This window comes from Rhizobium azibense (assembly GCF_004342325.1).
In the GTDB taxonomy this organism is placed as follows: Bacteria; Pseudomonadota; Alphaproteobacteria; order Rhizobiales; family Rhizobiaceae; genus Rhizobium; species Rhizobium etli_B.
In genome coordinates, this window is record NZ_SMBJ01000005.1 from 54415 (window position 1) to 112085 (window position 57671).

53 protein-coding genes and 1 pseudogene (2 of these 54 only partly in view) are annotated in these 57671 nt (G+C 59.6%); 29 read left to right on the top strand and 25 right to left on the bottom strand.

Features of this window, described 5'->3' with window-relative positions; translation table 11 throughout:
* Positions 1-6, bottom strand: partial view of a MarR family winged helix-turn-helix transcriptional regulator gene (locus EV130_RS13490; protein WP_074061834.1) — the beginning only. 438 nt of this gene lie to the left of the window's left edge; 6 of the gene's 444 nt are visible here — the first part of the coding sequence; its start codon is at positions 4-6; the stop codon falls past the left edge of the window.
* 295 nt (positions 7-301) lie between these two features.
* Here EV130_RS13490 and EV130_RS13495 point away from each other — a divergent pair, with 295 nt between their 5' ends.
* Positions 302-1195, top strand: a complete 894-nt coding sequence (locus EV130_RS13495) for a branched-chain amino acid aminotransferase (RefSeq protein ID WP_132660548.1) — start codon at positions 302-304, stop codon at positions 1193-1195.
* Between the two features lie 294 nt (positions 1196-1489).
* Here EV130_RS13495 and EV130_RS13500 read toward each other — a convergent pair whose 3' ends face one another.
* Positions 1490-2107, bottom strand: a complete 618-nt coding sequence (locus tag EV130_RS13500; RefSeq protein WP_074061832.1) for a DUF1236 domain-containing protein — start codon at positions 2105-2107, stop codon at positions 1490-1492.
* A 276-nt stretch (positions 2108-2383) separates the two neighbouring features.
* On the opposite strand from EV130_RS13500, the gene EV130_RS13505 reads away from it, so the two are divergent.
* Positions 2384-3028 carry an MBL fold metallo-hydrolase gene (locus EV130_RS13505; RefSeq protein ID WP_132660550.1) on the top strand — a complete coding sequence of 215 codons (645 nt, stop codon included), beginning with the start codon at positions 2384-2386 and terminating at the stop codon, positions 3026-3028.
* 68 nt (positions 3029-3096) lie between these two features.
* Here EV130_RS13505 and EV130_RS13510 read toward each other — a convergent pair whose 3' ends face one another.
* The 7 genes from EV130_RS13510 to EV130_RS13540 all read right to left on the bottom strand — a co-directional run bounded on the left by EV130_RS13510 (position 3097) and on the right by EV130_RS13540 (position 7810).
* A complete protein-coding gene (locus EV130_RS13510) occupies positions 3097-3510 on the bottom strand; it encodes a BA14K family protein (protein ID WP_074063240.1) in 414 nt (137 codons plus the stop codon).
* Positions 3511-3656: 146 nt separating this feature from the next.
* Positions 3657-3872 carry a cold-shock protein gene (locus EV130_RS13515; RefSeq protein ID WP_007534130.1) on the bottom strand — a complete coding sequence of 72 codons (216 nt, stop codon included), beginning with the start codon at positions 3870-3872 and terminating at the stop codon, positions 3657-3659.
* A 485-nt stretch (positions 3873-4357) separates the two neighbouring features.
* Positions 4358-5248 (bottom strand): DMT family transporter, encoded by an 891-nt coding sequence (locus EV130_RS13520; RefSeq protein ID WP_074061830.1) that lies wholly within the window; start codon positions 5246-5248, stop codon positions 4358-4360.
* A 328-nt stretch (positions 5249-5576) separates the two neighbouring features.
* Complete coding sequence (locus EV130_RS13525) at positions 5577-6752, bottom strand: PQQ-dependent sugar dehydrogenase (RefSeq protein WP_081377080.1); 1176 nt, start codon at positions 6750-6752, stop codon at positions 5577-5579.
* A gap of 39 nt (positions 6753-6791) precedes the next feature.
* A complete protein-coding gene (locus EV130_RS13530) occupies positions 6792-7073 on the bottom strand; it encodes a hypothetical protein (RefSeq protein ID WP_132660552.1) in 282 nt (93 codons plus the stop codon).
* 80 nt (positions 7074-7153) lie between these two features.
* Positions 7154-7528 carry a hypothetical protein gene (locus EV130_RS13535; RefSeq protein WP_074061827.1) on the bottom strand — a complete coding sequence of 125 codons (375 nt, stop codon included), beginning with the start codon at positions 7526-7528 and terminating at the stop codon, positions 7154-7156.
* Between the two features lie 9 nt (positions 7529-7537).
* Entirely contained in the window at positions 7538-7810 is a 273-nt protein-coding gene (locus EV130_RS13540; RefSeq protein WP_132550529.1) for a hypothetical protein, read from the bottom strand.
* Between the two features lie 63 nt (positions 7811-7873).
* On the opposite strand from EV130_RS13540, the gene EV130_RS13545 reads away from it, so the two are divergent.
* The 3 genes from EV130_RS13545 (at position 7874) to EV130_RS32550 (ending at position 10109) form a co-directional block, all read left to right on the top strand.
* The gene (locus EV130_RS13545) at positions 7874-9076 is read left to right on the top strand and encodes a pyridoxal phosphate-dependent aminotransferase (protein WP_132550527.1); all 1203 of its coding nucleotides are present in this window, start codon (positions 7874-7876) and stop codon (positions 9074-9076) included.
* A 630-nt stretch (positions 9077-9706) separates the two neighbouring features.
* On the top strand, positions 9707-9991 hold the full coding sequence (locus tag EV130_RS13550; RefSeq protein ID WP_022714246.1) for a DUF2188 domain-containing protein: 285 nt from the start codon (positions 9707-9709) through the stop codon (positions 9989-9991).
* Complete coding sequence (locus tag EV130_RS32550; protein ID WP_155774450.1) at positions 9972-10109, top strand: hypothetical protein; 138 nt, start codon at positions 9972-9974, stop codon at positions 10107-10109. The genes EV130_RS13550 and EV130_RS32550 overlap by 20 nt, the downstream gene beginning before the upstream one ends.
* 9 nt (positions 10110-10118) lie before the next feature.
* On the opposite strand, the gene EV130_RS13555 is transcribed toward EV130_RS32550, so the two are convergent.
* The 5 genes from EV130_RS13555 to trxB all read right to left on the bottom strand — a co-directional run bounded on the left by EV130_RS13555 (position 10119) and on the right by trxB (position 14958).
* Positions 10119-10922, bottom strand: coding sequence for an aminoglycoside phosphotransferase family protein (locus EV130_RS13555; RefSeq protein WP_074061825.1), 804 nt, complete (start codon positions 10920-10922; stop codon positions 10119-10121).
* A 73-nt stretch (positions 10923-10995) separates the two neighbouring features.
* Positions 10996-12120, bottom strand: a complete 1125-nt coding sequence (locus EV130_RS13560) for an alkene reductase (RefSeq protein WP_132660554.1) — start codon at positions 12118-12120, stop codon at positions 10996-10998.
* Positions 12121-12226: 106 nt separating this feature from the next.
* Positions 12227-12520, bottom strand: coding sequence for an ArsR/SmtB family transcription factor (locus EV130_RS13565; protein WP_074061823.1), 294 nt, complete (start codon positions 12518-12520; stop codon positions 12227-12229).
* A 543-nt stretch (positions 12521-13063) separates the two neighbouring features.
* Positions 13064-13960, bottom strand: a complete 897-nt coding sequence (locus EV130_RS13570; RefSeq protein WP_039845452.1) for a LysR family transcriptional regulator VtlR — start codon at positions 13958-13960, stop codon at positions 13064-13066.
* A gap of 23 nt (positions 13961-13983) precedes the next feature.
* Positions 13984-14958, bottom strand: coding sequence for a thioredoxin-disulfide reductase (gene trxB, locus EV130_RS13575; protein WP_132660556.1), 975 nt, complete (start codon positions 14956-14958; stop codon positions 13984-13986).
* 155 nt (positions 14959-15113) lie between these two features.
* On the opposite strand from trxB, the gene EV130_RS13580 reads away from it, so the two are divergent.
* Together EV130_RS13580 and EV130_RS13585 are read left to right on the top strand one after the other, a co-directional pair.
* Positions 15114-15443, top strand: coding sequence for a hypothetical protein (locus EV130_RS13580; protein ID WP_132660558.1), 330 nt, complete (start codon positions 15114-15116; stop codon positions 15441-15443).
* A 228-nt stretch (positions 15444-15671) separates the two neighbouring features.
* Positions 15672-16142, top strand: coding sequence for an Lrp/AsnC family transcriptional regulator (locus EV130_RS13585; protein ID WP_022714252.1), 471 nt, complete (start codon positions 15672-15674; stop codon positions 16140-16142).
* A 249-nt stretch (positions 16143-16391) separates the two neighbouring features.
* Here the strand turns inward: EV130_RS13585 and EV130_RS13590 are convergent, their stop codons facing one another.
* The 5 genes from EV130_RS13590 to EV130_RS13610 form a co-directional block, all read right to left on the bottom strand.
* Positions 16392-17432 (bottom strand): glycosyltransferase family 4 protein, encoded by a 1041-nt coding sequence (locus tag EV130_RS13590; protein ID WP_132550596.1) that lies wholly within the window; start codon positions 17430-17432, stop codon positions 16392-16394.
* A gap of 39 nt (positions 17433-17471) precedes the next feature.
* Positions 17472-17948 carry a transcription elongation factor GreA gene (gene greA, locus EV130_RS13595; protein WP_022714254.1) on the bottom strand — a complete coding sequence of 159 codons (477 nt, stop codon included), beginning with the start codon at positions 17946-17948 and terminating at the stop codon, positions 17472-17474.
* A 230-nt stretch (positions 17949-18178) separates the two neighbouring features.
* Complete coding sequence (locus tag EV130_RS13600) at positions 18179-19396, bottom strand: T6SS phospholipase effector Tle1-like catalytic domain-containing protein (RefSeq protein WP_132550523.1); 1218 nt, start codon at positions 19394-19396, stop codon at positions 18179-18181.
* A 73-nt stretch (positions 19397-19469) separates the two neighbouring features.
* Entirely contained in the window at positions 19470-22955 is a 3486-nt protein-coding gene (gene carB, locus EV130_RS13605) for a carbamoyl-phosphate synthase large subunit (RefSeq protein WP_132660560.1), read from the bottom strand.
* A gap of 173 nt (positions 22956-23128) precedes the next feature.
* Complete coding sequence (locus EV130_RS13610) at positions 23129-24154, bottom strand: zinc-dependent alcohol dehydrogenase family protein (RefSeq protein WP_132550594.1); 1026 nt, start codon at positions 24152-24154, stop codon at positions 23129-23131.
* A 410-nt stretch (positions 24155-24564) separates the two neighbouring features.
* Between EV130_RS13610 and ypfJ the strand changes: the two genes are divergently transcribed.
* The 3 genes from ypfJ to EV130_RS13625 all read left to right on the top strand — a co-directional run bounded on the left by ypfJ (position 24565) and on the right by EV130_RS13625 (position 28567).
* On the top strand, positions 24565-25497 hold the full coding sequence (gene ypfJ / locus EV130_RS13615) for a KPN_02809 family neutral zinc metallopeptidase (RefSeq protein WP_074061818.1): 933 nt from the start codon (positions 24565-24567) through the stop codon (positions 25495-25497).
* 273 nt (positions 25498-25770) lie between these two features.
* The gene (locus EV130_RS13620; RefSeq protein ID WP_132550521.1) at positions 25771-27018 is read left to right on the top strand and encodes a TCR/Tet family MFS transporter; all 1248 of its coding nucleotides are present in this window, start codon (positions 25771-25773) and stop codon (positions 27016-27018) included.
* A gap of 145 nt (positions 27019-27163) precedes the next feature.
* Entirely contained in the window at positions 27164-28567 is a 1404-nt protein-coding gene (locus EV130_RS13625) for an MATE family efflux transporter (protein WP_132550519.1), read from the top strand.
* Between the two features lie 16 nt (positions 28568-28583).
* Here EV130_RS13625 and EV130_RS13630 read toward each other — a convergent pair whose 3' ends face one another.
* Positions 28584-28904 (bottom strand): antibiotic biosynthesis monooxygenase family protein, encoded by a 321-nt coding sequence (locus tag EV130_RS13630; RefSeq protein WP_074061816.1) that lies wholly within the window; start codon positions 28902-28904, stop codon positions 28584-28586.
* Positions 28905-29119: 215 nt separating this feature from the next.
* On the opposite strand from EV130_RS13630, the pseudogene EV130_RS33330 reads away from it, so the two are divergent.
* Positions 29120-29673, top strand: a pseudogene (locus EV130_RS33330) (transposase); the annotation flags it as partial.
* Between the two features lie 80 nt (positions 29674-29753).
* Here the strand turns inward: EV130_RS33330 and carA are convergent.
* Positions 29754-30959: a glutamine-hydrolyzing carbamoyl-phosphate synthase small subunit gene (carA, locus tag EV130_RS13640; protein WP_074063236.1), complete on the bottom strand. Its 1206-nt coding sequence runs from the start codon at positions 30957-30959 to the stop codon at positions 29754-29756.
* Positions 30960-31233: 274 nt separating this feature from the next.
* Here carA and EV130_RS13645 point away from each other — a divergent pair, with 274 nt between their 5' ends.
* Positions 31234-31686 carry a GatB/YqeY domain-containing protein gene (locus EV130_RS13645; RefSeq protein WP_074061815.1) on the top strand — a complete coding sequence of 151 codons (453 nt, stop codon included), beginning with the start codon at positions 31234-31236 and terminating at the stop codon, positions 31684-31686.
* 6 nt (positions 31687-31692) lie between these two features.
* Here the strand turns inward: EV130_RS13645 and EV130_RS13650 are convergent, their stop codons facing one another.
* On the bottom strand, positions 31693-32547 hold the full coding sequence (locus EV130_RS13650) for a hypothetical protein (protein WP_132550515.1): 855 nt from the start codon (positions 32545-32547) through the stop codon (positions 31693-31695).
* Positions 32548-33421: 874 nt separating this feature from the next.
* Between EV130_RS13650 and dnaG the strand changes: the two genes are divergently transcribed.
* From dnaG to EV130_RS13705, 11 genes are all read left to right on the top strand, one after another.
* A complete protein-coding gene (dnaG, locus tag EV130_RS13660; RefSeq protein ID WP_074063235.1) occupies positions 33422-35401 on the top strand; it encodes a DNA primase in 1980 nt (659 codons plus the stop codon).
* A gap of 14 nt (positions 35402-35415) precedes the next feature.
* Positions 35416-37257, top strand: coding sequence for a DNA helicase RecQ (gene recQ / locus EV130_RS13665; RefSeq protein WP_420493353.1), 1842 nt, complete (start codon positions 35416-35418; stop codon positions 37255-37257).
* 220 nt (positions 37258-37477) lie between these two features.
* Entirely contained in the window at positions 37478-38665 is a 1188-nt protein-coding gene (locus tag EV130_RS13670) for a glycine C-acetyltransferase (protein WP_074061812.1), read from the top strand.
* Positions 38666-38810: 145 nt separating this feature from the next.
* Entirely contained in the window at positions 38811-39848 is a 1038-nt protein-coding gene (gene tdh, locus EV130_RS13675) for an L-threonine 3-dehydrogenase (RefSeq protein ID WP_074061811.1), read from the top strand.
* Between the two features lie 643 nt (positions 39849-40491).
* Entirely contained in the window at positions 40492-42546 is a 2055-nt protein-coding gene (gene rpoD / locus EV130_RS13680; RefSeq protein WP_022714276.1) for an RNA polymerase sigma factor RpoD, read from the top strand.
* Positions 42547-42769: 223 nt separating this feature from the next.
* A complete protein-coding gene (locus EV130_RS13685) occupies positions 42770-43063 on the top strand; it encodes a GYD domain-containing protein (RefSeq protein ID WP_022714277.1) in 294 nt (97 codons plus the stop codon).
* 167 nt (positions 43064-43230) lie between these two features.
* Entirely contained in the window at positions 43231-44343 is a 1113-nt protein-coding gene (locus EV130_RS13690) for a DUF930 domain-containing protein (protein WP_132660564.1), read from the top strand.
* An 80-nt stretch (positions 44344-44423) separates the two neighbouring features.
* Positions 44424-44588: a hypothetical protein gene (locus tag EV130_RS32555; protein ID WP_155774448.1), complete on the top strand. Its 165-nt coding sequence runs from the start codon at positions 44424-44426 to the stop codon at positions 44586-44588.
* 64 nt (positions 44589-44652) lie between these two features.
* The gene (locus EV130_RS13695) at positions 44653-45459 is read left to right on the top strand and encodes an AraC family transcriptional regulator (protein ID WP_074061809.1); all 807 of its coding nucleotides are present in this window, start codon (positions 44653-44655) and stop codon (positions 45457-45459) included.
* A gap of 71 nt (positions 45460-45530) precedes the next feature.
* A complete protein-coding gene (locus EV130_RS13700; RefSeq protein ID WP_132550507.1) occupies positions 45531-46460 on the top strand; it encodes a DMT family transporter in 930 nt (309 codons plus the stop codon).
* Between the two features lie 31 nt (positions 46461-46491).
* Complete coding sequence (locus tag EV130_RS13705) at positions 46492-46890, top strand: DUF427 domain-containing protein (RefSeq protein ID WP_074061807.1); 399 nt, start codon at positions 46492-46494, stop codon at positions 46888-46890.
* On the opposite strand, the gene EV130_RS13710 is transcribed toward EV130_RS13705, so the two are convergent.
* The 3 genes from EV130_RS13710 to EV130_RS13720 form a co-directional block, all read right to left on the bottom strand.
* Complete coding sequence (locus EV130_RS13710; RefSeq protein ID WP_132660566.1) at positions 46887-47918, bottom strand: quaternary amine ABC transporter ATP-binding protein; 1032 nt, start codon at positions 47916-47918, stop codon at positions 46887-46889. The two genes, EV130_RS13705 and EV130_RS13710, sit on opposite strands and share 4 nt — an antisense overlap.
* On the bottom strand, positions 47911-48798 hold the full coding sequence (locus tag EV130_RS13715) for an ABC transporter permease (protein ID WP_074061805.1): 888 nt from the start codon (positions 48796-48798) through the stop codon (positions 47911-47913). Before EV130_RS13715 ends, EV130_RS13710 begins: the two co-directional genes overlap by 8 nt.
* A gap of 116 nt (positions 48799-48914) precedes the next feature.
* Positions 48915-49913: an ABC transporter substrate-binding protein gene (locus EV130_RS13720; protein ID WP_132660568.1), complete on the bottom strand. Its 999-nt coding sequence runs from the start codon at positions 49911-49913 to the stop codon at positions 48915-48917.
* Between the two features lie 369 nt (positions 49914-50282).
* Here EV130_RS13720 and EV130_RS13725 point away from each other — a divergent pair, with 369 nt between their 5' ends.
* The 6 genes from EV130_RS13725 to EV130_RS13760 all read left to right on the top strand — a co-directional run.
* Positions 50283-50636, top strand: a complete 354-nt coding sequence (locus EV130_RS13725; RefSeq protein WP_074061803.1) for a DUF1428 domain-containing protein — start codon at positions 50283-50285, stop codon at positions 50634-50636.
* A gap of 13 nt (positions 50637-50649) precedes the next feature.
* The gene (locus EV130_RS13730; RefSeq protein WP_074061802.1) at positions 50650-51072 is read left to right on the top strand and encodes a secondary thiamine-phosphate synthase enzyme YjbQ; all 423 of its coding nucleotides are present in this window, start codon (positions 50650-50652) and stop codon (positions 51070-51072) included.
* A 104-nt stretch (positions 51073-51176) separates the two neighbouring features.
* Positions 51177-51491, top strand: coding sequence for a hypothetical protein (locus tag EV130_RS13735; protein ID WP_074061801.1), 315 nt, complete (start codon positions 51177-51179; stop codon positions 51489-51491).
* A 1829-nt stretch (positions 51492-53320) separates the two neighbouring features.
* On the top strand, positions 53321-54706 hold the full coding sequence (locus EV130_RS13750; protein WP_074061800.1) for an HlyD family secretion protein: 1386 nt from the start codon (positions 53321-53323) through the stop codon (positions 54704-54706).
* Positions 54707-54741: 35 nt separating this feature from the next.
* Entirely contained in the window at positions 54742-56046 is a 1305-nt protein-coding gene (locus tag EV130_RS13755; protein WP_132550501.1) for a hypothetical protein, read from the top strand.
* On the top strand, positions 56031-57671 hold the 5' portion of the coding sequence (locus tag EV130_RS13760; protein ID WP_132660570.1) for a glycosyltransferase family 2 protein. 528 nt of this gene lie beyond the right edge of the window; only the first 1641 of its 2169 coding nucleotides appear in the window; its start codon is at positions 56031-56033; the stop codon falls past the right edge of the window. Before EV130_RS13755 ends, EV130_RS13760 begins: the two co-directional genes overlap by 16 nt.

Sequence of the window (57671 nt, forward strand, 5' to 3'; positions counted from 1 at the left end):
TTCCATCGGTGCGGCCAACGGTTCGGCTTTGGTGACTTTCGAGCTGGTCTGTCGTGTCGCCACGTCATTTCCTTTCTCGTTCTAAAGGCCCCGGGGAACTTTAGCAAAGATATGTCAGCTTTGTTGACACAATTTTACGCCGCTGTTAGCGTCCCCGGACTTTGCGAAGGCGGGACGTTCGTTCGAAAACAGCCCGTCTTTCCTCCCCATACAACGCATTTTTCCCCACTGCGTAGTGGATAAATCGTAATATGGGCAACAATCAACAGGCATGGCGTGCGGGCGCCGGAGGATTACGAGAATGGCTTCAGTTCCCTTCGACCAGTTGGATGGCGAAATCTGGTTCAACGGCGAATTCGTGCCGTGGAAGGACGCGAAGGTTCACGTGCTGACGCATGGTCTGCATTATGCCAGCGCGGTGTTCGAAGGCGAGCGCGCCTATGGCGGCCGCGTCTTCAAGCTGACGGAGCATAATCAGCGTCTTCACAAGTCCGCTGATATCCTTGGATTCAAGGTTCCCTACTCGGTCGACGAACTCGATGCGGCAACTATCGAACTGTTGAAGCGCCAAGGCTTTTCCGAGGCCTATGTGCGCCCGATCGCCTGGCGCGGCAGCGAAATGATGGGGATTTCGGCGCAAGCGAACCGGATCAATGTCGCGATCGCCATCTGGCAGTGGGGTAGCTACTTCAATCCTGCCGAAAAACTCAAGGGCATCCGCCTCGATATCGCCGAATATCGCCGCCCCGACCCGAAGACGGCGCCGTCTTCCTCGAAGGCCGCCGGCCTCTACATGATCTGCACCATCTCCAAGCATGCCGCGGAGGCCAAGGGCTATGCGGATGCGATGATGCTCGATTATCGCGGCCAGGTCGCCGAAGCGACGGGCGCCAACATCTTCTTCGTCAAGGAGGGCGTCATCCATACGCCGGTTCCCGACTGCTTCCTTAACGGCATCACGCGCCAGACGGTGATCGAACTTGCCAAGCGCCGCGGCTATACGGTCGTCGAGCGGACAATCCAGCCAGAAGAGCTTTCGAGCTTCAGCGAATGCTTCCTGACGGGCTCTGCTGCGGAAGTGACGCCGGTCTCCGAGATCGGACCTTATAAATTCACGCCTGCGACGATCTCAGAGACGCTGATGAACGACTACATGAAGGAAGTTTATCCGGCCGCGTCTGTTGCGGACGAGTAACGTGCGATCGGACTGAAGTCCGGCCGCGCCTGCCGCGCACTGCACCTTTGTTACCGCGTCCGCCCTCATCATCCGAGGCCGACACGCTTCGAGCCGCCGATGCTGCCGGCAATCAGCCCGGTCAATGCCGCGTGGCCGACGAAAGATACCACCGCCAAGGTTGCGACGTGTCGCGATTTTATCGGTCGAGGAGGAAAGGGCAAACGCGCAATTCATGCGAGATTGAGTTCGGCATGAAGTTGCGGGCAGCTCTGACGCGATGAGGCGGTCAAAAGACCGCCTCACACTGCAAGCTTACTGATAGACATAGACGATGCGGCGGGTGCCGGGATCGACGAGCACCGGACGGTCGTTGATGCGCACATAGCGGTATTCGTAGTCGGGAATCTCCTGGAAGGTCACGGTATCGGGAACCTCGGCACCCACGACGACATCACCACCCAGCCGAACCGTCTGCGTCGGCGTGGTTTCGATATAGGTGCGGACGGTCTCCGGTGGCGTTATCGCTTCCACGGAACCGACGGGGCCAAGCAGTTCATCGCCCGGCGCGGGCTGCGGATCAGCGGGCACGACGGCTGCGGTCGACTCATACGTCACAGAGGGGACGCCAAGAACGGCCTCGTTCTCTTCGACGATCACCCGGCTGCCTTGGCGCTCGACCTGCAGGTATTTGGCATAGACCCAGCCGCGCATACCGTTGACATCGACGCGGCACCAGCGGCTCCCCTGGATACAGCCATCCAAGATGGCCGCAGAGCCGCGCGTTGCGACGCCGACCGAGGGATATTGCGGGCCTGGCCCGGAACGCACATTGAGGTCGTTGATGGCCGTCGCGCTCATTTCCGCATGGGCAAGGCCAGCGCTCGCGGCGAGCACGGCACCTGCCAGGAAAAGATTTCTCGTGAAGGTCATTCTTTGTCTCCTTGCTTTAGCTGGAGAAGAAAACGCTCCGTTCACCATCTGGTTCCGCCAGTTGGCCGCACGGGTTGAAATCTGGATTCATCGGAAAATCGCAACCACTTGAAATACCAGGATAACTGGGAAGAGCATGCTGCCATTCCAGACGCGATGAACAGTTGTTACGATGCGTCTTGAGGCGTGAGGCAAAGGTGATTCCTGCCAAAAAGCGGCTGGCGTTGATGACCTTTCCGGCTTATCGGAAGCAGGCAGAGACAAGCGAGGCATATCATGAGCATGCTCCAGGCCGGAATCATTCCGGTGACACCGTTCCAGCAGAACTGCACGGTTCTCTTCGATCCGGACACCAAGGAGGGCGTAGTCGTCGATCCGGGCGGCGATGTGCCGGTCATTCTCAAAACGCTTGCTAACAACAGCTTGACCATCAAGCAGATCTGGCTGACGCACGGACATCTCGACCACGCAGGCGGCGCGAAAGAACTGAAGGAAGCGCTCGGCGTTGAAATCGTCGGTCCGCACGAAGACGATCGGCCATTGCTGGAGCGGATCGAGATACAGGCGCAGCAATACGGCATTACCGGTCTTCAAAACGTGGTGCCGGACCGCTGGCTGAAGGATGGCGACAGAATTTCCTTCGGTAGCCACGTGTTTGAAGTCTATCACACACCCGGTCACGCGCCCGGACATGTCATCTATTTCAATCGCGCCCAGAACTTCGCCCATCTCGGCGACGTGCTCTTCAACGGCTCGATCGGCCGAACCGATCTGCCGGGTGGCAATCACCAGAAACTGCTGGAATCGATCCGTGACAAGGTACTGCCTCTGGGAGATGATGTCGGCTTCATTTGCGGGCATGGCCCTGGCAGCCGCATCGGCGACGAACGACGTGGCAATCCGTTCCTCAGGGGTATCTGAGCGTGCCAGACGCCAAAACAAAAGCGCCGCCCGGCAAGCGGCGCCTTGCTTTATAAATCGTTTGCGGATCAGCCTGCGGTGCAGAAGTGCTCACGACCGTCGTTGCCGACGAAAGTGCCGCTTCTCGGGTCGAAGCTGCGGTAGCGGTAAGAGCAGTAACGCTCCCACTGCGGCGTCCAGGGTTCGACATCAGCGCGGACAGGGGCGTAGTAACGCGGCGGTGCGCGGTAAACCGGCACGGCTTCGTATTCCGGTTCATAGGGCGGATCGATATAGCGCGGCTCTTCATAATAGCGCGGCTGATTGGCAATGGCAGAGCCGACGATCAGGCCGGTTGCGAGACCGACGGCGCCGCCGACAAGAGCTGCGTCGCCATTGTCATGATGATGCCAGCGGTCACGGGCGGATGCATCGCCGATTACAGAAAGGGTGAGGGCTGCGGCAGTAGCGGTCAGAAGAAATGTCTTGGCGAGCCTGTTCATGATCAAATCCTGTTGTTGGAACCCCGTGAGCGGTTCCTGCACCGTGATGATGACAAGATAGTGGCGGCTATCTGAACGGGCGCTGAATGACAAAACCCGGCATAGCTGCCGGGCCTGCACTCGAATTCGACGGCCTTGTCGAGGCCTCAGCCCGCAATCTGCAGATTGACGGCCTTGGGGCCCTTGCCGCGGCGATCCGGCTCGGTGTCGAAGCTGACCTTCTGATTTTCCGTCAGGCCGGCAAGGCCGGAAGCCTGAACGGCAGAAATGTGAACAAAGATGTCGGCGCCACCCTTATCTGGCTTGATGAAGCCGAAGCCTTTGTCGGTATTGAAGAATTTTACAGTGCCAGTCTCGGCCATGCGTCAGGTCCTTTTCTCTCTGCCCGCCATCCACACGGGCAGCATCAACTATGTCCCTTGCGGGGCGTTGGCAGGCAATTCTTGAAATTCGAGAAAAAGGTCCCCTCTACCTCGGCCTGTCTCATGACGGGATTATTCCCCGTCTTGGCGAGACCGGCTGACCGGAATATTAGCGTTTCCGGCGCGCACATACTTTAAGGACTTCCCATGCTCGCAAAATGCCCGAACGCCGTGAGATTGCTGCGATTAAGGGGAATTGGCAAGCAAAAGTTTTTTAACGTGTTATCGAAAGCACATTCAGGCCGGCTATCCTATTTGCGCCAAAACGCAAAATTTCGCTCGCAGTCCACCAATGATTAAGGTTTCGTATTGCCTGCAGTATAAGTTGAGGGCAGTTTTTCCCAAAAATGCAACGACAGCGCGTCCTGGCCCCTGCGCTAAAATTTTTTCCGCAATTGCCGTTCAAATTCAAAAAAGGCCATAGCTCAGGCGGGCTGGCTGCGTCTTTTTCCGAGCTCCGGTACCAATTCGACCACAAGCATAGCGATAAACATCAGCGCACAGCCCGCATAGCCGAGCGGCGGCATCGTCTCGCCAAGCAGCAGGGCGCCGAGCGCCGATCCGAAGAGCGCCTCGCAAGAGAGGAAGATGGCGGCTTGCGACGGGGTGGTGTAGCGCTGGCCGATCACCTGCAGCACGAAAGCCACGCCCGAAGAGAAGACGCCGACATAGAGGATCTCCGGTGCCGCGCCTAAGATCGCCTCCATGCTGATGGGCTCGAGAAATGCCGCTATGATGAGCGCGGCGACCGCCGTCACGGCAAATTGGCCTGCCGACAGCATAAGCGGCCTTCCTGTCTCGGCGACCGTCGTGCCGGCGAGCGTGATCTGTATCGCCCAGAACGCGGCACAAACGACTGTCAGGCCGTCGCCCGTGCTCAGCGCGGAAAGTTGCCCGCCGGACAGCATGTAGATACCGGCGACGGCCATGATGGAAGCCGGCCAGACGATTAAGTGCGGCGGTCGGCGCAGGAAGGTGACTGCGATCAGCGGCACGAAGACGACATAGAGCCCGGTGATGAAGCTGGAGTTCGTCACGGTCGTCGTCTGAAGCCCTATTTGTTGCGTCGAAGCGCCGCCGAAAAGGGCAAGGCCGATCAAGCCATAACAGCTCAGATGCCGGCGCGTGGTCTTGACACTGGCCTTACGCATTTCAAGGAACAGGAAAGGCAGGACGGCGACGGTCGCGACCGTAAATCGCAACCCTATGAACCAGAACGGACCGATTGCCTTCATGGCCGTAGACTGCGCGACAAAGCCGCCGCCCCAGATGGCGGCGGCAATCAATAGAAGAAGGTTCGCCTGGACGCGCGTCATATCAGTCCTCGATGTGGGGCAGGATGTATCGTGGACGCCTACCAGTTGCATTTCATTCCGGCAAGGGCGAAGGAGGGCTCGTTCGGAGTACCGCGATTGCGTGCATGGCGTCAGGAGAATGACCGCCGGTTATACCGGAGCTTCTCTTGCAAAAAAAGCCGGCCTGAAGGATGGGCAGCGGACCCTGCCGGCGCGCGTGCCCGCTTACGGGATCAGCGGTTTGCCGGCTCTCGCGCATTGATGATGCGCTGCTCGAAGGCGGCGCGCCTGACGACGGTCGTGAGGATTTGCTGCGGGAAATCCTGCTTCGGCTCGGTCTGTGAAGAGCCTAGCCGTTCTGGCGGTCGGAGCGCGAGACACGCAGCAGCGCGCCATCGTCCTCGTCGGTGACGATCAAGAGCGCACCGTCCGGTGCGACGACAACATCCCGCAGGCGACCGTAATCACCCTCGAAAATCTGCTCAGCTGCAACCAGGGTACCGTTTTTATTGCGCTGCATGCGGGAGAGCAGTTCGAATTTGAGCGCTGCGACAAGGAAGTTTCCGTCCCATTCCGGAAACATGTTGCCGCGATAGATGGCGAGCGCGCCTGGCGCGATCGACGGGTCCCAATAATGCAGCGGCTGTTCCAGTCCTTTCTTGGCCGTTCCTTCGCCGATCTTTGAGCCGGAGTAATTGCGTCCATAGCTGATGATCGGCCAGCCGTAATTCTTCCCGGGTTCAATGACGTTGATTTCGTCGCCGCCTCGCGCGCCGTGCTCGACGGTGTAGAGTTTACCGTCGGCGATGTCGAAGGTGATGCCCTGCGGGTTGCGATGGCCCTTCGACCAGATTTCCGGCAGCGCCTTTGCGCTGTCCTTGAACGGATTGTCCGCAGGGATGCTGCCATCGGCATTGATATGCACGATCGAGCCGGCATCATCCTTCCAGTCCTGCGAGCGATCGGGATCGCCGCGATCGCCGATGCTGATAAAGAGAGTACCGTCGCTCGCGATGGCGATGCGCGAACCGTATTGAATATTGCCCCCGGTGAACTTTTTCATCGTGAAGATCGTCTTCACGTTCTCGAGTCTGCTGCCGTCGGCGGCAAGCCTGGCGCTGAAGGCTTTGGTTCCCGAGCCTTTTCGATTGGCGGTCGAAGCCGTGAAATAGATCGTGCGGCTCGTTGCAAAATCCGGCGCAACGGCCACATCCATCAAACCGCCCTGGCCACGGGCGCGCACGTCGGGCACGCCTCCGATCGGATCTGAGAGCTTGCTGTCCTTGACGATCCGCATCCGCCCTGGCCGTTCGGTCACCAGATAGGCGCCGTCAGGCAGCGCTTCCACAGCCCACGGGTGTTCGAGCCCTTCGGCCAGGGTTTCGACGATCACTGCGACTTTCTCGGTCTCGACCCTTTTTTCTGCCGCCGCGGCGAAACCGGGCGCGAAGAGGGGCGCGCCAAAAAGCAGCGAAGCTGCGAATGTTCTGGCGATAGTCATGTGGCGTTTCCCCATCGCTTTCATCCGCATTCAACGTGGAGCGGAGGCAAGCGCGCTTCAACCTTATTGCGTCGCGGATAACGGCTTTGTGTTTTGAGGTTGAATGGAAATGGTCGGCGTCGTTTCGACCAGCGCGGATCCCGCCAAGGCGCGCTGCACCAGGACCTGCGCGACGGCAGCCTTTCCCTTGATGTAGAAGCCATCGCTCAGCAGCGCGACGCCGTAAAGTGCAAGCCCGGCGATGGCGAGCACAATCATCCGCTCAACCGTCGAAAAGCGCGAGAAAAGGAAACCTTTCTCACGCTGCTGCGGCCCGTCATGGGCTGCGGCAGCAGCTGTCGCCATGGCCAGCTCGATGTAAGAAGGAAGCGGTTCGAATCCGTATGCATCCTGATGCCGGCTTCCGTTGCGGGGATTTGACACCATTACCGGGTCCTCGTGGTCATCAGTCGCTTGATACGGCGGCGCCATACGGCAAGCGCGCCCGCTGCGGTCAGGGCGAAAAGCAGCATGCTCAGCCCGCGCATGATCTGCCCGTCGGCGTGTGTGGTCATCCGCGGCGGCTTCGCCGAAGCCGCCGGCAGGGTGGTCGCTTCGGCTGCTGCCGGCACCGGTGCGGTGACCGAGCCAGTTGTTTGCTCGGTCCTTTGCAATTGCGGCGTCCCTTCGGCGCGAGCTGTCGAAATGACCCCGCATGCCATCATCGTTGAAGCGGCGACGACGCTTGCTGCAATCAAGAAAGAAAGCGAAACCCGGCGGGCACGAAGCCGCGCTGCGGCTCGTTCGTCCTCCAGAAACATTGGCATACCTCAACAAGCAATTGCGGGAGCGCTAAAGATGAGGCCCAGATCCCGGCAGGCTCGCGACCGAATTGCGGCATGCCGCGTCATTTGTTGCGGCATAATCATGGCAAATGCCAAATCCATCGAAGTTTTTGATTCCAGCGAAGAAATTCGCATCTCTCCAGAGTGTGATCTTCGCAAAGCGATAAATGCTTCGGTCGCCCCGCCCGACAATTGATCATTAAGAATCATTGGCTCCATCACGCCTTTGCGCTTGAAATGCCGCCGCACATTGGACATAGAGCTAATCGCAGAACTCCGGTCCCGGCCTTCTGCCCGTTTCAATCATATAGGACCGATATCATGGCCTTTCTTGCTGATGCTCTTTCCCGTGTGAAGCCTTCGGCCACCATCGCCGTCTCCCAGAAAGCGCGAGAGCTGAAAGCAAAGGGGCGCGATGTGATCGGCCTCGGCGCCGGCGAGCCGGACTTCGATACGCCGGACAATATCAAGAAGGCCGCCATCGACGCGATCAACCGCGGCGAGACGAAGTACACGCCGGTTTCCGGCATCCCGGAGCTGCGCAAGGCAATCGCCGCTAAGTTCAAGCGCGAGAACGGCCTGGAATATTCCTGGGAGCAGACGATCGTCGGCACCGGCGGCAAGCAGATCCTGTTCAACGCCTTCATGGCGACGCTGAACCCGGGCGATGAAGTCGTCATTCCGGCTCCCTACTGGGTGTCTTATCCGGAGATGGTGGCGCTTTGCGGCGGCACACCTGTCATCGTCGCGACCACGCAGGAAAACAACTTCAAGCTCCAGGCAGCTGATCTCGACAGGGCGATCACGCCGAAGACCAAGTGGTTCGTATTCAACTCCCCGTCGAACCCGTCAGGTGCTGCCTATACGCATGGCGAACTCAAGGCCTTGACCGAAGTGCTGCTCAAGCATCCACATGTCTGGGTGCTGACCGACGACATGTACGAGCACCTGACCTATGGCGACTTCAAGTTCGTCACGCCGGTCGAAGTCGAACCGAAACTCTACGACCGCACGCTGACGATGAACGGCGTCTCCAAGGCCTATGCCATGACCGGCTGGCGTATCGGTTACGCGGCCGGGCCGCTGCAGCTCATCAAGGCGATGGACATGGTCCAGGGGCAGCAGACCTCCGGTGCGACGTCGATTGCCCAGTGGGCCGCCGTCGAGGCGCTGAACGGCACGCAGGATTTCATCCCGGTGAACAAGAAGATCTTCGAGGGTCGCCGCGATCTGGTGGTTTCAATGCTGAACCAGGCTAAAGGCATCACCTGCCCGTCGCCGGAGGGCGCCTTCTACGTCTACCCGTCTTGCGCCGGCCTGATCGGCAAGACCGCGCCTTCGGGAAAGGCTATCGAGACCGACGAAGATTTCGTTTCTGAGCTGCTCGAAAGCGAAGGCGTCGCCGTCGTGCACGGCTCGGCCTTCGGCCTCGGCCCAAACTTCCGCATTTCCTATGCGACCTCGGAAGCTCTGCTCGAGGAAGCCTGCAAGCGCATCCAGCGCTTCTGCGCTGCCTGCAAGTAAACCAGTTGGCAGATCTGAAGAAGGGCCCGTCAGCGATGGCGGGTCTTTGCCTTTCATCGGGTCGTTGACGGTGGCTGCCTGTGGCGGCATTTGACGCATGAAGACAGTGTCGACCCGTGATCCCAAGATTGGGAAGACTGACCTTGCCCCGCGAGGCCGAGGAGGGGATGCCATCTTGTCTTCGATATTGTTCCCGCAAAAGCCCGCGCCGGGGTGAACCATGAGCGGCCACGCCTTCAAGAGAGCAAGGACAAACGAGGACGCAGATGTTCATCGCACACGACTTCGATGATCCGAAGCCAGCGGCGATCCCCGCAACCGCGCTGGGCGCCAATGCCAGCTCGACGGGCTGCAGCTTGTAACGATCGACCAGGCTGGCAGGCCGTCCGCCGGACTTGAGTTGTGATTCGTTTGTCGACAGGCGATGATCTTCCCTATCAGGCAGTGCGACTGCGGGGCGAATTTGCAGTCTTGTCCATTTAATGGAATACTGCCGATATTGGTCAGCCGGAAGCAATCGCGGCGTGCCTCGTCATTCTCGCCTTGCCGCGCGCGATAGAACCGGATGCAGTCCGGCGACTTTTCGGCTGATTGCCGACAGATCGCGTAACGAGAAAAGAGGAGAGGTGCATGATCAAGGTGGTTTACGAGGTCGTTCCCCATGACGGCGGCTGGGCCTACAGGCTCGGAGAGGTCTATTCCGAAGCATTCCCGTCTCATGCCGAAGCGCTGGAGGCAGCCCGCATCGTCGCGGCCGAACAGCAGGTCGGCGGCGATTCCGCCGAGATCAGCTGGCAGGACGAGAAAGGCAAATGGCATGAAGAATATGCCGAAGGCGGCGACCGGCCGGAGACGGAAGTCGTCGATACCAAATGGAAGGGTGGCGGTTCGGCCGATGTCTCTCCGCGTGCCTGAGCCGAGCGCCCGTTCAACGATCGATTTGAAGAAGCCGCATTTCGGCGGCATTCAGGCGAAGGCTCTTGCGCGCCGCACGATCTGCCGCATGAAGGAAAAATCCTCCAACCTTGATTGACGAAAGCCGCTAGGCTTTTCGCAACTCCGCCAGAGCGATGCGCGCGACGGCAAGCGGGCTCTCAGCAGACGAATTCATGTTGTCGCCGAGGAACCAAGCCGCCGACAGGCCCGAGTAGGCGGCAATCCATCGCAGCAGGCGTTTGGGCTCCATCCCCGTTTCGATGCAAACGATCCGGAGCTGGCGCTGCAGGCGCCCAGGCACGCTGATGGCCGGAAGGTCTTCATTGGCGAAAGTGTTGGCATAGTCGAAGCCACGTTCGCCGATCAGGCCCTTCGGGTCGATCGCAAGCCACCCGTCTTCTTCGAAATCGAGAATGTTGCCGTGGTGAATGTCACCGTGCAGCACGACCGGATCGTGCTGATGGGAAAGCAGTGCTTCAGCGACAGCACTGCATTCGCGAAGAATGCCGCCATAAGTTCTCGCTGCTGGCGCCAGCTCCCGGAACCAGCGGCGGAGCGGAATGAGGCCGGGCAGGGGCTTTTGGCGCGGCGCGTGCAGTCTCTGGACGGTGCGGCAGATGATCCTGCTTGCCTCATCGTCTTCGCCGTCCATCGCCATCTTCAGCAGCGAGCGACTGCCCGTTGCCCGTTCGAGCAGAACAGCCTCGTCATCATGTGCATAAACCTTGGCGGCACCGTTGCCGCCCCACCAGTGCATCAACGCACCGCCGGCCCTTTCGGCCTCGTCACGAGACTTCTTGAGCATTGCCGGCTTGCCGTTCCAAAGAACGGGCAGAAGGTGACTGGAATGGGTGATGATCGGTTCGCCGTCCGGCGCCAGCGACCAGCGGTCGAGATGGGTTTCGAACATAGCGGCATTCTAACGGCAGCAGCCGAAAAGGAAATCCCGCGCAAGGCGGGATTTCGTCCGATGCGTCTGAAAATCAGGCGACCTTTTCGAGCCGTGGATAATCGATATAACCCTTTGCCCCGCCGCCATAGAAGGTGGCGTTGTCCGGCGTGTTGAGCGACAGGTTCTTCTGCAGGCGTTCGACCAGGTCCGGGTTGGCGATGAAAGGCTTGCCGAAGGCGACCAGGTCGGCGCGGCCGCTTTCGACGGCATCCATTGCCATCTGATGGTCGTAGCCGTTGTTGACCATCCAGCTCGCATGGCCGCCGGCCCTTTCATAAGCCTGGCGCAGATCCTTGTAGTCGAAGGGTGGATTTGTTCCTTGCGTGTAGCCGCGCTCGCCACCCGTCTCGCCCTCGATAACGTGGATATAGGCGAGGTCATGCCTGGCGAGGCCCTCGACGACATGGGTAAAAAGCTTCCGCGGGTCGGAATCGTAGCTTTCGCCCGAGGGTGTGACCGGCGAAATGCGGATCGCCGTGCGGCCGGCACCTATTTCCCTGGTCACGGCATCGACTACCTCGAAAGTGAAGCGGGCCCGGTTTTCGATCGAGCCGCCATAGTAGTCGGTCCGGTCGTTGATGCCATCGCGGAGGAACTGGTCCAGCAGGTAGCCGTTCGCGCCATGGATTTCGACGCCGTCGAAACCCGCGTCGATCGCAGCGCGCGCTGCCTTGCGATAATCGTCGATGATGCCGGGAATTTCAGATGTCTCGAGTGCACGCGGCTTTGAGGTCTCCGCGAAGCTGCCGGTGCCATCGGCATTGACCAGATAGGTCTTCGCCCTGGCGACTTTATTGGTCGAGGAGACAGGACTGCCGCCATTCGGCTGCAGCGTGGTGTGCGAGATGCGGCCAACATGCCACATCTGTACGACGATCTTGCCGCCGCCTGCATGCACGGCGTCCGTGACGCGCTTCCAGCCGTCGAGAGCTTCCTTCTTGTAGAGGCCGGGAACGTCTGCGTAACCTTGGCCCTGGTGTGTGATGGCCGTTGCCTCGGTGATGATGAGACCGGCTGTGGCGCGCTGGCGATAATATTCGACGTTCAGATCGTTCGGGATGGCGCCGGGCGAGCGGTTGCGGGTAAGCGGTGCCATGACGATGCGGTTCCTGACGGCAATGTCGCCAATCTGCGCGGGTTCGAAAAGCTTGTTCATGGAAGTCCTTTCCTGTTCTGTCGGGAGGATCACTCCGTCACGGGCGAGGCAACTCGGCCCGGCGGAGAGATAGGCAGGTGCGGTGGCGTCGAGACGGATCAGGCTCTCAAAGATCCTGGCCTAGTTGCATCAGGAAGGCAGCGATCGTTTCTTCGTTGCGCTTGTAGAAAACCCATTGGCCGACGCGCCTTGTCGTGACGAGGCCGGCGCGGCTCAATGTTGCAAGATGAGCAGATACGGTTGATTGCGAAAGGCCGGAGCGCTCGAACTGGCTGGCGCAGACACCCATTTCCAAAGGGTGCTCCTGGGAGGGGAAGTGCTCCTTCGGGTCTTTCAGCCAGTTGAGGATTTCCATCCGCATTGGATTGGAAAGCGCCTTCAGGATTTCGTCCCTATCCATCGTCTCGTGCCGAATTATAAATCGAATTATTCCGATATATGGATCGCTGTTTTTCGATATGCAAATCACGAGGGCGTGAGCTTGTTCGGTTTTGAGGTGCTTAAATTTTAAGCAAAAAAAGGGGCCACCGAAAGATCGGGGCCCTTAAGGTGTGAAGGTCAAAAACCTCCAGAGGGGAACAGCTAATGCGGTGGCACTGGGAGAGAAACCACCGATGTGCATCAGCTACAGGCGATATGGTGCTTTCTTGGGCAGCTTTCAATGCATTATTATGCATGCCTGCCATGCACTGCACAAATTATGTTGCCATGCAGCGATTACGGGCAAAAAAAGAGGGCCGCCGAACATTCGGGGCCCTTTAAGGTGTGAAGGTCAAAAACCTCCAGAGGGGAACAGCTAATGCGGTGGAACTGGGAGGAAAAGCCACCGTGTGCATCAGCTGAGTGCGATATGGTGTTTAATTGAGCAAACGGCAACCCTCTTTTGTGCATGCCAGTCATGCATTGGTTGCATGGTGTGCGATTTGGTGGACAAAGACGGGAATCAGAAGTTCCAGTTTCTCGCCTTGCTAACGATAAAATCGCGGAATGCCTTCAGCTTTGCGGCATTCTTGATTTCGTCGGGATAGCAGAAATAGGTGTCGAACGAGGGCACGTCGGCGTTGATCGCGAGCTGGATGAGGCCCGGATCACGTCCGACGATGTAATCCGGCATGCAGGCGACGCCGATGCCAAGCAGGCAGGCGCGCTTGATGGAAGTCTGGCTGTTGATCTGCAGATGCGGAATACGCTTGTTGTCCGAAGAGCGGCCGGCAATCTCCAGCCAGTTTACGTCCAGCAGATAGCTGGGGGCGGGCTCGCCGAAGGTGATGATGCGGTGATTGTCCAGGTCCTCGACCGACTGAGGTTCGCCATAGCGGTTGATATAGGAGGGGGCGGCATAGACGTGCATATGCACGGTGAAGAGCTTGCGCTGAATGAGATCCGACTGCTGCGGTTGGCGCAGGCGGATGGCGCAATCTGCATGACGCATGTTGACGTCCAGTTCCTCGTTGTCGAGAATGAGCTGGATCTGGACGTCCGGATAGAGCTGCATGAACTCCTGGATCTTGTCCGTCAGCCAGCCCTGGCCGAGGCCGACGGTGGTGGTCACCCGCAGCTTGCCGCTGGGCGTTTCCGTCGTTTCCGTGAGCTGCATCTTCACTGTTTCGAGCTTGAGCAGCACGTCATGGGCGGTGCGATAGAGCAGCTCGCCCTGTTCCGTCAGGATCAGGCCGCGGGCGTGGCGGTGGAAGAGTTTGGTGCCGACGTCCTGCTCCAGCGCGCTCACCTGGCGGCTGATTGCGGATTGGGAGAGATGCAGCTTGTCGGCCGCATGCGTGAACGATCCGGCCTCGGCAGCCGCGTGAAAAATACGCAGCTTGTCCCAATCCAATGGCATTCCCCCACCCCTCATAGCCGATCCTACTCCGCGGCCACGGCGACGGGCATGTGGCCCGTGAGATAACGTTCGGCTTCGAGGGCGGCCATGCATCCCATGCCTGCGGCGGTGACCGCCTGCCGGAAGGTGTCGTCCGTCACGTCGCCCGCAGCATAGATGCCTTCTATGCTGGTTGCGGTCGAATCCGGAGCAGTCCAGAGATAGCCGTTGTCCTTGAGCTTGAGCTTGCCCTTGAAAAGTTCGGTTGCCGGCGCATGGCCGATCGCCACGAAGACACCGTCGACCGAAACGTCACTGATGGACCCGGTGCGGGTATCGCGCAGTCGCGCGCCGGTAACCGAAGGCGGCATCGGCGGCTTTGCCGGCGTACCGGTGATTTCGGCGATTTCGGTGTTCCAGAGAACCGTCACGTTCTCCTTGGAGCAGAGGCGCTGCTGCAGGATCTTTTCGGCGCGGAATGCATCGCGGCGATGCACGACCGTCACGGACTTCGCAATGTTGGAAAGATAAAGGGCTTCCTCGACGGCGCTGTTGCCGCCGCCAACGACGATGACGTGCTTGTTGCGATAGAAGAAGCCATCGCAGGTGGCGCAGGCCGAAACGCCGAAGCCCTGGAAATGCTGTTCGCTTTCGATGCCGAGCCATTTCGCCTTGGCGCCGGTCGCGATGATCAGTGTATCGGCGGTCCAGACCTGGCCGCTGTCGGTTCGGGCCACGAAGGGCCGCTGGTTCATCTCGACCTCGGTAACGATGTCGCTGACGATGTCGGCGCCGACATGCTTGGCCTGCTGCAGCATCTGGTCCATGAGCCACGGGCCCTGGATCGGATCGGCAAAGCCCGGATAGTTCTCGACATCCGTCGTGATCATCAACTGTCCGCCTTGCTCCATCCCGGCGATCAGCACGGGCTTCAGCATCGCGCGCGCCGCATAGACTGCGGCCGTATAGCCCGCGGGACCGGAGCCGATGATGAGAACTTTAGTATGTCGGGCAGTCATGGTCCGGATCCTTCAATGGCAGGCATCCTGTCGAAGCCGTGCGGGATATCGTAATAAACAGGTTTGTATAGTCTAGGGATGAACCAAGCTACCTTTCAAGGGGACAGCATGGAATACGCACAAGTGCTTGCGTTATTGTCACGGGATAACCGCAGATGTTTCTGTTGGTTCGACCCCGACGCCCTCGTCTTGGCGGGCTGATGCTGGTATCGACCATTTCATCCACACCGCTACAACAGAGAGCCAGCAATGGGCAAGCGCCGATCACCATTTCCGCCGAAGGATCCGCGAGCGCGTACCAAAAAGATATCAAAACAGTGTCTGACGAAGGCGTTTTGTCTATGATGGATCTCCGATCTATCCTTCCTCCGGCCAACGAGATTTGGCAAGGATCGAGGTGCATCCAGGGCAGCTTTCGCGCTATTTCTGCCTCGTTTGCGGCTTGCTGTTTCAGACCGCTCGATCTCGACGGCAACACGATTTGAAAGCGGGCGGTTCGCCAGGGGCTTGACGAGTGACGATATAATGATTGACGCGGGGTGCCGAGATACTGGGGGGTGCGCCCTCCCAGGTTCATCATAGGTCGTGCATGCCCTCGTCAGGGGCAAGTTGAATATGCTTTGGCAGTCAGGCGCGGCGTATGAAGTTGTCGCGGGCAATGATAGGAAGCGGCCCAAGGACGGCCGATCGAAAGAGAGACAGGAACCGCTACCATGGTGATGCGCGTCGAACTTGATGCAATAGATATGAAGATTCTGCGCGAGCTCCAGAATGATGGCCGGATGACGAATGTCGAGCTTGCCGAGCGGGTCGGGATATCGGCGCCGCCGTGTCTCAGGCGGGTGCGCAAGCTGGAGGAATCCGGCTTCATCCGTGGCTATCGGGCGCTTTTGAATGCGCCTGCGCTCGGTTATGATCTGGTTGCCTTTTGTATGGTCGGTCTGAAACATCAGTCGGATGCCAATCTGAAGGCATTTGCGAAGCAGACGGCCAATTGGCCGCTCGTGCGAGAGGCATGGATGGTGTCGGGCGAATCCGATTTTCTCTTGCAGTGCGTAGCCGAGAACCTTGCGGGCTTTCAGGATTTCGTGATCGAAGAGCTCACGGCCACGGAGAATGTGGATACCGTGCGGACGATGTTGACAATTCGCCAGGTCAAGGATGTCTCTCTGGTAGACATTTAGATATAGCGGTTTGCGCTATCTTCGATCGTCGAAAGAAACTGGGCTTAACGTGCGACGCCGAGATCATCTTCAATTTCACGAATGCGGAGCGATTGGGCCTGTCGATCGGGCCGCTGAAGGCGCCTGAAAATGCGCCTCGCATGTCCCTGGCCAAGGTGATGGCGGGCGGCAAGGCGGCGTTTATGAGCCATTTGTCGGAAGATGCCGTCGCCAGTTTCTGCCTCCGAGCGATAACCGGCGACGTGGCTGCTACTGCCGCAGAAGATCCTCATAGATGAGCTTCAACGCCGTCGCTTCACCTTCGAGCGCAAAATTTGCCCGTACATGCGAGAGCGCAATCTCGCCACGGGCGAGCGTCCCTTGCGGGTCGCTGAGATAGGGGGCGATTGCCTTCGTGAGAGCTTCGCCATCGCCGGCCGGAACGACGCTTCCGTTCGTCCCCTCCTCGATCATTTCGCCATAGGCCCCGGCGTCCGACGCCACAACTGCAGTCTTCGAGGCCATAGCTTCGAGAGGCGTCAGCCCGAAACCTTCATTTCGGGACGGGGCAACATAAAGGGTTAAACGCCGATACCAGACCCTGATGTCTGGCACTTCGCCCAGAAACACGATTCGATCGGCAAGGCCGGCGGCGGCGATATCAGCCTTCAGCTTGTCGGCGAAAGCTTTATGCTCTGCCGTTACCCGGCCGGAGATCACCGCCGTCCAGTCCGGATGTTGCGGCAGCAGATCGATCATCGACCGAATGAAAAGATCGGTGCCCTTCTGATGCCTGATGCGGCCGAAGCAGCCGACGAGATACCTGCCGGGCAGGCCGGTCGCCTCTATGGTGTCCTCGACGGTCTGGGGTGGATGGAAAAGTTCCAGATCGACACCGTGGCGGATCACAGTATGCGGCACCTGGAGAAAGGAGCCGGACCGGGCATTGGTCGCGACGACCGCATCCATCCGGCGGATAAGCCAGCGCGTGTAGGCGGTATGGCGGCGCTGGGCGGCTGACGTAAAGAGCAGCTTCAGCGGCATGCGCAAAAGGTACCGCAGCACGATACCGGCGGCCATCTCGTTGTTGCGGCGCGCGTGCCATACGCGATGCAGGCGTCCGGTTGACGGACGCCATGCGCCAAGAAGCTGTCTCCACGTCAGCTTCGGTAGGTCTTTCGGCAAGCCGGGGCCGAGCGCTGCAATCTTGATGCCGAGGCTGACCTGGAGGGGAATCAGCTGAACGATCGTCGATGTGACGCCGGACAGGCGCTGCTTGAAGTTCGGTGCGATGATGTCGACGTCAGCAATATCGATCGCGCCCGGCTTGACCGTTCCGGCCACCGGCAATCAACCCCAGGAGATCGAAAGCACTTCGTAGGCTTTCGAGCCCCCCGGTGCGATGACCTCGATGGAATCGCCGACTACCTTGCCGATCAGCGCGCGCGCGATCGGGGAGGAGATGGAAATGCGGCCGGCTTTCACGTCGGCTTCCTGATCGCCGACGATCTGGTAGGTCTTTTCTTCCTCGGTGTCCTCGTCGACGAGTTTGACCTTGGCGCCGAACTTGATCTTGTCGCCGGACATCTTCGCAAGGTCGATCACTTCGGCGCGCGCCGTCAGGTCTTCGAGCTCGCTGATGCGGCCCTCGTTGTGGCTCTGCGCTTCCTTTGCTGCGTGATATTCGGCGTTTTCGGAAAGATCGCCATGGGCACGGGCTTCGGCGATCGCTTCGATGATGCGCGGGCGCTCCTCCTGCTGACGCCAGCGCAGCTCTTCCTGCAGCTTGACGAAACCACCCTGTGTCATCGGAACCTTATCAACCATTTTCCTGTCCTTTGATCTTCGTGTCCTAGAGTCAGGCAGCGACACAAAAGAAAACAGGTCCCGAAGGGGACTTCGGAACCGTGCAATAATCATAATTGCCCGCTTATAGCAGATCGTTGCCGCCGATTTCCATAAAATTCGTAATGTGGCGCGCCCGGCTGATTGGGCAGGTGAGGATGTGAACCGGATCAAGGACCTGCACGCATGATCGCAGAAAGTGATTCAAGCCGCTAAGAAACGAAGTCAGGGTTTGCAGGCAGATTCGGCGGCTTGTAGGGGGTGGCATTCATCCGTTCCTTGACCGAGATGTGGATCAACGCATCGTCTGGAATGAGACGCCGGTCGCTCAACGGGAAATAAATCGCATTCCGGTTGCCGTGCCTTCGCCAGGAATTTTCCGGCACGCGCCGGGGAATGTATTCGAGGATTTTCCACCCGGCGGCCAAGGAGACATGCAAGGGCGCAGTGGCATCCAGCGGCACATACTTGCTCCCGCCTTTTCCGAGCACGATGTCGTTGACGATGCGGGTGCGGTATAGGAGGCCGGCCGGTTGCGTTTCCTGGATCATCCAGGCCAGTGGGATCTTGACTGCCGCGCTTTGCGCTTCCGGATAGCCGCCGCCGATATCGCCGTGGATGCCGGCAAACCAGACTTCCCGCAAATTCTGCTTCGCCACCTTTCCCTTGGGCCGGAACGGGCGGCCCCAATACTCCTGGTCGCGCTCCCAGAGCTCTGGCTGGAACATGGTACGCCGTTCATCGATGGCGACTGCGTGGCGCACCCATTCGACGCTCGGGTTCTTGCGGGTGAAAGGATGGGTCTTGAACTGCGGAAACCATTTCCCCGTTTCGATGAGTGAGGCCACCGTATCGAAAAGACCAAGAAGCTTGATCGGCGGGCGGTCGTTTCTCAGCATGCGTTCGTAGAGACGCATGGCAGCGAAAGCAGGCGACGCATCCTCGCCGCCATCCTTTGCAGCGCTGCCAGCTTTCTCTTCGTGCGCGGAAATTCCCTTGTAGGTCCTGTAGGCATAATCGAGCAGGTTGAGATGATGCCGGCTTGTAAGGCCGAAGGCATGGATGAAACCCGCTAGCACCCGCGCCGAATAGGCGCCACGGCTGAAGCCGAAGATGTAGATGCGGTCCCGGTCGGAATGCCGCCGGGCGGCGTCGGGCGGCCCGCGATCGTAGTTTTCGACCAGGAAGCGGTAGGCTTCCTTGACGTTCTGATCGAGGCCCCAGCCCGTCGCGAGCCCGAAAACCTCATAGGATTTGCGAAAGAGCCTGGACCAGGCATTGGCAGCGCCGAACGTGCCGACACCTGGATCGTAGTAGACGATCTGCTCATCCGAGCGTTTCAAGGTGCCGAACAGTCTGACAATATTGGTCCGGTCGGCCGAAATCTCGTTCGATGTGCCATCGAACAGAATGACGATGTTCTTTGCCATCAATCGCTCCGGATGAACCGCGGCAACGGTAACATCCGCAAGGTTTTACGGCAACTTCCGGTCGTTCAAACGCTCAGAAATAGCTCTGCAGCGGGCGAACCTCAAGGTTGCCGGCCTTTAGGGCCTTGATCGCCTGGGCAGCTGCTTCGGCACCGGCCATCGTTGTGTAATACGGCACCTTCTGCATCAGTGTCGCGCGGCGGAGCGACTTCGAATCGGAAATCGCCTTGTTGCCGTCCGTCGTGTTGATGACAAGTTGGACCTGGCGATTGCGGATCGCATCCTCGATGTGCGGACGGCCCTCGAGCACCTTGTTGATCTTCGTCGCTTCGATGCCATGTTCAGCCAAGAAACGTTGCGTTCCGCCGGTGGCGAGCACCTTGAAACCTTCGCCTACGAGAACACGGATTGCAGGCAGCACGCGTGACTTGTCGTGGTCGCGAACGGAGACGAAGACCGTCCCGTCGCGCGGCAGTTCAACGCCGGCGCCGAGCTGCGACTTGGCGAAGGCCAGCGCGAAATCGGTGTCGAGGCCGATGACCTCCCCGGTCGAACGCATTTCAGGCCCAAGCAGGGTATCGACGCCCGGGAAGCGGGCGAAGGGGAAGACGGCCTCCTTGACGGCGATGTGCTTCAAGGCGCGCGGATCGGGCTTTTGGCCGTAGGCGGCGAAGGCCGCATCCAGCTTCTCGCCAGCCATGACGCGGGCAGCGATCTTGGCAATCGGTGCTCCGATGGTCTTTGCCACGAACGGCACGGTGCGCGAGGCGCGCGGGTTGACTTCCAGCACGTAGACGGTGTTGTCCTTGATCGCGAACTGCACGTTCATCAAACCGCCGACATTCAGCGCCTTGGCCATGGCCTTTGCCTGGCGCTCGAGTTCGTCGAGCAAGTCCCCCGACAGCGAGCGCGGCGGCAGCGAGCAGGCCGAGTCGCCCGAATGGATGCCGGCTTCTTCGATATGCTCCATGATGCCCGCGACGTAGACGTCATCACCGTCGGAAAGGCAGTCGACGTCGACCTCGATGGCGTTCGTCAGGTAGCTGTCGAAGAGCAGCGGGTTCTTGCCGAGCAGCGTGTTGATCTGGCCGGTCTTGTCGTTCGGATAGCGCTGCTTGATGTCTTCGGGAACCAGTTCCGGAACGGTGTCGAGCAGATAGGTCTGCAGCATCGATTCCGAATGGATGATCTGCATGGCGCGGCCGCCGAGAACGTAGGAGGGGCGTACCACCAGCGGGAAGCCGATTTCGGCGGCGACGAGGCGGGCCTGCTCGACGGAATAAGCAATGCCGTTGTTCGGCTGGTTGAGGTCGAGCTTCATCAGAAGCTTCTGGAAGCGGTCGCGGTCTTCGGCAAGGTCGATCGCATCCGGCGCGGTGCCGAGGATCGGGATGCCGTTCTTTTCCAGCGCTTCGGCAAGCTTCAGCGGCGTCTGGCCGCCGAACTGGACGATGACGCCGACGACTTCACCCTTTTCCTGCTCGGCGCGCAGGATCTCGATCACGTCTTCGGCCGTCAGCGGCTCGAAATAGAGGCGGTCGGAAGTGTCGTAGTCGGTCGAGACGGTTTCCGGATTGCAGTTGATCATGATCGCTTCGTAGCCGGCATCCTTCAATGCGAAGGCGGCGTGGCAGCAACAATAATCGAACTCTATACCCTGGCCGATCCGGTTCGGACCGCCGCCGAGGATGACGACCTTCTTGCGGTCGGAGACCTGCGCTTCGGAGCGGGCAGCGCCGACGAAGGGTGTTTCGTAGGTCGAGTACATATAGGCAGTCGGCGAGGCGAATTCGGCCGCGCAGGTATCGATGCGCTTGAAGACCGGGCGGACATTGAGCCTGTTGCGAAGTTCCGCCACTTCTTTCGGACGCTTGTTCGTCAGCGTCGCAAGGCGCGCGTCCGAAAAGCCCATGGCCTTCAGCATGCGCAGATTGTCGGCGTCGCTCGGCAGGCCATGCTCGCGGATACGAGCCTCCATGTCGACGATCGCCTTGAACTGGGTGATGAACCACGGGTCGATCTTGGAGCCCTCGTGAACCTCGGCCTCGCTCATGCCCTGGCGCAGGGCCTGGGCAACCATGCGCAGGCGATCGGGCGTCGGTGCGCCGATCGCGGCGCGGATGGCATTCTGGCTGGACTCGCCTTCCTCCACGTCTGGGATTTCGATTTCGTCAAGGCCCGTCAGGCCCGTTTCGAGGCCGCGGAGCGCCTTCTGCAGGGATTCAGCGAAGGTGCGGCCGATCGCCATGACTTCGCCGACGGACTTCATCGCCGTCGTCAAGATCGGCGAGGCGCCCGGGAACTTCTCGAAGGCAAAGCGCGGGATCTTGGTGACGACATAGTCGATCGACGGTTCGAAGGAGGCGGGTGTGGCGCCGCCGGTGATGTCGTTTTCAAGTTCGTCCAGGGTATAGCCGATTGCGAGTTTAGCCGCGACTTTGGCGATCGGGAAACCGGTGGCCTTGGAGGCAAGCGCCGAAGAGCGCGAAACGCGCGGGTTCATCTCGATGACGACGAGGCGGCCGTCCTTCGGATTGACGGCGAACTGGACGTTTGAGCCGCCGGTCTCGACGCCGATCTCGCGCAGCACCGCAATCGAGGCGTTGCGCATGATCTGGTATTCCTTGTCGGTCAGCGTCAGGGCCGGAGCGACGGTGATCGAATCGCCGGTGTGGACGCCCATCGGATCAATGTTTTCGATCGAGCAGATGATGATGCAATTGTCCGCCTTGTCGCGGACGACTTCCATTTCATACTCCTTCCAGCCAAGGACCGACTCCTCGATCAAGACTTCGGTCGTGGGCGAAGCGTCGAGGCCGCCGCCGACGATGTCGAAGAATTCCGAACGATTGTAGGCAATGCCGCCGCCGGTGCCGCCGAGTGTGAAGGACGGACGAATGATGGCTGGCAGACCGACGTCATCGAGCGCCTGGGCGGCGATCGCCATTGCGTGGTTCAAATAGCGCTGCTTGCGGTCGCTCTCGCCCAGGTTCCACTGGTTTTCCAGATCGTCAAGCGCAGTGTCGAGTGCGGCGCCGGAGAGGCTCTCGCGCAGCTTTGTGCGCTCGGCTTCATGCATCTTGCGGTCGGCGTCCTTGATGTCTGTGGCATTCGCCAGCATCGAGCGCGGCGTTTCCAGCCCGATGCGGGCCATGGCTTCGCGGAAGAGGGCGCGGTCTTCTGCCATGTCGATCGCGGCCGGCTTGGCGCCAATCATCTCGACATTGTAGCGGTCGAGAACGCCCATTCGCTTTAGCGAAAGAGCCGTGTTCAGCGCCGTCTGGCCGCCCATCGTCGGCAGCAGCGCATCCGGCCGCTCCTTGGCGATGATCTTGGCGACGACTTCGGGGGTGATAGGTTCGACATAGGTCGCGTCGGCGAGACCCGGGTCGGTCATGATTGTCGCCGGGTTGGAGTTGACGAGGATGACCCTGTAGCCTTCCTCCTTCAGCGCCTTGCAGGCCTGGGTGCCGGAATAGTCGAATTCGCAAGCCTGGCCAATGACAATCGGTCCCGCGCCGATGATGAGGATCGATTTGATGTCTTGGCGCTTCGGCATGGGCGGTATCCGTTTCTAGCTGCGCAAAAAGCCGGCCAGGGTGGGAGGCACCGGGTCGGGTCGCGCACGAGGGGTCTTTTCAGGCTAGAAGCGGCTTATAGGCAAATGTATTTGCAAACGGAACCCCATAAATCGCGGAATCGACAGGAATTCGAAAACTCCTGAAACGCCGTTCACGGGCCGGGGACCACAATGACACGTATCTCGCCGCTGCGTGCCGGATTGGCGATTGCTTCCGGCGCGTCGTCCAGCCCGATGCGGCGGGAGATCAGAGGCTCGACCTTGATGACGCCGGAGGCGATCAGGTCGGCAGCACGGCCGTGCGTGAAGGGGTTCAGAAACGAGTTCACCAACTTGATCTCGCGAAACAGCAGATCGAAGGGCTGCATGGAAATCCTGGCGCCCTGCGGCATGACGCCGAGGATCACGACGGTGCCGCCGCGGCGGGCAAGGAGAGGAGCCTGTTCCATGGTCTGCGCCACGCCGGCGCATTCGATCACCACATCGGCACCGCCCGGCAGAAGGCCGTGGTCGGCCGTCACAAGGTCGACGACGTCGCCTGCTGAGGGGTCGGCCGTTGCCGTCGCGCCAAGGTCTTCTGCAAGCCGCCGTTTATCGGCGTTGCGCGTCACGAGCACGACGCGCGTTGCACCGGCGAGGCGCGCAAGCTGCACGACCAGCAGTCCGATCACGCCACCGCCGAGCACGGCCACTGATGCGCCCGCCCCGATCTTTGCCAGATCGACGCCGTGCAGACAGCAGGCGAGGGGTTCACAAAAGGCGCCATGCAGCGGTGCCAGCGACTGAGGCAGTTCGAACGCTTGTTGCTCCGGCATGCAGACATACTCGGCAAAACCGCCATCCCGATGAATGCCGATCGCTTGCAGGTTCCGGCAGAGATTGACGCGTCCGCGCCGGCATTCGGGGCAGCGTCCGCAGGCGATGTTCGGATCGCCCGTCACCCGCATGCCGGGGCGAAAGGCGGTCACGCCTTGCGAAACGGCTTCGATGATGCCGACGAATTCGTGTCCGAGCGTCACGGGGGGCTTCGACGGAAATTCGCCCAGGAAGAGATGTCGGTCGGTGCCGCAGATCCCGCAGGCTTCGATCTTCACCAGCATTTCGCCGGGGCCCGGCACCGGCTTTTCCATTCGGCTCACCGCAAGCCGCCCCGTCGCTTCCAGGCGTAGTGCTTTCATCATGTCCTCCCAGATCCTCTCCTTCAGTGAGAGCGAAAGCAGGAGTCACGTCAAGCATTTGGTGCATTTTCTTCAACCGAAGCAAGGCAGCAACCAGCGGCGTAGCCACGGCCGAGCGCAATTTCGAAGCCCTTGCCCGTCTACTCGGCAACGGCGCAGGCGCAAGAAGCACGAGTTTGCGGCAAGGCTTCCGTGCAGCGTTTTTGCATCGGTCTTTTCATTCTGGCGGGGGCGGATGAATGGGTGATCTTCAGCGGGAGTGACACCGTCTGGCCTTGCCGGCAATGTGCTCGTTCCCGCGCTTTGTCTGCGTCTAAAGCCCTTTGCCTGAAACCTGCTGGCCTTCACGTCGCCACCGGATATATAATTGCCCAAGAGCGCATGCCTGCGCATCGCCAGGGAGAGTTCAGATGGAATGGAAGGGTCGCCGCCAGTCGGACAATGTCGAGGATCGCCGCGGTGATGCGACACGTGGCGGGTTCGGCCGTAATCCGTTCGGCCGCAACGGCGGCTTCAGCTTCCCATCCGGCGGCGGTGTGGGACGCAGGGGCGGCGGGCTCTCGATCGGCACGATCATCTTCCTCGTTGTCATCTATCTGATCTTCAAGGCGATGGGGATCGACCTGATGCAGGTGTTGGATGGCGGCATGACGGGCGGCTCTGGCTACGAGCAGAGCCAGTCGGAAAGCACCAGCACGCCCGCCGATGACGAGATGACAGCATTCATGCGTACCGTGCTGGCCGAGACCGAGGATACCTGGCAGGGCATCTTCCAGGCTCAGGGCAGGGATTATGAGGAGCCAACACTGGTGCTCTTTGCAGACGCGACGCAATCGGCATGCGGTTTCGCATCCGCCGCCACCGGGCCATTCTATTGCCCCGGCGATCACAAGGTCTATCTCGACACCGCCTTCTTCCAGGAGCTCGAGAGGAAATTTGGCGCCTCCGGCGACTTCGCCGAAGCCTACGTGGTCGCCCACGAAGTCGGCCACCACGTCCAGAACCTGCTCGGCATCCTGCCGAAGTTCAACCAGGCGCGCCAGCGCATGAGCGAAGCCGAGGCCAACAAGATGTCAGTGCGCGTCGAGCTGCAGGCCGATTGCTTTGCAGGCATTTGGGGGAAATATACCGAGCAGAAAGGCATGCTCGATGCCGGAGACCTTGAAGAGGCACTGAACGCTGCTCAGCAAATCGGCGACGACACGCTGCAGAAGCGGAGTCAGGGCTATGTCGTGCCGGAAAGCTTCAATCACGGCACGTCCGACCAACGCATGCGCTGGTTCAAACGGGGCTTCGACAGCGGCCAGCTCGCCGCCTGCGATACGTTCTCCGGGCCGCTTTGAGCGAGCTTCTTTTGCCAACGAAACGGGACCGGTTTTTTCTATTACCAGCCGCAGGCGCATGCGGCCTGCACTGCGCGCCTTCAATGATTTCGTGAAGAAAGCGGCGGCCCGCTTGGGATCTCCGTTTGTTCCGCCCGCCGATCAATATCCTTGGCGGCTTGATCAAAAACTTTGAAATGTTCTCGTATTGTTTCATTTTTTTCGTTGAGCTATGTTACAACCCCGGCGACGCGATCGTCTTTCCAGAAGCAATCCCCTGTTGAGAGACATTCCATGCTGGATCCCAAATTCGTTCGCCGCGGCCTCTTCCTCGTTTTCCTGATCCTGTTTTTGGACGTGATCGGAATTGCAATCATCATGCCTGTGCTGCCCGCCTATCTCGAGGAACTCACAGGCGGAACCATTAGCGATGCCGCACTCGACGGCGGCTGGCTGCTGGTCGTCTATGCGGGTATGCTGTTCTTGTTCTCGCCGCTTTTTGGCAATCTCAGTGACCGTTTCGGCCGCCGTCCGATCTTGCTTCTTTCCGTGTTGACCTTCGCGATCGACAACCTGATCTGCGCGATTGCCACCAGCTTCTGGATGCTTTTTGTCGGACGGGCGCTCGCAGGCTTGAGCGGCGGCAGCTATGCGACGTGTTCTGCCTATATCGCCGACATCAGCAATGACCAAAACCGCGCCAAGAACTTCGGCCTGATCGGCATTGCCTTCGGCGTCGGCTTCACCATTGGCCCGGTCATTGGCGGTTTCCTGGGCGAATTCGGCCCGCGCGTTCCATTCTTCGGTGCAGCGGCGCTTTCCTTCCTCAATTTCGTTGCAGCCTATTTCCTGTTGCCGGAAACCCTCCCCGCCAAGCATCGGCGCGCTTTCGAATGGAGGCGAGCCAATCCGCTGGGCGCGTTGAAGCAGATGCGCAATTATCCCGGCATCGGCTGGGTCGGCGCCGTCATGTTCCTCTTCTGGCTTGCACACGCCGTTTATCCGTCGGTCTGGTCGTTCGTCTCGACCTATCGCTACGGCTGGAGCGAAGGCCAGATCGGCCTTTCGCTCGGCATCTATGGCATCGGCGCTGCGATCGTGATGGGGCTCGTGCTGCCAAAGATCGTGCCGGTTCTCGGCGAGTGGAAGACCGCCATCGTCGGCCTTTCTTTTTCTATCGTCGGTCTGACGGGGTATGCCTTCGCCTGGGAGGGCTGGGTCGTCTACACGGTCATCATTCTGACCGTGATGGAAAATGTCGCCGATCCGCCGCTTCGCAGCATTGCCGCCGGCATGGTGCCGCCATCTGCGCAGGGTGAATTGCAAGGAGCGCTGACCAGCCTCAGCAGCATTACGACGATCGCAGGCCCGCTGATCTTCACCCAGATGTTCGGCTATTTCACCAGGCCGGATGCCCCGGTGACCTTTGCCGGTGCTCCCTACCTGCTCGCTGCCTTCTTTATCCTCTCGGCCGCCCTGGTGTTCCTCGCGAAGGTCCGGACCGCGAAACCTTCAAAAGCCCTGGAGACGCCGGCGCAATGAGCTATCAGGATTCGTGATGATGTGATGAATTTTTCATCATCTGCCACTTTTGGGATGGCTCTTTGCGGGCCTTTGATCTAAGGCCCGGTATTACTTTGCCGCGAAATGCGGCCTGAAGTGATTCAACCAATTAGGGATGGCTTTGATGGACGCGCCGATCGACGTGCACAGGCTTGCGCCGCAAACCGACAATCGCTGGAGTGCGCATTTCCGCGCTACGCTGGCACTCGGCATTCCGTTCATCGGCGCACAGCTTGCCCAGCTTGGCATCAACACGACGGATGTGATGATCGTCGGCCGCCTCGGCGCCGAGAATCTGGCTGCCATGGTGCTGTCGGCGCAGTTCCTGTTCACGATCCTGATCTTCGGTTCGGGCTTTGCCATCGCAGTTATCCCGATGGTCGCGCAGGCTTACGGCCGGGGCGATGTCGTCACCGTTCGTCGCTCGATGCGCATGGGCCTTTGGATGGTCACCGTCTATTGGCTCGTCATGCAGCCGGCCTTCTTATATGCCGAGGAGATATTACTCGCCGCTGGCCAGAAGCCGGAAGTGGCAAAGCTTGCGCACGGCTATATCCTGATCGGCCATTTCGGCGTGCTGCCGGGGCTGCTTTACAATGTCGTGCGCGCGCTTGTCAGCGCGATCGGCAAGGCTGCCGTCGTCCTCAATGTGACCATTGCCATGCTGGTGATGAACGCGATCTTCGCATACGCCCTCGTCCTCGGCCACTTCGGTTTTCCAGCAATGGGCCTTCAGGGCGCTGCGATCGTTTCGGTCGCAGTACAGACTGCAGGCTTTGTCTTCATCCTCGCCTATGTGCAGATGAGGGAGGAGACACGGCGTTACGAGATCCTGGTGCGTTTCTGGCGGCCGGATTGGCACGCGCTTTGGGACGTCGTTCGCCTCGGTCTGCCGATAAGCGTAACCATACTTGCAGAAGTCAGCCTCTTTACAGTTGCCTCGCTACTGATGGGTTACATCGGCACGATCGAGCTTGCGGCACATGGCATTGCGCTCCAATGGGCGTCGATCGCCTTCATGATCCCACTCGGCCTCTCGCAGGCGGCAACCGTGCGCGTAGGCATTGCGCACGGGCAGGGTGACCATCCCGCTCTGGTTCGCGCCTCGATCGCGGTACTGATCATCGCGGCGGCGATCTCCGGTATCGGCGGCGTGCTTTTTGCCATCATGCCGGAATTCCTTGGCAGCTGGTTCCTGGACGTCAGTTCGCCGGAAGCGCCGCAGGTGCTGGCTTACGCCGGTCCGCTCATCGTCGTTGCGGGCCTCTTCCAGCTCGTCGACGGCATGCAGGCTGTCGCCAATGGTTTGCTGCGCGGCCTTAAGGATGCTCGTGTGCCGATGATCATGGCGCTGATTGCCTACTGGCCCATCGGCTTCTTCCTTGCCTGGTTGTTCGCTTTCCCGATGGGCTTTGGCGGCGTGGGCATCTGGTTCGGTTTTCTCGTCGGACTTGCGGCTGCCGCGGTCATGCTCTGCGCACGTTTCTACGTCCTCGTGCGTCACGAGGGGAAAACGGCCGGCGCCTGAACCGGCCGTTCGATCGTCAAGCTGCAACCGGCTTGTAATTGGCAATGTCGGCGCGGATGCCGAGCCGCGAAAAAAGAGCCTGCGGATCGAAGTTTCGCGCCCGGTGTGCCGCCTGGACGGCGGCCTTCACCCGCTCGATCACCTCGGCGCTTTCCCATTCGGCAATGGTCACGAAATTGAATTCGCCCGGCCCTGAAACCTGCTCGAGGACCGTGTGCCGGATGAAACCTTCCTGGGCCTGCAGCACCTCGTGTGTCTTCAGTACATTGATCAGAAACTCCTCGCGTGCCTCCTCCGGCACGGCAAACTTGTCCACACGATAAAAAGCGCCGTTCATCACCATCTCCTTGATTGTCGATGTCACGCGAACCGGTCTAGTTCCTCAAGTTAAGTTGAGGTCAAGCATCAGGCAGAAGAAAAAGCCCGCGGCAGTGAACCGGCCCCGAAGTTGGACATCAATCTTCGGGGGTTGCCTTTCCAAGTTCACCGAGAGTTTGAAGCAATCGACTGTCTGGCGGTGCGTGAGCGGCGGGGAGAGCTATCGCAACGCCTGTTCCACCAAAGATATCCCACTCCTACAAGGGCAGTGTCGGACGCGTGGCCCCGATCTCCTCAAACGCAGTTCACTGCGCATGGTGCCGACCAGAAATGGACGACGGACGTGACGGAGTTCAACATAGCGGGCAAAGAAGCTCTATCTCTCACCGGTCATGGACCGTTCAACGGCGAGATCATTGCCTTCGAAGCCAGGCGGCCCGCCTTCAAGCTGGTGGAAAGCATGTTGACCAAGGCGCTGAGCCGGCTGGGCCACAACGAATCGGCCGATCCTGCATTCCAATCAGGGATGGCAATACCAGATGCCCGCCTGTCGAGTCGGGCTCCAACAACGCGGCGTCGAAAACATGTCACGCAAAGGCAGCTGCCTCAATAACGCAGCCATGCAGGGCTTCATTGCCATCCTCAGTTCCGAGTTCCTCCGCCCGATAAAGTTTGCCGGCGTTCAAAGCCCGCAATCCCGTATCACCGACACCATCCGCCATCACGACAATGACCGCATCAAAATGAAACTCAAGGGGCCGAGCCCTTTATCGTACAGGACCCAGCCCTCAATTTTCCCAGCCTTTGAACCGTCCAACTTGATGGGGTCGGTTCAACAGGCAGGCTTTTTCGACAAACCAGAAGGGCCTCAACGCTCGGCGAGCGCTGCTTCGCCTTTCTTGCCGCGCACCATGTTGATGAAGCGGCGGAAGAGGTAATGGCTGTCCTGCGGGCCGGGAGAGGCTTCCGGATGGTGCTGGACGGAGAAGATCTGCTTGCCGGCGACGCGCAGGCCGCAATTGGTGCCGTCGAAGAGGGAAACATGAGTCTCCTCAACGCCTTCCGGTAGCGACTTCGTGTCGACCGCAAAGCCGTGGTTCATCGAGACGATCTCGACCTTGCCGGTCGTATGGTCTTTCACCGGATGGTTGGCGCCATGATGGCCTTGGTGCATCTTTTCGGTCCTGGCGCCGAGCGCGAGACCCAGCATCTGATGGCCGAGGCAGATACCGAAGACCGGGATGTCCGTCTTGATCAGCTTGCGGATCACCGGCACGGCATATTCGCCGGTTGCCGCCGGATCGCCGGGGCCGTTCGACAGGAAGATGCCGTCCGGTTGCATGGCAAGCACGTCCTCGGCGCTGGTCGTTGCCGGAACGACCGTCACTTTGCAATCGAGGCCCGCAAAGAGGCGCAGGATGTTGCGCTTCACGCCGTAGTCGAGGCAGACGACATGGTATTTCGCCTTGTCGGCGCCGAGTTCTGCGTAGCCTTCGTTCCAGATCCAGGGCGTCTGCACCCATTGCGACGACTGGCCGGAGGAGGCGATCTTGGCCAGGTCGAGGCCCTCGAGGCCGCTCCAGGCCCTGGCTTCGGCCTTTAGGGTTTCAAGGTCGAAGACGCCGTTCGGGTCATGAGCAATCACCGCATTCGGTGCGCCGTTCTCGCGGATCCACGCGGTGAGTGCGCGGGTGTCGATGCCGCAAAGGCCGATGACGCCGCGGGACTTCAGCCAGGCATCGAGATGCTTTGCGGCTCGGTAGTTGGAGGGCTCGGTGATGTCGGCCTTGAAGATGACGCCGACCGCGCCATGGCGCGCTGCCGGCGTCAGGTCTTCGATGTCTTCGTCATTTGTGCCGATATTGCCGATATGCGGGAAGGTGAAGGTGACGATCTGGCCCAGATAAGAGGGGTCGGTCAGGATTTCCTCATAGCCGGTCAGCGCCGTGTTGAAGACCACTTCGGCCTGGACCTTGCCGGTGGCGCCGATCCCCTTGCCTTCGATCACGGTTCCATCAGCCAGAACGAGCAGGGCAGTCGGCTTTTCGGTTGTCCAGGGTGCTGTCGCGGTCATCTTCATCCCGTTTCCGGCAGGTCCTGACGTCTTGGGGCCGTCAGACTGCCAATTGTGTTCGCAAGCGTATGGGCGCAGCTTGTCGCAGCGCATCTCAGGCCTGATCACGAATTTTGGTGCAGGTGGCGGTAGATAGCCGCGCTGTGCCCCGTCGTCAATCTTTCTAGCGTGGATCGGGCGCCTTTTCCTTCGCTTTCTCGCGCAAGTCTCGCAATTTATTTGATCCATGCCATCGGGCTGGTTTATGAAGCGCCATTCAACAGGAGTGAAGACAATGCTGCGCGATCAGGTCGCCACCGCGCTTAAGGACGCGATGAAATCCAAGAATGCCGAACGGCTCTCGACCGTCCGTCTGATCCAGGCGGCGATCAAGGACCGCGACATCGCCAATCGCGGCACAGGCAAAGGCGAGGCTCCGGATGACGAAATTCTGCAGATCCTCGCCAAGATGGTGAAGCAACGCGACGAATCGGCGAAGATCTACGAAGAAAACGCCCGCCCGGAACTTGCTGCCAAGGAACGCGCCGAGATCACTGTGATCCAGGACTTCCTGCCGAAGCAGCTTTCGGACTCCGAGGTGCGGGCGAATATCGCTGCCATCATCAAGGAGACCGGCGCCGGGGGGCCGAAGGACATGGGCAAGGTCATGGCAGCGCTCAAGGAACGTTATGCCGGACAAATGGACTTCGCCAAAGCGTCCGGCACGGTCAAGGAACTGCTGAAATAGGCTCCGTCAGGCCGGGCCGAGAACTGCCTCGGCCGCCGCATCGATGATCGCAAATTTCGCAGCCTGATAGTTCCAGTATTCGAGAATGAAGCCGCGCGAGAGCCAGAGATCGCCCTTGCGCGGCGGCTCCTCCCAGCCGATGCTGCCAATTGCGGCTGCCTGTGAAAGCAGGCGCTTCAGGTGCGTGTTCGAAATCATGAACTGCGCCCGGATTTCCCCAAGTGATACGGGACCAAGAGCCATGCGCTCCTTCGAGCGGTCGAAGCCCGGCAGGCGCGACATCAGATAATCCATGACCAGCCCACCCGAATTTGCCCAGTTGAAGAGATTGAAGGTCCTGCCAGGGTCGCGTACAGCATCGGTTTCGATAATCGCCTTGGCGATCAGCGGCTGAATTTTGCCGATGGTTGAAAGATCTGCGCTCGCTCGCTCAAGGCGTTTCCCGCCATCGAGCCCGTCGAGGATGAACAGATGGGCGAGGAGCCACTTCAGGAAATGCTGTTCTGCCGTCTCCGTCGGCTCAAGCAACCGCGCGCGGCGATCGCTCTGGCTGCTTGCCGGCCTCAGGAAGCGATAGGCAAGCATTTCCTGCATGAAAGTGGCAGCGGTGTTGCGGCTGGCGATCTTGTTGGTAACGACAAATTCGACAAAGCGCCCGGAGTAAAGCCCTTTCGTTATGCCGTCGGGATACCCATAGTGCAGCGCAAATCCGGCATGCGCCATCAGCCAGCGCTGCTGGGCTGCAAAGATCGAGGCAATGCGCGGGCTTTCGCGATAGATCGCGAGCATCTCATTGGCGCAGAGTAATACCGCTTCAAAAAAACGATCATCGGCTGCAAGTTTTTCTGCGGTAATGGACATCGAGCAATCCAGGCGGGCACACGTATTCCATCTGTCACGAAGGACGCGCCTGTCAATGTTACTTCGCACAAGGGTGCTGCAAAATTACGAGGGTCAGTTAACCGGCAAGGTTAAGCCAAAAGTAAAGAAGGCAGGAGCTGGGGGCGCTCCTGCCTTCTTGCTCTTTGCTTGTCGCTGGCGACGCAGGCCGAGACCCAAACCAGCGGCGTATTTGCAAAGGCACCCTTGCGAGGCGGCGCCGGGGGTAGGGATGGAGCCTCGCTCGGGGATCGCTTGTTGGGACGGAGCCTATTGCGATGCAGCAGAGGATTCAAATTACAAAAATATAATAATTCGATCGTGCGCGTTTTGCATGTGGATGAACAGATCGCGCCGGCAGTGCCAAGTTTGGCCCCGCGATCACCTTTCATGCGAACTAAACGACTGATAATCAATGATCTTATTTGTCGTGACGCGTGCCTTGCCGAAGGCTTGTTTGGTCTGTCCGGATTGCGGACAGGCGCTCGGCGTGCACAGTTGTCGCACCCCTTCAGCTGCAGGCTTTCACGTTTTTTTGATTGTTTTTCCCGGTGCTTTCAGAGGCGATTTTTCAATGCTTCTGTTGCTGGCAAAGTGGCGCAGATGCGGCGGCTGCTTTTTGGAAAACTCCATGTCACCTCGATGTTTCCTTGCTACTCGTTTCGTCCTTTAGGAGGACGAACTGCTTGTGAACATGCCTCGCGCTGCATCTAAATGTTCGCTTGCTTCTAGGCACCCAGGCGTCGCCGTCAATTCAAAGGCGAGGCGTCAAGCCTGTGAATAGCGCGTCTTTTGCCCGAAGTTCGTGGCAGGCTCGTCCAAACCTGCGTATATGATGGTTGTCCAAGAGGTTCATATGCGCTTTTCCAATTCCTTTCTCGATGAGATACGCGACCGCGTCCAGATCTCGGATGTGATCGGCCGTCGCGTGAGCTGGGACAAGCGCAAGACCAATGTTTCGCGCGGCGACTACTGGGCCTGCTGCCCGTTCCACGGCGAGAAGTCACCGAGCTTTCACTGCGAGGACCGCAAGGGCCGCTATCACTGCTTCGGCTGCGGCGTAACTGGAGACCATTTCCGATTCCTGACCGAGCTTGAGGGCATGAGTTTCCCCGAAGCCGTTCAGCAGATCGCCGATATGGCGGGTGTCGCCATGCCGATCGCCGATCCCGTCATGGAGAAGCGCGAAAAGGAGCGCGGCACGCTTCAAGACGTCATGGAACTGGCGACGCTGTTCTTTCAGGACCAATTGCAGACGGCGAACGGCGCGCGGGCGCGGGCATACCTGCGCGACCGCGGATTGACGGGCCGGACAATCGAAACCTTCCGCCTCGGCTTTGCACCGGACAGCCGCAATGCGCTCAAGGAGTTTCTGGCCGGCAAGGGCGTTGCCAAGGAGCAGATCGAAGCCTGCGGTCTTGTGGTTTATGGTCCCGACGTGCCGGTCAGCTACGATCGCTTCCGCGACCGCATCATGTTTCCCATCCTCTCGTCGCGGGAGAAGGTGATCGCCTTTGGCGGGCGCGCGATGTCGCCGGATGCGCCAGCGAAATATCTCAATTCCAACGAGACCGAGCTCTTCCACAAAGGCAATGTGCTCTACAATTTCGCACGCGCCCGGCGAGCGATCCAAGGCGCAGACGGTGCCGGCACCATCATCGCCGTCGAAGGTTATATGGACGTCATCGCGTTGCATCAGGCCGGCATCGAAAATGCCGTTGCGCCGCTCGGTACTGCTCTTACCGAGAACCAGCTCGAACTGCTTTGGAAAATGACACCGCAACCAGTGCTCTGCTTCGATGGCGACAACGCCGGCATCCGCGCAGCAAACCGCGCTGCAGATTTGGCACTGCCGCATCTGAAGCCCGGCCGAACCGTGCGTTTTGCGCTGCTGCCCGATGGCAAGGATCCGGACGACCTCGTGCGCCATGATGGCCGTGCGGCGTTCGACAAGGTGATGGACCAGGCAAAGCCGCTCGCCGAGATGCTCTGGAGCCGCGAGATCAACACGGGAAAATTCGATACTCCGGAGGCGCGCGCCGAACTCGAAGCCCGGCTGAAGCAGATGGTCGCCGTCATCGTCGACGAAAATGTCCGACGCCACTATCAGCAGGACATCCGGGACCGGCTCAGCGCATTCTTTCAGCCGCAATTCCAAAACCGTGGCGAGCGCCGGAGCTTCGATCGCGGCGGCCGGCAAGCCGGACGCGGCGGGCAGGAGGCGCGTGGCGCGCGCATTTCCGGCGGCGGCGTTTCCGAGCGCCTTGCGCGTTCGGGCCTCGTGCGTGGGCATCAGGAAATTCCGGCCTTGCGCGAAAGCGTGCTGGCGCTCACGATCGTCAATCATCCCACCCTGATGCAGGACGAGTACGATGAAATCGCCTCGATCGATTACGACAACCGCGAGCTTCAGCGACTATGGTCAGGTGTGCTCGGTGCTGCGGCGGCCGTCGCCGGGCCGCATCTGACGCGCGAATACCTGATCGACCGGCTGGAGGAGCAGGGCTTCGGCGCGCTCCTCAAGAGCCTGGAGCAGCAGATCCGCAACGCGCGCCTCTGGATCGCGACGGAGGAGGCGGCCATGGAGGATGCTCGCGAGGGCTACCGCCAGGCGCTTGCCTTCCACAAGCGCGCCAAGGCGCTTCGCTGGCAGAAGATCGAACTTGAACGCGAGATCGCCGAGGCAACGGAAGCCGGAGACGGCGATGTCATCGACCAATTGATGCGCGCGCTGCAGGAAGTCCATTTTGAAGGTCTCCGGCTGGAGAACCAGGAAGCCATCATCGATGGTTTCGGCGTGCTTTCCGGCCGCGTGAAGGGTGCGGCGAGCCATTGATGGATGGCGGCGACATGTCATTTTCGGCCGCAGGTGCGCTCTTCGACAATGGCCCGGATCCGCTCGTTATCCTGAAGCGCGTCTATGGATATCCCGCGTTTCGCGGCAAGCAACAGCAAGTGATCGATCAGCTCGTGGCAGGTGGCGATGCCGTGGTGCTCTTTCCCACGGGCGCCGGCAAATCGCTCTGCTTCCAGATCCCGGCGCTCTGCCGCGACGGCGTCGGTATCGTCGTTTCGCCGCTGATTGCCCTGATGCGCGATCAGGTGGAGGCAATGAAGCAGCTCGGCATCCGCGCTGCAGCGCTCAACTCGTCGCTCTCCCGCGAAGAATTCATCGACGTTCGCCGGGCACTATCGGCGGGTCAGCTCGATCTTCTTTATGTCACGCCTGAGCGGATCCTCATGGACGGCTTCAGAGAGATGATCGGCAGTGCGAAGATCGCGCTCTTTGCGATCGACGAGGCGCACTGCGTCTCGCAATGGGGGCATGACTTTCGCCCGGAATATCGCGAACTCGGCAGGCTTGCCGAACACTATCCGGGCGTACCGCGCATCGCCTTGACGGCTACCGCCGATGCGCACACCCGCCACGACATCATCGAACGGCTGGCGCTGAACAACGCCAAGGTTTTCACCACCAGCTTCGACCGGCCGAACATTTCCTACGAAATCGTCGAACGCGATCAGCCGCGCCAGCAGCTCCTGCGGTTCCTCTCCAGGCACAAGGGCAATAGCGGCATCATCTACTGCCTTTCGCGCGCCAAGGTCGAAGACACGGCAGATTGGCTGAACGCGCAGGGCATCCGCGCGCTTGGCTATCATGCCGGCATGGATCGGTCGCTGCGCGATGCCAATCAGGATGCGTTCCTGAAGGAAGACGAGCTTTGCCTCGTCGCCACAGTCGCCTTCGGTATGGGAATCGATAAGCCGAATGTTCGTTATGTCGCCCATCTCGACCTGCCGGGCTCGATCGAGGCCTATTACCAGGAAACCGGCCGTGCTGGGCGCGACGGCCTGCCGTCGGAGGTCTGGATGGCCTATGGCATGGCCGACGCCATCCAGCGCCGCCGCATGATCGACGAAGGTAACGCGGCCGATGAGATCAAACGCATCGAACGCGGCAAGCTCAACGCGCTGCTCGCCATCTGTGAAACGGCTTCCTGCCGCCGCCAGGCGATCCTTGGGCATTTCGGCGAAGCGCATGCCGGCAATTGCGGCAACTGCGATACCTGCCTGAAGCCTGTCGAAACCTGGGATGGGACGGAAGCGGCAATCAAGGCGCTTGCCGCCGTCTATCGTACCGGCGAGCGTTTTGGCACCGGCCATGTGATCGATGTGCTCCTCGGCAATGCCAATGAAAAGACCGAGCGCTTCGGCCATGTCGGCATGCCGGTCTTCGGCGCAGGCAAGGATATCCCGGCCCGAACCTGGCAATCCGTCTTCCGCCAGCTCCTTGCCATGGGTCTGATCCGCATCGATCATGAAGCCTATGGCGCGATGAAGCTGGAGCCGGATGCTCGCGCCGTCTTCAAGCATGAACGCCAGGTCTTCTTCCGCAAGGACCGCCCGGCCTCGGAACGACGCATGAAGAAACCCGAACGTAGAGAGCGCAGCTCCGGCCTTTCCGGCCCCGACGGCATTCTCTTCGAAGCCCTTCGGGCCGAGCGCACCTTAATTGCCAGATCCCTTGGCGTTCCGCCATATGTGGTCTTCCCCGACACGACTCTGATCGCCTTCGCCACCGAACGGCCAAAAAACCGGAAGGAGCTGCTGAACATCTCAGGGGTAGGGCAATCGAAGCTCGAGCGCTATGGCGATGCTTTTCTAAATGTCATTCTGGCAAACAACGACTAGACCGCAATAGGGTGGTCGCGGCGGCCTTTCCAGTGACTGAACTCAGTCAATTTGTTACCGCAATGCCGAGCGAGGTCGATCGGCGAAATCGAGGACGGGTTTTACGTGCCAGCTGTCCGGAAGGGAGCTTCCAACCGGATCGGTTCAGTGCTGAACAAGACAAGCCGATGGCAATATGCTAACTCGGCGACAGTTGGAAGTATCGGAAGAAAGACCGTCAATGACCTCGCAATTCATCTCCCATCTGCGCGGCGAACTCTCCGCGATCAAGGATGCCGGCCTTTACAAGTCCGAGCGCGTCATCACCTCGAAGCAAGCCGGCGAAATCTCCATCGCTTCCGGCGAGCGCGTGCTGAACTTCTGCGCCAACAACTATCTGGGCCTTGCCGATAACGACGAGCTGGCCGAGGCGGGCAAACGAGCGCTTGAGCGTTATGGATACGGCATGGCCTCCGTCCGCTTCATCTGCGGTACGCAGGAGGAGCACAAGCAGCTCGAATCCCGCATTTCGTCGTTCCTCGCCATGGAGGACACGATCCTTTATTCCTCCTGTTTCGATGCCAATGGCGGCTTGTTCGAGACGCTGCTTGGAGAGGAGGATGCAATCATCTCCGATGCGCTTAACCATGCCTCGATCATCGACGGCGTGCGGCTCTCCAAAGCCAAGCGTTTCCGCTATGCCAACAACGACATGAAGGCGCTGGAAGAGGAGTTGAAGAAGGCCGAAGGCAGCCGTTTCAAGATGATCGCGACCGACGGTGTGTTCTCGATGGACGGCATCATCGCCAACCTGCAAGGTGTCTGCGATCTCGCGGAGCGATACGGCGCCATGGTCATGGTCGACGACAGCCATGCCGTCGGCTTCGTCGGCAGGCATGGCCGCGGTTCACCGGAACATTGCGGCGTCGAGGGCCGTGTCGATATCATCACCGGCACGCTTGGAAAGGCACTCGGCGGCGCTTCGGGAGGTTATACTTCGGCAAAGGCCGAGATCATCGACTGGCTGCGGCAGCGCTCGCGGCCCTATCTCTTTTCCAATACGCTTGCACCGGTCATTGCCGCCGCCTCGCTCAAGGTCTTTGACCTGATCGAGAACGGCAACGCACTGCGCGAAAAACTCTCAGCAAACGCTTCGCACTTCCGCGCCGAGATGACCAAGCTCGGCTTCACGCTGGCGGGCGAGGGGCATCCGATCATTCCGGTGATGCTCGGCGATGCCAAGCTCGCACAGGACATGGCGGCGTTGATGCTGAAGAAGGGCATTTACGTCATCGGCTTTTCCTTCCCGGTCGTGCCCAAGGGAAAGGCGCGCATCCGCACGCAGATGTCGGCAGCGCATTCCAGGGCCGATGTCGAGCGGGTGGTTGCGGCTTTCGCGGAATCGGGCAGGGAACTCGGCGTCATTTGACGCTGCCATGTCAGAAGGACAGATGAGGGGGACCGAAGCGTCAGCGACGTTCTCAACGAAATGAAGAGCAATTAACCCTGTGCCGCGCTCCCCGAGGGGAGAAGGGAAGCAGCCAAGCTGGGCACCATCGAACGGGAATCCTCGAATGTCGAATATGATGAAGGCGCTGGTCAAGTCGAAACCGGAAGTCGGGCTCTGGATGGAAAGCGTCCCGGTTCCCGAGGTCGGGCCGAATGACGTTCTTATCCGTGTCAAGAAGTCAGCGATCTGCGGTACGGATGTCCATATCTGGAACTGGGACCAGTGGGCGCAGAAGACCATTCCGGTGCCGATGGTCGTCGGTCATGAGTTCTGCGGCGAGATCGCCGAGATCGGTTCTGCCGTCACCAGATACCATGTCGGCGAGCGGGTCTCCGGTGAGGGCCATATCGTCTGCGGCAAGTGTCGCAACTGCCGCGCCGGCAGGGGGCACCTCTGCCGCAATACGCTTGGCGTCGGCGTCAACCGTCCCGGCTCCTTCGGTGAGTTCGTCTGCATTCCGGAAGCCAATGTCGTGCCGATCCCGGACGACATTCCGGACGAGATCGCCGCGATCTTCGATCCCTTCGGTAATGCGGTTCATACAGCGCTTTCCTTCGATCTCGTCGGAGAGGACGTGCTCGTCACCGGTGCAGGCCCGATTGGCATCATGGGCGCGCTCGTCGCCAAACGTTCCGGCGCCCGCAAAGTCGTCATTACCGACATCAACCCCCACCGGCTGGATCTGGCGCGCAGACTCGGCATCGACTACGTCGTCGATGCGTCGAAGGAGAATCTCGCCGATGTCATGAAGGCGATCGGCATGACGGAGGGTTTTGATGTCGGCCTGGAGATGTCGGGTGCAGCACCCGCATTTCGCGACATGATCGACAAGATGAACAATGGCGGCAAGATCGCAATCCTCGGCATCGCGCCGGCTGGTTTCGAGATCGACTGGAACAAGGTCATCTTCAAGATGCTCAACCTCAAGGGCATCTACGGTCGCGAGATGTTCGAGACCTGGTACAAGATGATCGCCTTCGTGCAAGGCGGGCTCGACCTGTCGCCGGTCATCACGCACCGCATCAAGATCGACGAATTCCAGGAGGGCTTCGAGGCGATGCGCTCGGGCAATTCCGGCAAGGTCGTGATGGATTGGAACTAAGGGAAAGCGATGATCTACCAATGAAGCTGCGACTGCGGCAAGGTCGCATTCGAGGTGGACGGAGACTTGGAAGACGGCGATCGACTGCAATTGCTCGCCCTGCTGTGGGCGAGGCGGCCTGCTTGCTTTCGTATCGCGCGACAAGCGAAAGCTGCACACGCCGGAAGAAAGGCCGTCGCCCATGCTTCGAGATAGCTATGGGCGCGGGTATTCTGCAACGGCAGCTGAAAACCAGGAAGATCTCTCGTTGCCAAGCCAGAATTCTTGCTCCCCTTGTCTTCTTGCGGTGACATCCTATCTAAGCGAAGCAATCGCTTGAGCGGTTCCTAGCCTGTGGATAAGGCTTTTTCCGTGTTTTCGACGGCTTTTTTTGTGGAAAAGCTTGACGGGAGCGAAAATTGTGGGAATCACCGTTCGACTTGAAAAGCGGTGAACTGGGTCGAGGCGGATCGCACATAACCATGGCCGGAAATTTCGAAGCACTAAAGCTCTGTCGTCCGGCATCAGCGATCGTGGTTAATTGGGCTTTAAAGGTCATCTCGTTAGGTGAGTAAGGTGATTCGAGGCTTGGGTTTGCGCACTCAGGCTTCGGGGTCCGTTCACCGCAGCGAGTTTGAATAGCGTCAGGAAGGCGACGATATAAATGGTAACCAAGGTCAAAGAGAACGAAGAAGCGGAAGTCGAACGCGACGGCGCATCCGACGGCCCTCTTCTCGATCTTTCCGATGACGCGGTCAAGAAAATGATCAAGGCCGCGAAGAAACGCGGCTACGTGACGATGGACGAACTGAATGCCGTTCTTCCGTCCGAGGAAGTGACGTCCGAGCAGATCGAAGACACCATGGCGATGTTGTCCGATATGGGCATCAATGTCATCGAAGACGAAGAGGCCGAAGAGGCAGGCCAAAGCGGCGGTGACGACGACGACGCGGGCGGTGATGACGAGAGCGAAGGCGGCGAACTCGCACCTTCCGGCGGCACCGCGCTCGCAACCGCAAAGAAGAAAGAGCCGACCGATCGTACCGACGATCCGGTGCGCATGTACCTTCGCGAGATGGGTTCCGTCGAGCTCCTGTCGCGCGAAGGCGAAATTGCCATCGCCAAGCGCATCGAGGCCGGACGGGAAACCATGATCGCCGGGCTCTGTGAAAGCCCGCTCACCTTCCAGGCACTCATCATCTGGCGCGACGAACTGAACGAGGGCACGACCCTGCTTCGCGAGATCATCGATCTCGAAACGACATATTCCGGTCCTGAAGCCAAGGCCGCCCCGCAGTTCCAGAGCCCTGAAAAGATCGAGGCAGACCGCAAGGCTGCCGAAGAGAAGGAAAAGACCCGCCGCATGCGTTCCGGCGACGACGACATCACCGATGTCGGCGGTGAAGGCATGCCGGTAGAGGAAGAGGAAGAGGACGAAGACGAATCCAACCTCTCGCTCGCAGCCATGGAAGCAGAGCTGCGGCCGCAGGTCATGGAAACGCTCGACCTTATCGCCGAAACCTACAAGAAGCTGCGCAAGCTGCAGGACCAGCAGGTCGAGCAGCGCCTTGCCGCGACCGGCACGCTGTCTTCTGCCCAAGAGCGCCGCTACAAGGAACTCAAGGACGAACTGATCAAGGCCGTCAAGTCGCTATCGCTCAACCAGAACCGCATCGAGGCTCTGGTCGAGCAGCTTTACGACATCAACAAGCGCCTCGTTCAAAACGAAGGCCGCCTGCTGCGTCTGGCTGAATCCTACGGCGTCAAGCGAGACTCGTTCCTGGAGCAGTATCAAGGTGCCGAGCTCGATCCGAACTGGATGAAGTCGATCGGCAATCTGGCTGCGCGCGGCTGGAAGGAATTCGCCAAGGGCGAGAACACGACGATCCGCGACATCCGCCAGGAGATCCAGAACCTCGCCACGGAAACCGGCATCTCGATTTCGGAATTCCGCCGCATCGTGCACATGGTGCAGAAGGGCGAGCGCGAAGCGCGCATCGCCAAGAAGGAAATGGTCGAAGCGAATCTTCGCCTCGTCATCTCCATCGCCAAGAAGTACACCAACCGCGGCCTGCAGTTCCTCGACCTCATTCAGGAAGGCAATATCGGCCTGATGAAGGCGGTCGACAAGTTCGAATACCGCCGCGGCTACAAGTTCTCGACCTATGCGACTTGGTGGATCCGCCAGGCGATCACCCGCTCGATCGCCGATCAGGCGCGCACGATCCGCATTCCGGTGCACATGATCGAGACGATCAACAAGATCGTCCGCACGTCCCGCCAGATGCTGCATGAAATCGGCCGCGAGCCGACACCGGAGGAACTGGCCGAAAAGCTCGCCATGCCGCTCGAAAAGGTCCGCAAGGTCCTGAAGATCGCCAAGGAGCCGATCTCGCTTGAAACCCCCGTGGGCGACGAGGAAGATTCACACCTCGGCGATTTCATCGAAGACAAGAACGCGCTTCTGCCGATCGACGCCGCCATCCAGGCGAACCTGCGCGAGACAACGACGCGTGTTCTCGCCTCGCTCACGCCGCGCGAGGAACGCGTGCTGCGCATGCGCTTCGGCATTGGCATGAACACAGACCATACGCTCGAGGAAGTCGGCCAGCAGTTTTCGGTCACCCGCGAGCGTATCCGCCAGATCGAGGCGAAGGCGTTACGCAAGCTCAAGCATCCGAGCCGCTCCAGAAAACTCCGCAGCTTCCTGGACAGCTAAGAGCGCTGCGGGCTGCGATGACAGCCTTGCAATTGACTCCTCGATGATCGAAGAGCCGGGGCCTGTCCCGGCTCTTTCTTTTTGGGTTGCCAGACATTCCGTCGCTTTCGGCTCGCCCTAATGGTATAGTGCAAATGTTACGGGGGAAGGGACCGGCCGCAGCGGATGAGCGAAGGTCGCCACATACCTGCGTGGACCAAAACCCTCCGTGGGGAGGTGTGCAATGACCACTTACGTCATGCTTATCAACTGGACGGATCAAGGCGTTCGCAGTGCACGCGACTCGGCAAAAAGGCTGGACGCGGCAAAGAAGGCGCTCGGAGAGATGGGCGGCTCCTTCAAGGACTTCTTTCTGACGATGGGTGAATACGACATGGTCTCCATATGTGAGGCGCCGGACGACGCGGTGATGGCGCGCTTCACGCTGCAGCTTGCGACGGCCGGCAACGTTCGTACGAAAACGCTGAAGGCGTTTCCGGAGGCTGCCTATCGCGAAATCATAGGCTCGCTCGGCTAGCGGCGAGCAGCCTGCGAATCGCAGCCTCGTAAAGGTGAAAGGATGTGGACGATCGCCCGCGCGGCCTTCGCTTGGTCGCGCGGCAAGGAACTTTTTTGTTTTGCGGCTTGATGCTGCCTTCTTAAAAGGCCACATCCCTACCTTGTCGGAGAACAAAATTCGCGGGCATGCAGAAGATCGTCGCAAAGCGCTGGGGGGAAATCAGTTGGGGTGTCGCAGCCTCGATCGCGCTGCATATTGCCGTCGTTGCGTTTTTCCTGGTGAAGCTGCCTGAAAAAACGCCGCAGCCGCCAGAAGAGGAGACGGTCAACGTCGATCTCGTGCCTCCGCCGGAAGAGGAAAGGAAGCCGGAGGAGAAGAAGGCCGAGGAAAGGAAAGCGGAAGCGCAAAAGCCGCCGGAAAAACCTCCCGAACTGCCGAAGATCGAGGAGAAGGCCGAGCAGAAACCGCCGGCGCCTCCGCCGCCGGAAGCCAAGCCGCAAGAGAAGCCGTCCGAACCGCCGAAATCCGAAGCCGGGAACGATCCCTCCGGCAAGGAAGGGAAGGGACAGATACCCGTCCTGAGGACCGTCTTCGAATTCGGCGACAAGGATAGCGGCCCGCGCAAATCAAAAACGGGCAATGCTTCGGCCGAGGCTGGCAAGCCACCGGTGACGCCGCCGGACAAGCTGATACCGGATGAGCCCAAGCCTGCCGCATCGGCCGCGGCAAAGCCTCCCGTCACCGACCAGCCGCCGGCAAACCCAGTGCCGGACGATGTCAATGTGCCTGAAGTGGATGTGGCCAATATCGACCCGCAAAACGACGGGCCTGCAGCTGGCGCGGGAGACAAGGCGACAATCGGTTTCGAACAGGCCAAGCCTGCGGACCGAGGCAAGATCGACCATACGGAAACGACAAAGGCTGAAAAGCCTACCGAGCTGAAGGAAGCAAAGACGCTGTTTTCGCAGAATGAAACTAATGATCCGATCGCCCGGACCGCCATGGGCAACCTGCCGCGCGGAAGGAGGGCCGCGCAGCTTTGCAGCACCGAGCTTCGTGAGCAACTGGTTCACGGAGCGCCGGCCTACAATCCTGTAATGGTTCCCACTTACGCGCTGCCGCGCGGTACGGTGCTCGATGTCCGGCGCGGTGCCTTTCGTACGCGCGAGGGCTGGTACGACGTTCAATTCCGCTGCGAGGTGGACGAGGGCGTAACCAAGATCGTCTCGTTTGCCATCGATGTCGGTGATCCGATCCCGCCCAGCCTGTGGCGGAGCCGCAATCTTCCGGAGTTCTGACACGGGCTCGCACCAGCCCTGCGCAAGCAGGCTTCCATAGTCTGCTTTCATCGCTGAATGTTCCGGTGAATGAAAGGACGATGATGTCGAATGAAATCGAGCGCTTCTTCGAAATGCAGGACGAGGCCGCAAGTCTGGCGTTCCTCGAAAACAAGGGTGATGAGCTGACCGATATTCTGGTCGCAGCGCTCGAAGACGCCCTGAAAATTCTCTCCGGCGAAATCCGGCCTGAAACACTTCATTAATCGCTGCAAAGACGTTGCGTCCTTCGCCTGCCGCTGGCACAGTCCGGCCGGAAGGAGACGCTGCGTGGCCAAAAGTCAGTTCACGATGCGCCGTTCGGCGATGGCCGGGGTGGAGGCCGTGGAAGCGGAAACGCGCCACAGTTTCGCACGCCATACGCATGAACAGTTCGGCATCGGCCTGATTGTCTCCGGTGCGCAGAAGTCGCTGAGTGGCTGCGGCATGGTCGAGGCGGAAGCGGGCGATCTTATCACCGTCAATCCGAACGAGGTTCATGACGGCGCACCGATCGGGAAGGGGCGGTCGTGGCGCATGCTCTATTTCGATCCGGCGATCATCGGCGATCTCGCACAGGAGGCCGACGAAGAAAGTGTGATTCGCGCGGAAATTCCGCGCCCGGTCATCCGAAACAGCGTCCTTGCAAGCCGCTTCGCAAGCCTCTTTGCCGCAATCACCAGCAGCTCCACACAGGATGATCTTGCATGCGAAGAACTGCTCCTCGTCGTCGTCGCAGATGTGATGCGCGAACAGCCGATGCCGGAAGTGGCGCGCATGGCGCCTTGCACCATCCGCAAGGCGAAAAGCCTGATCGACGGTGATCCCCTCGCCAATGTCTCGCTTGCCGACCTTGCGCGGGAAAGCGGGCTTAGCCGGTTTCAGGTGCTGCGCGGTTTTGCCAGAGCAACCGGCATGACGCCGCATGCCTATCTCGTCCAGGTGCGGATACATATGGCTCGCCGCCTGATCGCTTCGGGCACGCCACTTGCCGAAGCTGCCTTCGCCAGCGGCTTTGCCGACCAGAGCCACATGACACGCGTCTTCACTGCAAAATATGGCCTCACGCCGCGGGTCTATGCCACCGCGTTTGCCTGACGACCTGCAATTTCGTTCAAGAAGCCTCTTCGTCTTTGCGGTTTTGTCCGTCCTTCGAAACGGAGGATCCCATGACAAAAGCGCTCCAGGGCTACATCTATCTGACGCTGGCGATGATCACGGTCGGCAGCACGGTTATTGCCAGCAAGATCATCGCATCAGGCCTTCCGCCGTTTACGGCAACGGCCCTGCGTTTTGCTGCGGCCTTTCCCTTCTTCTTGCTTCTGATGCGACTTACCCGATCGCGGCTGCCGAAACTGTCGCGCCACGATTGGTTCATCCTGGTGACGCAGGCAGGGGCGGGCAGCGTCGGCTATACGACATTGTTGATCTCCGGCCTGCAGCTGACGTCGGCGACGAATGCCGGCGTCATCATCGGCACGCTGCCAGTCGTCTCGGCGGTGATCTCGATCCTCATTCTCGGCGAAAGGCCGCACCGCTTCCTGCTGATTGCCATCGCGCTCGCTGCTTTCGGCGTCTTCTGGGTCGCTGTGTCGCCGGGCGCGCCCGCAGGCGGCTCACTGGCCGGCAATGCGCTGATCCTCGGCGCCGTCATCTGCGAGGGGCTGTTCATTCTTCTCAACAAGCGCATGCAAAGCGAGATCCTGCCGCTCACGCAGTCGGCGCTGATGACCGGTATCGGTTTCCTCGTTGCCGGCATTCCGGCTCTCTTCGAAAGCCATGCCGCAAGCGGCTTTACCGCAGTGGTGCTCTCGGCCGTCGTCTATTATGCGCTGGTGCCGACCGTCGGTGGCTTCATCTTGTGGTACGCGGGCTTAGAGCGCGTCAGCGGCAGCGAGGCTTCGCTGTTTACGGCAGTCGCTCCGGTCTCCGCCATCTTTTTTGCCTTCGTGCTGCTCGGCGAGCCTGTCGGCTTTCATGAGGTTTTCGGCGCCGCCTGTGTGCTCGCCGCCATTTTGGGGCTCGGCGTCTGTGCGCTAGCCCGGTGCGGTGCGCGTGACCGTCACCCCTTGGGAAGCGCCGGGTACGACCCTATGTAGGGACCGTGCAATCTTTCGAAGGCGAACGCTCATGTCAGACAAGCCGATCAAGATTCCCGGACCTGATCATCCGATCACCGTAGACCACAATCCAGCACGTGTCGTCGTCAAGCTCGACGGCAAGGTCGTCGCTGATACGCGCGATGCACTGACATTGCGCGAGGCTTCCTACCCGCCGGTGCAGTATATTCCGCGCAAGGATGTCGACATGTCGCTGCTTCAACGCACCGACCACTCGACTTATTGCCCTTACAAGGGCGAGGCTTCCTATTACAGCATCACCCCTGGCGGCGAGCGCTCGAAGAACGCCATCTGGACCTATGAAAATCCGCATGCGGCGATGCGTGAAATAAAGGACCGTATGGCGTTCTATCCGGACCGCGTGGATTCGATCGAAGAACTGCAGGCGCCTGAGGCAGGCGAGTTTTAGAGTGCCGTCCCGACAAGACAGCGCACAAGACCTTCGAGCGACACGCGGCCTGCGGGAAGGCCATCAGCGCCGGTGACGGTCGCGTGCATGACGTTGCTTTCGGTCATCATCCGCATACCTTCCTCCACGGTCGATTTGCCGGGGATGCGGATGACGGAGTCGCTTGCGGGATTGCTGAGCGGCTCCATCAGCGCTTCGATTGGGATGACGCGGCTGCGATTTACCTCCTTGACGAAGGCCGCGATATAGTCGTTTGCGGGATTGAGCACGATATCGGCGGCCGAGCCCTGCTGGATGAGCTCGCCATCGCGCAGAATGGCGACTTTGTCGCCAAGCCGCAATGCCTCGTCGAGATCGTGCGTGATGAAGACGATGGTCTTCTTCAGTTCCTTCTGCAGGTCGAGCAGCACGCTCTGCATGTCGACGCGGATCAGCGGGTCGAGGGCTGAAAAGGCCTCGTCCATCAAGAGGATCTCGGCATCGTTGGTCAGTGCACGGGCAAGGCCGACACGCTGCTGCATGCCGCCTGAAAGCTGGTTCGGATAATGCCCGGCAAATCCGTCGAGGCCGACGCGCTTGATCCAGACATTGGCACGCTCTTCGCGCTCGCCCTTCGGCAGGCCCTGTATTTCCAGCCCGTAGGCGGTGTTCTGCAGCACGTTGCGATGCGGCAGAAGGCCGAACTTCTGGAACACCATCGCCGTCCTGCGGCGGCGGAACTGGCGGAGCTCCTCTTCGCTCATCTTGCAGATGTCGGTATCGCCATAGAGGACTTCGCCCGCTGTAGGGTCGATCAGCCGATTGATATGGCGGATCAGCGTCGACTTGCCGGAACCCGAAAGCCCCATAATGACGGTGATGCTGCCGCCGGGAATGGAGATGTTGATATCCTTCAGCCCAAGGACATGCCCGTGCTCCTTGTTAAGCTCGGTTTTCGACATGCCTTGGGTGACAGCTTCGATGAAATCGCCGCCACGCGGGCCGAAAATCTTGTAGAGATTGCGTATTTCAATCGACTGACTAGCCATGCACGATTTCCCGGTGCTTCTGCAGCCTGAGACCATAGGCCTGGCTGATGCGGTCAAAGATGATGGCGATGCCGACGATGGCGAGACCGTTGAAGACGCCGAGGGTGAAGTACTGGTTGGCAATGGCCTTGAGGACCGGCTGGCCGAGGCCCTGGACGCCAATCATCGAAGCGATGACGACCATGGCGAGTGCCATCATGATCGTCTGGTTGATGCCGGCCATGATGGTCGGCAATGCCAAGGGGAGCTGGACGTTGCGCAGCTTCTGCCAGCTCGATGAGCCGAAGGCGTCGGCCGCTTCGAGCACGTCCTTGTCGACCATGCGGATGCCGAGATTGGTGAGGCGTATCATCGGCGGTAAGGCATAGATGACGACGGCGATTACGCCGGGCACGCGGCCGATGCCGAGCAGCATGACGACGGGAATCAGATAGACGAAACTCGGCATGGTCTGCATGACGTCGAGCACCGGATTGACGGCATTCTGGAGCCGGTCGGAACGCGACATGCCGATGCCGATCGGTATGCCGATCGCGACCGAAAGCACCGTGCAGACGAAGATCATCGAAACGGTCTTCATCGTATCTTCCCACATGTCGAACCAGCCGATCAGCAGAAGCGTCGCGGCGCAGCCGATGACAATCTTCCAATTGCGGCTCCCAAGCCAGGCAATGCCGGCGACGGCCAAAATCACCAGCGGCCAGGGTGTGCCGGTGAGCAGCCTTTCAGCCCAGATCAGAAAGCTTTGCAGCGGGCTGAACAGCCCTTCGATGCTGTCGCCGTAAGCGCGGGTAAAAGCGCGGAAGCCTTCGTCCACGTTCTTCTTCAGAACGCGCAGCGTGTCGGCATCCATCGTCGGAAATTTCCAGAGCCAGTCCATGTTCGTTCCCCATGGCTAAAGCGGCGGCGGCCCTGGTCTTCTTGTGGCCGCCGCGCAAAAGGATCGGGCTGGCGGTGGCTGGATGTCAAGCACCGCCTGCTGCCTATCATGTGGGATCAGAGGGAAGCCTTGATCTTCTCGGCGGCTTCCGGAGAGACCCATTCCTTCCACAGGGCTTCGTTTTCCTTCAGGAAGTGCTTGGCGCCGTCTTCGCCGGTCGCCTGGTTGTCGGTCATCCAGGCGATCAGCTTGTTAACGGTGTCGTTCGTCCAGGCGCGCTTGCTGAGGTAATCCATGGCCGGGCCGGCGCGATCGGCAAAGCTTTTGCTCACGAGCGTCTGAACGTCGTCGGCCGGCCAGGCGTTCGGCTTGGGATCGGGGCAATCAGCAACCGAGGTACAGCGCTTCCATTCCTCCGCATCGTATTCCGTGCCATAGCCGAGTTTCACCATTTCATATTTCCCGAGCAGCGAGGTCGGGGCCCAGTAGTAGCCGACCCAGGGCTGCTTGCCTTCGTAGGCCTTGGCGATCGAACCGTCCAGGCCGGCTGCCGAACCGGTATCAACCAGCGTGAAGCCGGCCTTGTCGCCGCCATAGGCCTTGAAGAGCTGCGAGGTCACGACCGTTCCGCCCCAGCCTTGAGGGCCATTGAAGACGGCACCTTTGCTCTTGTCTTCGGGAGCAGGGAAGAGTTCGGGATGCTTGAAGAGATCAGGGATCGTCTTGATGTCCGGATGGGCTTCGGCGACGTATTTCGGGATCCACCAGCCCTGGATCGCGCCGTCCGAAAGGATTTTCGAGGCGGCGACGACCTTGCCGCTCTCCAGGCCGCGCTTCACGAGTTCCGGCTGGAGACTGACCCAGGCTTCCGGTGCGACATCCGGCTCACCCTTTTCAGCCATTGATGTGAGCGTGGGAACCGTGTCGCCGCTGACGATCTCGGCGGTGCATCCATAACCTTCCTCGAGAATGATCTTGTCGAGGTTTGCGGCAACTTCGGCGGATTGCCAGTTCATGCTCGCGATGGTGACGTTGCCACACTCCGCAGCCGAAGCTGGGCTGCCAAGGCCGACAAGGCCGGCGGCAAGGACGGTTGAAGCCAAAAGTGCATTCATTTTCTTGTTCCCTCTGGTCGCGGTGTGACGTGAACCCGGGCGCCTGCGGCACCGCGTCCGCAAGCAAGCCCATTGAGCATGCTTTCATGCGCTATGGGCCATTCCGTTTGCGTCAAAAAATGGCGCATTGACGCTTTCTTTCAATGGCTGACCAGGCCTTCTGTCGCGATCGGAACAATCGTTCCAATAGCCGCAAGTTTTGGCGGCAGATCCAACAGAAAGAAACGCGTCTTTTGCGTGGGTATTGCCAAAGCGGGGGACGCCGCGGGACTGGAAATCAGCCGATCGCGCATATTTTCTCAACCATACTGTCGGGTCTTGCCCCCGCCACCCGTCCTATGATCGTCAACAGGAGATAGGAGTACGACAATGCCTTACATCGACGGATTCGTCGTGGCTGTTCCGAAAGCCAATATCGAGGCTTACAAGAAGTTGGCGAATCTCGCCGGCTCGATCTGGAAGGAGCATGGTGCACTCAAATATGTCGAGTGCCTTGCCGACGACGTGCCCTATGGCGAACTCACCTCCTTTCCGCGTGCGGTGATGGCGAAGGAAGACGAAGTGGTTGGGTTTTCCTGGATCGTCTATGGATCGCGGAAGGAGCGCGACGATATAGTGGCCAAGGTCATGTCCGATCCACGCCTGCAAGGCGATGAATGGAAAACGGTATTTGATGGCAAGCGAATGATCTACGGCGGCTTCGAAACTGTCGTCGAACTTTGAAGAAGGAAGTCCTATGCCCCAGGCGATCATCTCCGTGTCTACCCAGGGGCAGGGGCTTTATGAATTCACCGACCAGGCTGAGGGCTTCGTCCGAGCTACTGGCGTGAGCGAAGGCTTGCTCACTGTCTTCGTGCGCCACACTTCCTGCTCGCTCTTGATCCAGGAAAATGCCGACCCGGATGTGCAGACCGATCTCAGTACCTTCTTCCGCCGGCTCGTGCCGCCGTCGTCTGACCCATCGATGCGCTGGATTGTCCACACGAGCGAAGGTCCAGATGACATGCCCGCCCATATCAAGGCGGCGCTGACACAGGTTTCGTTCGGCATTCCTGTTACGAGCGGCAAGATGGTGCTTGGCACCTGGCAGGGGCTTTATCTCTTCGAGCATCGCGACCGTCCTCATCGCCGCGAAATCGTGCTGCACATGAGCACCTGAACCGAACCTGAATAGGCAGTTCGAACACCATTCAGTTTAGCTCTCTATAGTCGGATCATCCCCGCAACGGGAGTTCGATCGTTCTTTGAAACTAGGGAAATTCGATGACCAATTTCATTGCCAAGGTCTCGTTAGCCGCATTGCTTGCCATTGCTTCCATCCCCGCCAGCGTCTCGACTGCCGCCGCATCGGGTCTTGAGCGCGGCGCTGTCATCGACGTCCAGTATCATCGTCGGCCAGCGGTCTATCGCGGTTGCTCGCCGATCATGGCTGTCCGCGCGGCCCGCTGGTCTGGCCTTCGCGACGTGCGCGTCGTCAACGTCACACCGCGCCGCGTCGTCGTTGCCGGCCGTGACCGCCGCGGCTGGGACCGCATGACCTTCGCGAACGTCCGCGGCTGCCCGCTGATCCGCCGCTAAAAAGTAGCACCCCGCCGGTCTTTGAGACGCGGCGGCACAAGAACCGCCTTTGCCAATTCTCCTCGGATCACGGCAAAGGCGGTTTCTTATTGTTGGTTTGCGGCCGCAATAATGAAAAAAGCCTCGCGACGGGCGAGGCTGAGTTCTAGGCCGCTTCGGGGAAAAGAAGAAGCGACGTTCATCTCATTAGTACCGCCGAGTACGGCTGCAAAGTGCACTTTTGTCAATTCCGGTACGCTTTTGTGTTCGGGAATGTTTTTTTAAACGATCCGGCGGCTGCGCCGCTGATCGACCCGAAATACCGGCGGATGCGCATGAGCGGAAGATCTCTATCAAGAGCTTGAAGATCGCCAGCGAGATCATGCAGCAGGCGGCCTTGATGCCTTCTTTGAAAAAATGCCGGAGGCTGCGTCGTCACCGACGATCGGCCTTTTTCGACTAGGGCTGAGCAAAATGCCAATCGGACTATTCTCAAGCCGTCACGTTCAGGACGGGCGCCGATGGCATGGCCGTCGTCGGTGCTGCGTCGTGCCGCGAGTTGCCTCGTGCAACATCAACGGTCCGGCGATCAAGCCTGCGAGAACGGAGTGGACGCCATCGGCGGGCGCCAACCTTGCCACGCGCCATCTTCTCGTGGGAACGCGCGCGGCCAAGACCAAGGTCACCGGTCGCCAGACAGGTCACGCGCGAATGAACAGCGCGCCGACGAGGCCGAAGATAACGATCGATTGCAGGATGAACATCGGCAGTTGATCGGACATGTATCCCTCCCATGGGCACGATTTTCATGCTTGTTCGGTAACAGTCATGCTGGCTGCTAAAGCCGGGATGCTGGAGGCGAATGCTGCCACGGCATCACTGAGAGCGCAAATCACCTTTCGAATATCGAACTCCTCCTTTTTTGCGGTCGGAAGAGCAAAAGATGGTATAATCGCTCGCGATGAGATGTGCGGCAGACACCGTCTTGCGAATGCCAGAAGTGAAATAGCATTCGAAAATAAGGCGGTGTTTCAATATTCGAGCATCGCATCATAACATCGCATGGAACCTTTTATGCACTCCGTAGTTTTAGAGTGTACAGGAGGACTACTATGACCAATGATTTTAATAGACCTGGCCCGGATGTTCGTTCGACACCGGGCAGCGACCGCCGGTCACCATGGGCAATGTGGATCGGTATCGCGGCTGTTGTTGTAATCATAGCCCTTGCAGCGATTTACTGGCCGCGCACCAGTGCACCGCCAGCCACACCGCCCGCCGGCGAGACAACAACGACTCAGCCGCCAGCTACAACGCCACCGGCAACGTCGACCGCACCGGCAACGCCACCGGCAACTGAGCCGGCCCCGGCAACTCCGGCACCGGCAACGCCGCCGGCTACGGAACCGGCACCGGCAACCCCACCGGCAACGCCTCCGGCGCAACAGTGAAGTAATAGGAAGCCCGCCTGTTTCTCAGATGGCGGGCTTTTCTCTTTCTGATTGTCTGCGACCCGCTTCGACAGTTGAGGGACGAGGTGCCTATGGCACGTTCCTTCGGGTGCGTCACAAAAATCACGTAAAATCAAAGCATTCTAGTCGACCGTTTTCGATAAAACTGGGAGCTCGTCCGAGTTCATCCGCGATAATTGTATCGACTACACAAAAAATACATATGTATCGTAGTCGCAGAGATGCTTGTCGTGGCAATACTGAATCTAGTTATTCGTAATTGCGTAAAAAATTAGTTTGCATAGTCGATTTTCATCGGTATAAAATATAATTAATAAAAAATATACATGGAAACGCCCTTCAATTCGGCCTGCAGTGTAAAAGTCGGGATTGGCGAAAATGAAGGACGAAACTCTATTACTTGATCCGCGTGATCATAAGATACTTTCAGTATCAAGGGCGCTTGGCTATGTGTTCGCCTTTATGCTGATTATCACGATCGCTGTGGCGATGATCCCCAATCAGTTTTTCATTGTCTCCACGCGCGCGGTCATCAATGCGCCTGTGCAGATGATCGCCTCGCCAATTTACGGCAGGGTGGACAGGATTTTTCTGCAGGTCGGACAGGTGGTCAAGCTTGGCGATGTCATGGCGACGGTCTCCAATCCCAACCAGGACCAGACGTCTTTGACCGGCTTGCGGCTCGAAAAGCTCGATCTTGCCGAAAAGCTGAACAATACGAGAAGCGTCGTTCAGGAACGTGCCGACCAGCTCCAGAAGGTCAAGAGCCAGATTGCGGACGTCAAGAACGGCGTGATCAGCGAGCTTTCGGCAATCATCGAGAATGCTCGTTACAACGTGCAGACCTACGAGGCTCGGCTCAATGAACAGAACGCCCTGCTGCAGAGGCAGCTGGTGCTTCTGAAGAAGAAACTTGTTTCCGAGGCCAGCATCGAACCGCAGCGCCAGAAGCGTAACGCAGCGCAGTTCGAACTCGACTCCGCGCGCGGCGAACTGCGTCGCAACGAGATCGTCCTGTCGCTCGTCGAACGCGACATCTACACTGGCGGTACCGTCGCAGCCAATCTGCTGACGCTTGAAATGCAGCGCACCAAGCTTGCCGGCGAGATCGCCGAAGACAGAATCGAGATCAACCAGATGACGGAGCGCAAGCGGCAGGTCGAAAACCTGATTGCGCGGGAGGAAGGGCGGCTTGGCAAGACCGGGGCCGCCGAGGTCGTCGCCGAGCGCCATGGCCAGATCGTCAGCGTCGACGCATCCTTCGGCGATTTCGTGATGCAGGGTCAGCCGGTGGCAAAATCGCTGGACTGTAACGAGGCCTTTGCTGCGGCCGTCTATCGCAGCCGCGATGTGACGTCGCTCGAGATCGGCATGCCGGCCATGGTCAATTTCCGCAGCCTCGGCGTCAAGCGCGACGCCCATATCTACAAGATCGTGCGCTACTTCAACTCAGGTCCGGAAAATCGCTATTACGCGAAGTTTCCGCAAGCCGAGGGCCACGAGGTCTATGTGCTCGTCAAGATCGATGAACCGTCCGGCGAGGACGGCGCTCCGGCGCACCAAGGCAACGACAAATTCTTTGGATGCCATGTCGGCGAGGATGTGATCGTCTCCTTGGGCGAAACGATTGTTTCCCGGATCGCCCGCTATTCGAAGCTGGCAATGGACCGGTTGGCCTCTCCCGGGACGATGCTTTCGGCGTCCGCGCTTTTTGACAAGGCGACGTCGCCGCGCTCAGCCGCTGCCGAACCCGCCATTCCGTAACGCCGGTTTCGCCGCTGCATTGATGAGGTTCCACAATGAAGCATTTGAGATCGACCATCAACATAGGACGCTTGCTGCTGCTCGCCGCGGCAGTGATCGTGCTGCAGACATATCCGGCGCGTGCCGATGGCGAACATCAGAAACTTGCCTGCACGCTTTGCGACGGGCTGGCTTCCCACATGGGCGGCGATCCTGCGCAGCCCTTCGTCCTGCGCAGTTTCGAACCGGCAAACGGCGGGTCGGCTCTCCATCCGGCTCTGGAAAACACCGGCTTTACCTATGACAACGCTCTTGCGCTCATGGCGTTTTACGGCTGCAAGCGAAAGGCCGAAGCGCGCCGCATTGCCGATGCTCTCGTGCTCGCCGTCGAGACGGACCGTCATTATCATGATGGACGACTGAGGAATGCCTACCGGTCCGGTCCAGTCGTTCCCGGCAAGGAGGGAATGCTGCTGCCCGGTTATTGGAGTGCAGCCAGCAATTCCTGGATAGAGGACGGTTATCAGGTCGGCAGTGCGACGGGCAGCACTGCATGGGGCGCACTGGCGCTGCTCACGGCCTACGAGGAGACAGAGCAGCCTGCCTACCTCGACACTGCGCGCAAGATCATGGATTGGATCCACCGCAGCACGGCAGATCCGCAAAACCCTGGCTATTTCGGCGGATTTTTCGGCCATGAGCCGACACCTGAGCGCATGACCTGGAAATCGACGGAACATAATCTCGACGTCTATGCCGCCGACAGCTGGCTTGCGCGTCTGGACGCCGGTGGCGACTGGACCTATCGCGGCGACACTGCGCTCAAGTTCCTGCATGCCATGTGGAACGACGGCGAGGGGCGCTTCTATATCGGCAGCGCGCCCGACGGCAACGCGCCGAACGTCGAGATGTCAGGGCTCGATGCCGAACTGTGGCCGCTGATTGCTGTGCCGGATTTCAAGACAAAGGCAAGGCAAGTCATGGAATGGACCGAGCTGAACCATGGCGTCGATGGCGGCTTCGACTTTAACAGCGACCGGGACGGCATCTGGCTCGAAGGCACAGCGCAGGCGGCACTCGTCCTGCGGCTTGTCGGACAGCCAGAAAAGGCCGAGCCATTGTTCAAGACCATCGCTGCCCAGGTCACGCCCGGCGGGCTCGTCTATGCAACGGTCAACGAGCAGCTTTCGACAGGCCTTCAGGTCGGTCCGAACTCCTTGCCCGGCGATTTCAAATATTACCGTCTACCGCATATCGGGGCGACCGGCTGGGCCGTGCTTGCCGCGCTTGACCTCAACCCTTTCCTCGGCCGCGCGGGCCAGTCGCTGACCAGCAAGGATAGTCCATGTCCCCCGAAGTAGTCACTCTCTCGGACGCCATTCTCTTCTCGCTGCTGGCGCTTGCGCTCATCATGGGCTGCGCTTGGCTGCTCGACAGCCGCCGGGGCAAGGATCGCGTTATATTCGGTATGATCCTCATCGTCATGTTGTTGAACTATCTCTATTTCCGCATCACCAAGACGCTGCCGGATTTCGAATGGAGCGCCTATGCGGTGTGGCCGCGCGCCTATCTCTCTTTCGAAATCGTCGTCATCTTCTATACGGCTCTTTCGATCGTCTTTTTCTTCCGTCGGACCGACCACGGTGCGGCTGCAGACGCGAGCGAACTCACTATCGCCGGCGCCGCATCGCCGCCGGCCGTCGATGTCTTCATCTGCACCTATAATGAAGATCTATCCATTCTGGAACGCACCATCCTTGCCGCCAAGGCGATCGACTATCAGAGTTTCACTGTCTGGGTGCTCGATGACGGACGTCGCGACTGGCTGGAGGATTACTGCACCGAAGTTGGCGTGCGATATCTGCGCCGCAACGACAATGTGGGCGCCAAGGGTGGCAATCTCAACAATGCCATCCAGCAGTCGGCGAAAGAGACCAACGCGCCCTTCATCCTCATTCTCGACGCCGATTTTGCGCCGCAACGCCCCATTCTAAAGCGCACAGTCGGCCAGTTCGCCGATCCACAAATCGGGGTCATCCAGACGCCGCAGTTCTACTACAATGCCGACCCCGTCCAGCATAACCTCCTGGCATCAAAGGCATGGGTGGACGACCAGCGCATCTTTTTCGACGTCATGCAGCCTTCCAAGGACGGATGGGGGGCCGCCTTTTGCGTGGGCACGTCCTGCATCGTTCGGCGCGACGCGCTCGGCCTGATCGGCGGCATGCCGCAGGAAACGGTCACGGAGGATATTCACCTGACCTACCGGCTGCTGCAAAAGGGCCTGAAAACCCGCTGGCTGAACGAACGCCTGAGCGTCGGGCTCTCTGCCGAAAGTCTCTCAGGCTACATTACCCAGCGCTGCCGCTGGTGCCTCGGAACCATTCAGGTCGCGCTGCTCCGTGATGGCCCGTTTCTTGGCCGTGGATACACGTTCTTGCAACGGCTGCATTATTTCCACGGACTGCTCTTCTGGTTTTGCCGCCCGTTCATCCTGCTTTTGATGGCAGCGCCCATCCTCTACTACTTCCTCGGCCTGCCGGCGATCCAGATGGAGCCGGAAGCCTTCTTCCTCTACGCGCTTCCGATGGTCGGCGGCATGTGGGCATTTCATGCGTGGGTTTCCGGGCGGCGCAGCATGCCGCTCTTTACCGAAGTGTCGCAAATGGTGTCGGCGGTCCCCATCACGATCGCCCTGATTCACGCCCTCATTCATCCGTTCGGGCGGCCGTTCAAGGTCACGGCCAAAGGCGAGGACCGGGCGCGCGTCGATGTCCTTTACCCGATCGCCGGGACGTTCCTCCTGGTCATCATCCTTACATTCATGGGTATGCTCAACGGTCCCCTGATGGGCACCTACAACGATCTCGACGGCTTCAGTGTAGCCTGGGGCATGGTCGTCATGGTCTATGCCTTCGTTTCCCTGCTCGTCTGCATAGAGCTTCCGCGAGAGCCGCTTGACAGCATCCGGTTTCCCCTCGCACGG

Coding starts and splice junctions, on each gene's coding strand:
- EV130_RS13725 (WP_074061803.1), top strand. CDS start 50,283: ATGCCTTACATCGACGGATTCGTCGTGGCTGTTCCGAAAGCCAATATC.
- ypfJ (WP_074061818.1), top strand. CDS start 24,565: ATGGAATGGAAGGGTCGCCGCCAGTCGGACAATGTCGAGGATCGCCGC.
- EV130_RS13705 (WP_074061807.1), top strand. CDS start 46,492: ATGTCAGACAAGCCGATCAAGATTCCCGGACCTGATCATCCGATCACC.
- EV130_RS13630 (WP_074061816.1), bottom strand. CDS start 28,904: ATGAACGGCGCTTTTTATCGTGTGGACAAGTTTGCCGTGCCGGAGGAG.
- EV130_RS13535 (WP_074061827.1), bottom strand. CDS start 7,528: ATGTTTCTGGAGGACGAACGAGCCGCAGCGCGGCTTCGTGCCCGCCGG.
- carB (WP_132660560.1), bottom strand. CDS start 22,955: ATGCCGAAGCGCCAAGACATCAAATCGATCCTCATCATCGGCGCGGGA.
- EV130_RS13585 (WP_022714252.1), top strand. CDS start 15,672: ATGGTGATGCGCGTCGAACTTGATGCAATAGATATGAAGATTCTGCGC.
- EV130_RS13625 (WP_132550519.1), top strand. CDS start 27,164: ATGGACGCGCCGATCGACGTGCACAGGCTTGCGCCGCAAACCGACAAT.
- EV130_RS13495 (WP_132660548.1), top strand. CDS start 302: ATGGCTTCAGTTCCCTTCGACCAGTTGGATGGCGAAATCTGGTTCAAC.
- EV130_RS13645 (WP_074061815.1), top strand. CDS start 31,234: ATGCTGCGCGATCAGGTCGCCACCGCGCTTAAGGACGCGATGAAATCC.
- EV130_RS13525 (WP_081377080.1), bottom strand. CDS start 6,752: ATGAAAGCGATGGGGAAACGCCACATGACTATCGCCAGAACATTCGCA.
- EV130_RS13565 (WP_074061823.1), bottom strand. CDS start 12,520: ATGGATAGGGACGAAATCCTGAAGGCGCTTTCCAATCCAATGCGGATG.
- EV130_RS32555 (WP_155774448.1), top strand. CDS start 44,424: ATGATGTCGAATGAAATCGAGCGCTTCTTCGAAATGCAGGACGAGGCC.
- EV130_RS13650 (WP_132550515.1), bottom strand. CDS start 32,547: ATGTCCATTACCGCAGAAAAACTTGCAGCCGATGATCGTTTTTTTGAA.
- EV130_RS13515 (WP_007534130.1), bottom strand. CDS start 3,872: ATGGCCGAGACTGGCACTGTAAAATTCTTCAATACCGACAAAGGCTTC.
- greA (WP_022714254.1), bottom strand. CDS start 17,948: ATGGTTGATAAGGTTCCGATGACACAGGGTGGTTTCGTCAAGCTGCAG.
- EV130_RS13550 (WP_022714246.1), top strand. CDS start 9,707: ATGATCAAGGTGGTTTACGAGGTCGTTCCCCATGACGGCGGCTGGGCC.
- EV130_RS13685 (WP_022714277.1), top strand. CDS start 42,770: ATGACCACTTACGTCATGCTTATCAACTGGACGGATCAAGGCGTTCGC.
- trxB (WP_132660556.1), bottom strand. CDS start 14,958: ATGACTGCCCGACATACTAAAGTTCTCATCATCGGCTCCGGTCCCGCG.
- EV130_RS13755 (WP_132550501.1), top strand. CDS start 54,742: ATGAAGCATTTGAGATCGACCATCAACATAGGACGCTTGCTGCTGCTC.
- rpoD (WP_022714276.1), top strand. CDS start 40,492: ATGGTAACCAAGGTCAAAGAGAACGAAGAAGCGGAAGTCGAACGCGAC.
- EV130_RS13570 (WP_039845452.1), bottom strand. CDS start 13,960: ATGCCATTGGATTGGGACAAGCTGCGTATTTTTCACGCGGCTGCCGAG.
- EV130_RS13505 (WP_132660550.1), top strand. CDS start 2,384: ATGAGCATGCTCCAGGCCGGAATCATTCCGGTGACACCGTTCCAGCAG.
- EV130_RS13555 (WP_074061825.1), bottom strand. CDS start 10,922: ATGTTCGAAACCCATCTCGACCGCTGGTCGCTGGCGCCGGACGGCGAA.
- EV130_RS13750 (WP_074061800.1), top strand. CDS start 53,321: ATGAAGGACGAAACTCTATTACTTGATCCGCGTGATCATAAGATACTT.
- tdh (WP_074061811.1), top strand. CDS start 38,811: ATGTCGAATATGATGAAGGCGCTGGTCAAGTCGAAACCGGAAGTCGGG.
- EV130_RS13520 (WP_074061830.1), bottom strand. CDS start 5,248: ATGACGCGCGTCCAGGCGAACCTTCTTCTATTGATTGCCGCCGCCATC.
- EV130_RS13700 (WP_132550507.1), top strand. CDS start 45,531: ATGACAAAAGCGCTCCAGGGCTACATCTATCTGACGCTGGCGATGATC.
- dnaG (WP_074063235.1), top strand. CDS start 33,422: ATGCGCTTTTCCAATTCCTTTCTCGATGAGATACGCGACCGCGTCCAG.
- EV130_RS13620 (WP_132550521.1), top strand. CDS start 25,771: ATGCTGGATCCCAAATTCGTTCGCCGCGGCCTCTTCCTCGTTTTCCTG.
- EV130_RS13735 (WP_074061801.1), top strand. CDS start 51,177: ATGACCAATTTCATTGCCAAGGTCTCGTTAGCCGCATTGCTTGCCATT.
- EV130_RS13710 (WP_132660566.1), bottom strand. CDS start 47,918: ATGGCTAGTCAGTCGATTGAAATACGCAATCTCTACAAGATTTTCGGC.
- EV130_RS13600 (WP_132550523.1), bottom strand. CDS start 19,396: ATGGCAAAGAACATCGTCATTCTGTTCGATGGCACATCGAACGAGATT.
- EV130_RS13610 (WP_132550594.1), bottom strand. CDS start 24,154: ATGAAAGCACTACGCCTGGAAGCGACGGGGCGGCTTGCGGTGAGCCGA.
- EV130_RS13690 (WP_132660564.1), top strand. CDS start 43,231: ATGCAGAAGATCGTCGCAAAGCGCTGGGGGGAAATCAGTTGGGGTGTC.
- EV130_RS13540 (WP_132550529.1), bottom strand. CDS start 7,810: ATGTCCAATGTGCGGCGGCATTTCAAGCGCAAAGGCGTGATGGAGCCA.
- EV130_RS32550 (WP_155774450.1), top strand. CDS start 9,972: ATGTCTCTCCGCGTGCCTGAGCCGAGCGCCCGTTCAACGATCGATTTG.
- EV130_RS13730 (WP_074061802.1), top strand. CDS start 50,650: ATGCCCCAGGCGATCATCTCCGTGTCTACCCAGGGGCAGGGGCTTTAT.
- EV130_RS13545 (WP_132550527.1), top strand. CDS start 7,874: ATGGCCTTTCTTGCTGATGCTCTTTCCCGTGTGAAGCCTTCGGCCACC.
- carA (WP_074063236.1), bottom strand. CDS start 30,959: ATGACCGCGACAGCACCCTGGACAACCGAAAAGCCGACTGCCCTGCTC.
- EV130_RS13720 (WP_132660568.1), bottom strand. CDS start 49,913: ATGAATGCACTTTTGGCTTCAACCGTCCTTGCCGCCGGCCTTGTCGGC.
- EV130_RS13715 (WP_074061805.1), bottom strand. CDS start 48,798: ATGGACTGGCTCTGGAAATTTCCGACGATGGATGCCGACACGCTGCGC.
- recQ (WP_420493353.1), top strand. CDS start 35,416: ATGTCATTTTCGGCCGCAGGTGCGCTCTTCGACAATGGCCCGGATCCG.
- EV130_RS13670 (WP_074061812.1), top strand. CDS start 37,478: ATGACCTCGCAATTCATCTCCCATCTGCGCGGCGAACTCTCCGCGATC.
- EV130_RS13530 (WP_132660552.1), bottom strand. CDS start 7,073: ATGGCGACAGCTGCTGCCGCAGCCCATGACGGGCCGCAGCAGCGTGAG.
- EV130_RS13580 (WP_132660558.1), top strand. CDS start 15,114: ATGTTTCTGTTGGTTCGACCCCGACGCCCTCGTCTTGGCGGGCTGATG.
- EV130_RS13560 (WP_132660554.1), bottom strand. CDS start 12,120: ATGAACAAGCTTTTCGAACCCGCGCAGATTGGCGACATTGCCGTCAGG.
- EV130_RS13500 (WP_074061832.1), bottom strand. CDS start 2,107: ATGACCTTCACGAGAAATCTTTTCCTGGCAGGTGCCGTGCTCGCCGCG.
- EV130_RS13510 (WP_074063240.1), bottom strand. CDS start 3,510: ATGAACAGGCTCGCCAAGACATTTCTTCTGACCGCTACTGCCGCAGCC.